General features: G+C 56.9%; 54 protein-coding genes, 1 tRNA gene and 3 pseudogenes (2 of these 58 cut by a window edge). 35 read left to right on the top strand and 23 right to left on the bottom strand.

Annotation, left to right across the window (positions count from 1 at the left end; translation table 11 throughout):
* The 9 genes in view from B5F98_RS01590 to B5F98_RS01550 are tightly spaced (at most 47 nt apart) and all read left to right on the top strand, a layout consistent with a single transcriptional unit that may run on beyond the window.
* On the top strand, window positions 1-385 hold the end of the coding sequence (locus B5F98_RS01590; protein ID WP_242954871.1) for a M20/M25/M40 family metallo-hydrolase. The gene continues 653 nt to the left of window position 1, outside the view; the window shows 385 of its 1,038 coding nt (coding positions 654-1,038); its start codon lies beyond the left edge, outside the window; its stop codon occupies window positions 383-385.
* Entirely contained in the window at window positions 382-1,407 is a 1,026-nt protein-coding gene (locus tag B5F98_RS01585; protein WP_087369330.1) for a M42 family metallopeptidase, read from the top strand. The genes B5F98_RS01590 and B5F98_RS01585 overlap by 4 nt, the downstream gene beginning before the upstream one ends.
* Before the next feature lie 15 nt (window positions 1,408-1,422).
* A complete protein-coding gene (locus tag B5F98_RS01580; RefSeq protein WP_087369329.1) occupies window positions 1,423-2,427 on the top strand; it encodes a M42 family metallopeptidase in 1,005 nt (334 codons plus the stop codon).
* Between the two features lie 5 nt (window positions 2,428-2,432).
* Window positions 2,433-3,683, top strand: coding sequence for a methionine gamma-lyase family protein (locus B5F98_RS01575; RefSeq protein WP_087369328.1), 1,251 nt, complete (start codon window positions 2,433-2,435; stop codon window positions 3,681-3,683).
* Window positions 3,684-3,730: 47 nt separating this feature from the next.
* Window positions 3,731-4,387, top strand: a complete 657-nt coding sequence (gene yunB, locus B5F98_RS01570; RefSeq protein ID WP_158099743.1) for a sporulation protein YunB — start codon at window positions 3,731-3,733, stop codon at window positions 4,385-4,387.
* 25 nt (window positions 4,388-4,412) lie between these two features.
* A complete protein-coding gene (gene ligA / locus B5F98_RS01565) occupies window positions 4,413-6,434 on the top strand; it encodes an NAD-dependent DNA ligase LigA (RefSeq protein ID WP_087369326.1) in 2,022 nt (673 codons plus the stop codon).
* Window positions 6,435-6,452: 18 nt separating this feature from the next.
* Window positions 6,453-7,631, top strand: a complete 1,179-nt coding sequence (locus tag B5F98_RS01560) for an aminotransferase class I/II-fold pyridoxal phosphate-dependent enzyme (RefSeq protein WP_087369325.1) — start codon at window positions 6,453-6,455, stop codon at window positions 7,629-7,631.
* Window positions 7,621-8,490: a DNA/RNA non-specific endonuclease gene (locus tag B5F98_RS01555; protein ID WP_087369324.1), complete on the top strand. Its 870-nt coding sequence runs from the start codon at window positions 7,621-7,623 to the stop codon at window positions 8,488-8,490. Before B5F98_RS01560 ends, B5F98_RS01555 begins: the two co-directional genes overlap by 11 nt.
* Before the next feature lie 23 nt (window positions 8,491-8,513).
* Window positions 8,514-10,568: an ATP-dependent helicase gene (locus B5F98_RS01550; RefSeq protein ID WP_087369323.1), complete on the top strand. Its 2,055-nt coding sequence runs from the start codon at window positions 8,514-8,516 to the stop codon at window positions 10,566-10,568.
* A gap of 145 nt (window positions 10,569-10,713) precedes the next feature.
* On the opposite strand, the gene B5F98_RS01545 is transcribed toward B5F98_RS01550, so the two are convergent.
* From B5F98_RS01545 to B5F98_RS01515, 7 genes are all read right to left on the bottom strand, one after another.
* On the bottom strand, window positions 10,714-12,231 hold the full coding sequence (locus B5F98_RS01545) for a PTS transporter subunit EIIC (RefSeq protein WP_087369322.1): 1,518 nt from the start codon (window positions 12,229-12,231) through the stop codon (window positions 10,714-10,716).
* A 143-nt stretch (window positions 12,232-12,374) separates the two neighbouring features.
* Window positions 12,375-12,635 carry an HPr family phosphocarrier protein gene (locus B5F98_RS01540; RefSeq protein WP_087230097.1) on the bottom strand — a complete coding sequence of 87 codons (261 nt, stop codon included), beginning with the start codon at window positions 12,633-12,635 and terminating at the stop codon, window positions 12,375-12,377.
* Window positions 12,632-14,254, bottom strand: a complete 1,623-nt coding sequence (ptsP, locus tag B5F98_RS01535) for a phosphoenolpyruvate--protein phosphotransferase (RefSeq protein WP_087230095.1) — start codon at window positions 14,252-14,254, stop codon at window positions 12,632-12,634. Before ptsP ends, B5F98_RS01540 begins: the two co-directional genes overlap by 4 nt.
* Window positions 14,255-14,287: 33 nt before the next feature.
* On the bottom strand, window positions 14,288-14,782 hold the full coding sequence (locus B5F98_RS01530) for a PTS glucose transporter subunit IIA (RefSeq protein WP_087230092.1): 495 nt from the start codon (window positions 14,780-14,782) through the stop codon (window positions 14,288-14,290).
* Entirely contained in the window at window positions 14,769-15,623 is an 855-nt protein-coding gene (locus B5F98_RS01525) for a PRD domain-containing protein (protein WP_158096731.1), read from the bottom strand. Before B5F98_RS01525 ends, B5F98_RS01530 begins: the two co-directional genes overlap by 14 nt.
* 294 nt (window positions 15,624-15,917) lie before the next feature.
* Window positions 15,918-16,655, bottom strand: coding sequence for a copper homeostasis protein CutC (locus B5F98_RS01520; protein ID WP_087369321.1), 738 nt, complete (start codon window positions 16,653-16,655; stop codon window positions 15,918-15,920).
* Window positions 16,656-16,793: 138 nt separating this feature from the next.
* Complete coding sequence (locus tag B5F98_RS01515) at window positions 16,794-18,674, bottom strand: DUF4914 family protein (RefSeq protein WP_087230083.1); 1,881 nt, start codon at window positions 18,672-18,674, stop codon at window positions 16,794-16,796.
* Between the two features lie 396 nt (window positions 18,675-19,070).
* Between B5F98_RS01515 and metF the strand changes: the two genes are divergently transcribed.
* The 5 genes from metF (at window position 19,071) to B5F98_RS01490 (ending at window position 23,851) form a co-directional block, all read left to right on the top strand.
* Window positions 19,071-19,940: a methylenetetrahydrofolate reductase [NAD(P)H] gene (metF, locus tag B5F98_RS01510; RefSeq protein WP_087230080.1), complete on the top strand. Its 870-nt coding sequence runs from the start codon at window positions 19,071-19,073 to the stop codon at window positions 19,938-19,940.
* A complete protein-coding gene (locus B5F98_RS01505; protein ID WP_143482708.1) occupies window positions 19,937-20,617 on the top strand; it encodes a methionine synthase in 681 nt (226 codons plus the stop codon). The genes metF and B5F98_RS01505 overlap by 4 nt, the downstream gene beginning before the upstream one ends.
* Window positions 20,604-23,006: a homocysteine S-methyltransferase family protein gene (locus B5F98_RS01500; RefSeq protein ID WP_275532874.1), complete on the top strand. Its 2,403-nt coding sequence runs from the start codon at window positions 20,604-20,606 to the stop codon at window positions 23,004-23,006. The genes B5F98_RS01505 and B5F98_RS01500 overlap by 14 nt, the downstream gene beginning before the upstream one ends.
* 66 nt (window positions 23,007-23,072) lie before the next feature.
* On the top strand, window positions 23,073-23,276 hold the full coding sequence (locus B5F98_RS01495) for a 4Fe-4S binding protein (protein ID WP_087369318.1): 204 nt from the start codon (window positions 23,073-23,075) through the stop codon (window positions 23,274-23,276).
* Complete coding sequence (locus B5F98_RS01490) at window positions 23,273-23,851, top strand: hypothetical protein (protein WP_087369317.1); 579 nt, start codon at window positions 23,273-23,275, stop codon at window positions 23,849-23,851. Before B5F98_RS01495 ends, B5F98_RS01490 begins: the two co-directional genes overlap by 4 nt.
* A 36-nt stretch (window positions 23,852-23,887) precedes the next feature.
* Here the strand turns inward: B5F98_RS01490 and B5F98_RS01485 are convergent, their stop codons facing one another.
* The 3 genes from B5F98_RS01485 to B5F98_RS01475 form a co-directional block, all read right to left on the bottom strand.
* Window positions 23,888-24,547, bottom strand: coding sequence for a Crp/Fnr family transcriptional regulator (locus B5F98_RS01485; RefSeq protein WP_087230069.1), 660 nt, complete (start codon window positions 24,545-24,547; stop codon window positions 23,888-23,890).
* Window positions 24,548-24,559: 12 nt separating this feature from the next.
* Window positions 24,560-26,539 (bottom strand): YgiQ family radical SAM protein, encoded by a 1,980-nt coding sequence (locus B5F98_RS01480; protein WP_087369316.1) that lies wholly within the window; start codon window positions 26,537-26,539, stop codon window positions 24,560-24,562.
* A gap of 90 nt (window positions 26,540-26,629) precedes the next feature.
* Window positions 26,630-27,304 carry a Crp/Fnr family transcriptional regulator gene (locus B5F98_RS01475; RefSeq protein ID WP_087369315.1) on the bottom strand — a complete coding sequence of 225 codons (675 nt, stop codon included), beginning with the start codon at window positions 27,302-27,304 and terminating at the stop codon, window positions 26,630-26,632.
* Between the two features lie 134 nt (window positions 27,305-27,438).
* Between B5F98_RS01475 and B5F98_RS01470 the strand changes: the two genes are divergently transcribed.
* Window positions 27,439-27,804: a VOC family protein gene (locus tag B5F98_RS01470; protein WP_087369314.1), complete on the top strand. Its 366-nt coding sequence runs from the start codon at window positions 27,439-27,441 to the stop codon at window positions 27,802-27,804.
* A 56-nt stretch (window positions 27,805-27,860) separates the two neighbouring features.
* Here the strand turns inward: B5F98_RS01470 and B5F98_RS01465 are convergent.
* The 6 genes and pseudogenes from B5F98_RS01465 to B5F98_RS01440 form a co-directional block, all read right to left on the bottom strand.
* Window positions 27,861-28,286 (bottom strand): annotated as a pseudogene (locus tag B5F98_RS01465) (manganese catalase family protein); the annotation flags it as partial.
* 19 nt (window positions 28,287-28,305) lie between these two features.
* Window positions 28,306-29,019, bottom strand: coding sequence for a hypothetical protein (locus B5F98_RS01460; protein WP_143482707.1), 714 nt, complete (start codon window positions 29,017-29,019; stop codon window positions 28,306-28,308).
* A gap of 18 nt (window positions 29,020-29,037) precedes the next feature.
* On the bottom strand, window positions 29,038-29,700 hold the full coding sequence (locus B5F98_RS01455) for a hypothetical protein (protein ID WP_087369311.1): 663 nt from the start codon (window positions 29,698-29,700) through the stop codon (window positions 29,038-29,040).
* Between the two features lie 15 nt (window positions 29,701-29,715).
* Window positions 29,716-30,417, bottom strand: a complete 702-nt coding sequence (locus B5F98_RS01450) for a DUF1287 domain-containing protein (RefSeq protein ID WP_242961571.1) — start codon at window positions 30,415-30,417, stop codon at window positions 29,716-29,718.
* A 15-nt stretch (window positions 30,418-30,432) separates the two neighbouring features.
* A complete protein-coding gene (locus tag B5F98_RS01445; RefSeq protein ID WP_087369310.1) occupies window positions 30,433-31,269 on the bottom strand; it encodes a M56 family metallopeptidase in 837 nt (278 codons plus the stop codon).
* Entirely contained in the window at window positions 31,262-31,636 is a 375-nt protein-coding gene (locus B5F98_RS01440) for a BlaI/MecI/CopY family transcriptional regulator (protein ID WP_087229905.1), read from the bottom strand. The genes B5F98_RS01445 and B5F98_RS01440 overlap by 8 nt, the downstream gene beginning before the upstream one ends.
* Before the next feature lie 121 nt (window positions 31,637-31,757).
* On the opposite strand from B5F98_RS01440, the gene B5F98_RS01435 reads away from it, so the two are divergent.
* The 6 genes from B5F98_RS01435 to B5F98_RS01410 all read left to right on the top strand — a co-directional run bounded on the left by B5F98_RS01435 (window position 31,758) and on the right by B5F98_RS01410 (window position 36,088).
* Complete coding sequence (locus tag B5F98_RS01435; protein ID WP_087229902.1) at window positions 31,758-31,943, top strand: hypothetical protein; 186 nt, start codon at window positions 31,758-31,760, stop codon at window positions 31,941-31,943.
* Entirely contained in the window at window positions 31,940-34,144 is a 2,205-nt protein-coding gene (locus tag B5F98_RS13510; protein WP_087369309.1) for a recombinase family protein, read from the top strand. Before B5F98_RS01435 ends, B5F98_RS13510 begins: the two co-directional genes overlap by 4 nt.
* A gap of 34 nt (window positions 34,145-34,178) precedes the next feature.
* Window positions 34,179-34,595, top strand: coding sequence for a NifB/NifX family molybdenum-iron cluster-binding protein (locus B5F98_RS01425; protein ID WP_087369308.1), 417 nt, complete (start codon window positions 34,179-34,181; stop codon window positions 34,593-34,595).
* The gene (locus B5F98_RS01420; protein ID WP_087369307.1) at window positions 34,588-35,070 is read left to right on the top strand and encodes a methylated-DNA--[protein]-cysteine S-methyltransferase; all 483 of its coding nucleotides are present in this window, start codon (window positions 34,588-34,590) and stop codon (window positions 35,068-35,070) included. Before B5F98_RS01425 ends, B5F98_RS01420 begins: the two co-directional genes overlap by 8 nt.
* Before the next feature lie 119 nt (window positions 35,071-35,189).
* The gene (locus B5F98_RS01415; protein ID WP_087369306.1) at window positions 35,190-35,873 is read left to right on the top strand and encodes an ElyC/SanA/YdcF family protein; all 684 of its coding nucleotides are present in this window, start codon (window positions 35,190-35,192) and stop codon (window positions 35,871-35,873) included.
* 138 nt (window positions 35,874-36,011) lie between these two features.
* Window positions 36,012-36,088 (top strand) — tRNA-Pro (locus tag B5F98_RS01410).
* A 95-nt stretch (window positions 36,089-36,183) separates the two neighbouring features.
* Here the strand turns inward: B5F98_RS01410 and B5F98_RS01405 are convergent.
* Window positions 36,184-36,375, bottom strand: a pseudogene (locus B5F98_RS01405) (manganese catalase family protein); the annotation flags it as partial.
* On the bottom strand, window positions 36,375-36,827 hold the full coding sequence (locus B5F98_RS01400) for a spore coat protein CotJB (RefSeq protein ID WP_087369305.1): 453 nt from the start codon (window positions 36,825-36,827) through the stop codon (window positions 36,375-36,377). The pseudogene B5F98_RS01405 and the gene B5F98_RS01400, both read right to left, overlap by 1 nt.
* 158 nt (window positions 36,828-36,985) lie before the next feature.
* Here B5F98_RS01400 and scfA point away from each other — a divergent pair, with 158 nt between their 5' ends.
* From scfA to B5F98_RS13035, 14 genes and pseudogenes are all read left to right on the top strand, one after another.
* A complete protein-coding gene (gene scfA / locus B5F98_RS01395; protein ID WP_087229878.1) occupies window positions 36,986-37,129 on the top strand; it encodes a six-cysteine ranthipeptide SCIFF in 144 nt (47 codons plus the stop codon).
* Between the two features lie 74 nt (window positions 37,130-37,203).
* On the top strand, window positions 37,204-38,565 hold the full coding sequence (gene scfB, locus B5F98_RS01390) for a thioether cross-link-forming SCIFF peptide maturase (protein ID WP_087369304.1): 1,362 nt from the start codon (window positions 37,204-37,206) through the stop codon (window positions 38,563-38,565).
* Window positions 38,566-38,769: 204 nt separating this feature from the next.
* A complete protein-coding gene (locus tag B5F98_RS01385) occupies window positions 38,770-39,309 on the top strand; it encodes a hypothetical protein (RefSeq protein WP_143482706.1) in 540 nt (179 codons plus the stop codon).
* Between the two features lie 99 nt (window positions 39,310-39,408).
* Entirely contained in the window at window positions 39,409-39,909 is a 501-nt protein-coding gene (ruvC, locus tag B5F98_RS01380; RefSeq protein ID WP_087229868.1) for a crossover junction endodeoxyribonuclease RuvC, read from the top strand.
* 10 nt (window positions 39,910-39,919) lie between these two features.
* Complete coding sequence (gene ruvA, locus B5F98_RS01375; protein ID WP_087369302.1) at window positions 39,920-40,522, top strand: Holliday junction branch migration protein RuvA; 603 nt, start codon at window positions 39,920-39,922, stop codon at window positions 40,520-40,522.
* 16 nt (window positions 40,523-40,538) lie between these two features.
* Entirely contained in the window at window positions 40,539-41,600 is a 1,062-nt protein-coding gene (gene ruvB, locus B5F98_RS01370; RefSeq protein ID WP_087369301.1) for a Holliday junction branch migration DNA helicase RuvB, read from the top strand.
* A gap of 100 nt (window positions 41,601-41,700) precedes the next feature.
* Window positions 41,701-42,291, top strand: a complete 591-nt coding sequence (locus B5F98_RS01365; protein ID WP_087369300.1) for a sigma-70 family RNA polymerase sigma factor — start codon at window positions 41,701-41,703, stop codon at window positions 42,289-42,291.
* 65 nt (window positions 42,292-42,356) lie between these two features.
* Window positions 42,357-42,635, top strand: coding sequence for a zinc-ribbon domain containing protein (locus tag B5F98_RS01360; RefSeq protein WP_087229856.1), 279 nt, complete (start codon window positions 42,357-42,359; stop codon window positions 42,633-42,635).
* A gap of 226 nt (window positions 42,636-42,861) precedes the next feature.
* Window positions 42,862-44,298: an adenylosuccinate lyase gene (gene purB / locus B5F98_RS01355; protein WP_087229853.1), complete on the top strand. Its 1,437-nt coding sequence runs from the start codon at window positions 42,862-42,864 to the stop codon at window positions 44,296-44,298.
* 37 nt (window positions 44,299-44,335) lie between these two features.
* Complete coding sequence (pfkA, locus tag B5F98_RS01350) at window positions 44,336-45,322, top strand: 6-phosphofructokinase (protein ID WP_087229850.1); 987 nt, start codon at window positions 44,336-44,338, stop codon at window positions 45,320-45,322.
* 145 nt (window positions 45,323-45,467) lie between these two features.
* Window positions 45,468-48,122 carry a magnesium-translocating P-type ATPase gene (mgtA, locus tag B5F98_RS01345; RefSeq protein ID WP_343219381.1) on the top strand — a complete coding sequence of 885 codons (2,655 nt, stop codon included), beginning with the start codon at window positions 45,468-45,470 and terminating at the stop codon, window positions 48,120-48,122.
* 17 nt (window positions 48,123-48,139) lie between these two features.
* The gene (locus B5F98_RS01340) at window positions 48,140-48,637 is read left to right on the top strand and encodes a helix-turn-helix domain-containing protein (RefSeq protein ID WP_087369298.1); all 498 of its coding nucleotides are present in this window, start codon (window positions 48,140-48,142) and stop codon (window positions 48,635-48,637) included.
* Window positions 48,638-48,845: 208 nt separating this feature from the next.
* Window positions 48,846-51,459: pseudogene (gene mgtA, locus B5F98_RS01335) on the top strand (magnesium-translocating P-type ATPase).
* A 15-nt stretch (window positions 51,460-51,474) separates the two neighbouring features.
* Window positions 51,475-51,624, top strand: coding sequence for a hypothetical protein (locus B5F98_RS13035; protein WP_087369297.1), 150 nt, complete (start codon window positions 51,475-51,477; stop codon window positions 51,622-51,624).
* A gap of 58 nt (window positions 51,625-51,682) precedes the next feature.
* On the opposite strand, the gene B5F98_RS01325 is transcribed toward B5F98_RS13035, so the two are convergent.
* The 5 genes from B5F98_RS01325 to radA form a co-directional block, all read right to left on the bottom strand.
* Complete coding sequence (locus tag B5F98_RS01325) at window positions 51,683-52,657, bottom strand: Gfo/Idh/MocA family oxidoreductase (protein ID WP_343219380.1); 975 nt, start codon at window positions 52,655-52,657, stop codon at window positions 51,683-51,685.
* 106 nt (window positions 52,658-52,763) lie between these two features.
* Window positions 52,764-54,002 carry a 6-phosphofructokinase gene (locus B5F98_RS01320; protein WP_087229832.1) on the bottom strand — a complete coding sequence of 413 codons (1,239 nt, stop codon included), beginning with the start codon at window positions 54,000-54,002 and terminating at the stop codon, window positions 52,764-52,766.
* A 43-nt stretch (window positions 54,003-54,045) separates the two neighbouring features.
* Window positions 54,046-55,011: a class II fructose-1,6-bisphosphate aldolase gene (gene fba, locus B5F98_RS01315; protein ID WP_087369295.1), complete on the bottom strand. Its 966-nt coding sequence runs from the start codon at window positions 55,009-55,011 to the stop codon at window positions 54,046-54,048.
* A 158-nt stretch (window positions 55,012-55,169) separates the two neighbouring features.
* Window positions 55,170-56,174 carry a tyrosine recombinase XerC gene (locus tag B5F98_RS01310; protein ID WP_087369294.1) on the bottom strand — a complete coding sequence of 335 codons (1,005 nt, stop codon included), beginning with the start codon at window positions 56,172-56,174 and terminating at the stop codon, window positions 55,170-55,172.
* A 308-nt stretch (window positions 56,175-56,482) separates the two neighbouring features.
* Window positions 56,483-57,671: the 3' portion of a DNA repair protein RadA gene (gene radA / locus B5F98_RS01305; protein ID WP_087234302.1), read on the bottom strand. It continues 179 nt past the right edge of the window; the window shows 1,189 of its 1,368 coding nt (coding positions 180-1,368); its start codon lies beyond the right edge, outside the window; its stop codon occupies window positions 56,483-56,485.

Below are 57,671 nucleotides of genomic sequence, written 5' to 3'. Positions count from 1 at the left end.
TACCATCGACCCGGACTTCTGCGTGGCGGTGGATGTCACCCATGGCGCCACTCCGGACAGCGCCAAAGGTCGGGCCTATGACCTGGGCGGCGGCCCCGCCGTGGGCATTGGCCCCAATATGACCCGCTGGATGACCCGTCGCATGCTGGACAAAGCCCAAGAGCTGGGCATTCCAGTCCAAAAGGAAGTCATGGGCGGAGACACCGGAACCAACGCCTGGGGCATGCAGATTTGCAATGAGGGCATTGCCACAGCGGTGCTCTCTCTGCCCCTGCGCTATATGCATACCCCCGTGGAGGTGGTGGACCTGGCTGACCTGGAGCAGACCGCTCAGCTGTTGGCCGCCTTCACCCGAAAGCTGGGAGAGGAGGGAGCACAGGTATGATGGATTTGTTGAAACAGCTGTGTGCCCTCCCCGGTGTGTCCTCCTTTGAGGACGCCGTACGAGATTACATCAAAGAACAGGTCGCCCCCTATGTGGACACCATGAATGTGGACGCTATGGGCAATCTGATTTGCTTCAAAAAGGGCGAAAAGGCCACTGAAACTAAGCTGATGCTCTGTGCTCACATGGACGAGGTGGGGCTTATGGTCCGCTCCATCACCGAGGACGGGTATCTGAAATTCGTCTGTGTGGGGGGGATGGACCGCCGGGTGCTGCTGGGCAAGCAGGTGCTGGTGGGGGACCGCCAGGTCCCCGGCGTCATTGGCCTGAAAGCCATCCATATGACCACTGCCGAGGAGCGCAAGAAGGTCCCCAAACTGGAGGACTACTACATCGACATCGGAGCTTCCAGCCGGGAAGAGGCGGAGACACTGGTGGAGGTGGGAGACCCCTGCATCTTCCGCAGCGACTGTGTGGAGTTTGGAGACGGATGCCTCAAGGCCAAGGCTTTAGACGACCGTATTGGCTGCGCAGTTCTCCTGGAGCTGCTGCGTCGGGACCTTCCCATGGATTGCACCTTCGTCTTCACCGTCCAGGAGGAGGTGGGGACCCGGGGTGCCTTTGGAGCGGCCTTCTCTGTGACTCCAGACATCGCCCTGGTGCTGGAAGGCACCACCGCAGTGGACGCCCCCAGCCAGGACCCGGAGGCTCAAATCTGCCACTTGGGGCAAGGCCCGGTGCTGTCCTGGATGGACAAGGGCACCATCTATGACCGGGACCTGTTTGAGCGCCTGCGTGCCGTGGCCCAGGAGCATCACATTCCCTGGCAGCTGAAACACTACGTGGCGGGCAGCACCGATGCCAAAGCCATTCAACGCACCAAGTCCGGTGTGCGAGTAGCCGGTATCTCTGCCCCCGTGCGATATCTTCACGCCCCTGCCAGTGTAGTGAACATGAACGATGTGGAGCAGGTGCTGGAACTGGCCTGGCTGTTTTTACAGTCTGTTGCCGGGGATTGCTGACAGGAGGAACCCAACATGGAATGGATCAATACACTCAATACCCTGTGCCACGCCTTTGGCCCATCTGGGGCCGAGGGGGGAGTGGCACAGATCATAGAAGAGATGGCCCGCCCCTATGTGGATGAGATCACCCGGGACACCATGGGCAATCTCATTTGCCGCAAAAAGGGAAGTGGCCCCCGGCTCATGTTTTCCGCCCACATGGACAGCATTGGCCTGGTGGTGACCCACATCGACGACAAGGGCTTTTTGCGAGTGGGAGCCATCGGCGGCGTTCACGCCGACGCTGTGGTCAACACCCCGGTGCGCTTTCAAAACGGCACCTGCGGCGTCATCGCCGCCCAGGTGGGTTCCACGCCGGGAAAGCGCACCATGGCTGACCTGTACCTGGACATTGGAGCCACCTCCCGAGAGGAGGCGGAACAACAGGTGCAGCTTGGCGATGTGGCGGTGTACAACACCCCGGTTTTTCCAGCGGGTGCTCTGGTAGCCGGACCCTATATGGACAACCGCAGCTCCTGCCTGGTGCTGTTACAGGCCATGGAGCGGCTGCATGACTGCCCCAACGACGTGTACTTTGTCTTCTCCACCCAGGAGGAGGTAGGCTTACGAGGGGCCAAAACCGCCGCATGGTCCATTGACCCGGACTACGGCATCGCCGTGGACGTCACCAGTGAGGACGGCATTCCCGGTGCCAAGCACACCGCCAGCAGTTTGGCGGGGCAAGGGGCGGCGGTGAAGGTGATGGACCGCTCGGTAATCTGCCACCCCAAGATGGTAAACCTTCTGATGGAGCTGGCCCAGAAGCAGGGCATTCCCACCCAGCGAGATGTTATCCAGGCGGGTGGAACCGACGCCGGAGCCATCCATCAGACCCGCAGCGGCGTGTGCACCGGGGGCATTTCCATCCCCTGTCGCTACACCCACACCCCCTGTGAGATGGTGTATGCCACCGATGTGGAGGCCTGCGTGGAGCTGGTGGCCGCACTGGCCCAAACTAAGTTAGAGAAAGAGTGTTAAGGAATATGTCTTTACAGTTTTCTGAGGAGTTGCTCACTCTGGCCCGCCGGGCAGAGGAGACGCTGAAAGAGCAGTTTGCCCGCATTGACGCAGTGGCTGAGGCCAACACCCTGCGGGTGCTGGACGCCTTCCGCCAGTATCGGGTAGCGGAGAGCTATTTTGCCGGGACCACTGGCTACGGCTATGACGACTTGGGCCGGGATAAGCTGGACGAGATCTACGCCCATCTGTTTGGCACTGAGGACGCCCTGGTGCGCATCGGGTTTGTCAACGGCACCCACGCCATTTCTGCGGCCCTGTTTGGCTGCCTGCGTCCCGGAGACGTGCTGGTCTCCGCCGTAGGCGCTCCCTACGACACCCTGCTGGGTGTCATCGGTGTCACCGACAAGGGCACTGGGTCCCTGAAGGACTTTGGCGTGGAATACCGCCAGGTGGACCTCACCCCGGAGAATACGCCCGACCTGGAGGGACTGGCCCAGGCCGTGTCTGACCCCAAGGTGAAAGCGGTGCTCATTCAGCGCTCCAAGGGCTACTCCACTCGGGCCTCTCTGTCTGTGGACGAGATTGGCCACATGTGCGAGATCATTCGCCAGCACAACCCCAATGTTGCCATTTTGGTGGACAACTGCTACGGGGAATTTGTGGAGGAGAAGGAGCCCACCCACGTGGGCGCTGACCTGGTGGTAGGCTCCCTCATCAAGAACCCCGGCGGCGGTCTGGCCCCCACCGGAGCTTATCTGGCCGGACGTCACGACCTCATCGAAGGGGCTGCTATGCGTCTGACCTGCCCCGGCATCGGTAAGGAGTGCGGCTCCACCTTGGGCAACAACCGTCTGCTGTATCAGGGCCTGTTCATGGCCCCCCACACTGTGGCGCAGGCGTTGAAAACCGCTGTGTTCGGAGCCGCCCTCATGGAGCAGATGGGGTATGAGACCGAGCCCCACTCTCTGGCACCCCGCCACGACATCATTCAGATGATTCACCTGGGCAACGGGGAAGGTGTCAAAGCCTTCTGCCGGGGAATTCAGTCCGGCGCCCCTGTGGACTCCTATGTCACCCCAGAGCCCTGGGATATGCCTGGATACGACTGTCAGGTCATCATGGCAGCTGGTGCCTTCATTCAGGGTGCCTCCATTGAGCTGTCGGCAGACGCCCCCATGCGGGAGCCCTATACGGTATATCTCCAGGGCGGCCTGACCTACGAGTCGGGTAAGGCCGGTCTGATGCTGGCCGCTCAAGAGCTGCTGGGTCACTGAATGGGTCAGGCCCCCGGGGGCATACAATGTCCCCGGGGGTGATTGTCGTGTCGGTACCGCTGCGCCGCCGTTGGAGGCGGTGGAAACAGCAGCCTCTGTGTTTCATTCTGCTGCCCATCCTCATTGCCATGCTTCTCATCGCTGTGGTCTTCTTCCAATTTTCCCGGAGTATGCGCCCAGTAGTGGAGACGGTGGCGGTAAGCCAGGCCACCAATCTCATCTCGGTGCTGGTGGCGGATGTGGTGGACCAGTGCATGGAGGAGCAGAACTTAGGCTACAATGACCTGATGGACCTGCAACCTTCCGACGGCGACGGTCTGACCACCGTCACTGGGCGCACAGCCACCATTAACCAGCTGCGTAATCAGATTACCCAAGCTCTGGTGGAGCAGCTGGAGGACCTGGACTCCGGGCAGCTTGGAGTCCCCCTGGGCAACCTTACCGGATGGATGATTTTCTCCGGACTGGGCCCCAAGCTTCGGGTCTCCATCGACTCGGTGGGGGACGTCATGACCCAAGTCCACAACCAATTTGACAGTGCCGGGATCAATCAGACCCATCACCAGGTGCTCATGGATATCTCCGTCACAGTCCACCTATTTATCCCTGGGGAGATCACCTCTGTCACCGTGGATACCACGGTGTGTCTGGCTGAGACGGTTCTCATTGGCACCGTACCAAACACCTATATACAAAATGGATAACTCATCACAAAGGAGATCAACGGATATGGATTCCTTGCAGCAAATTGAGCAGCTCCGCCGGGAGCTCAACCACCACAACTATCTGTACTATGTCTTGGACCAGCCCACCATCTCCGATTTTGAATACGACCGCATGCTGCGTCAGCTGGAGGAGTTGGAGCAGGCCCACCCGGAGTGGATTACCCCCGATTCCCCCACCCAGCGGGTGGGGGGGAAGCCCCTGGACAGCTTCTCCCAGGTGGTGCACCGGGTCCCCCTCCAGTCCCTACAGGATGTCTTTTCCCCTGAGGAGCTGATGGAGTTTCATCAAAGGGTCTCTCAAGGCGGAGAAATCGAGTATCTGCTGGAGCCCAAGGTGGACGGCCTGTCCGTAGCTCTGGAGTATGAGAACGGCGTCTTTGTCCGGGGCGCCACCCGGGGAGACGGCATGGTGGGGGAGGATGTCACCGAAAATCTGCGCACCATTCGCTCCATCCCCATGGTGCTGGAGGGTGCACCGGAAACCCTCATCGTCCGGGGCGAGGTCTATATGCCCCGGAAAACCTTTGAGCGCCTCAACCAGGAACGGGAACTGCGGGGCGAGCCTCTCTTTGCCAACCCCCGCAACGCCGCCGCCGGATCCATGCGTCAGCTGGACCCGAAAGTGGCCGCATCCCGGGGATTGGATATTCTAATTTTCAACATTCAATATGTAAACGGAATCTCCTTTACATCTGATAGCGACAGTTTGGACTATCTGCGCGGCCTGCGCTTCAAAGTCATTGACTATGTGAAGTCCACGGACATGGCAGAGATTCAGAAGGAGATTCAGAAGCTGGGCGATCAGCGGGAGAAATACCCCTTTGACATTGACGGGGCTGTTGTAAAGGTAAATAGCTTGTCTGAACGTGAGGCTCTTGGGGAGACGGCAAAATTCCCCCGCTGGGCTGCCGCCTTCAAGTACCCGCCGGAACAGAAGGAGAGCGTGGTGCGGGACATTGTGGTGCAGGTAGGCCGCACTGGAGTGCTCACCCCCAAGGCTGTGGTGGACCCGGTGCGTCTGGCTGGCACCACGGTGACCAACGCCACCCTTCACAACCAGGATTTCATTACCGAAAAGGATATCCGCATTGGGGACACCGTGGTGGTACAGAAGGCAGGGGAAATCATCCCGGAGATCGTGTCTGTGGTCACCGCCAAACGCCCGGAGGGCACCGTACCTTATGAGCTGCCCCACCAGTGCCCCGTGTGCGGTGCTCCGGTGGTGCGGGACGAGGACGGGGCCCACGTACGGTGCACCGGGGCCGAGTGTCCTGCCCAGTTGCTGCGCAACCTGACCCACTTCGCCAGTCGAGATGCCATGGACATTGAGGGCTTAGGGCCTGCAGTGGTGGAAGGACTGGTCCAGGCCGGACTGGTGCACACCCCCGCAGACCTGTACCAGCTTCAGCAGGACCAGGTGGCCGCTCTGGACCGGATGGGCCAGAAGTCAGCAGAGAACCTGCTGGCCGCCATTGAGCGCTCCAAGTCCAACGATCTCTCCAAGCTACTCTTCGCCTTTGGCATTCGCCAGGTGGGACAGAAGGCCGCCAAGGTGTTGGCCGCCAAGTTCGGCTCTCTGGAGGCGCTGGCCCAGGCAGGGGTGGAGGAGCTCACCGCCATTGATGACATTGGTCCCATCACCGCTGAATATCTCACGGCGTGGTTTTCCTCCCCCCAGAGCCAGCACCTGATGCACAGTCTGGCCCAGGCAGGGGTGAACACTTTGAGCACTGCCGCCCCCGTGGGAGACCGTCTGGCAGGCCTCACCTTTGTGCTCACTGGCGAGCTGTCCCACTGCTCCCGCAAGGAGGCTGGGGGAATGCTGGAGACCCTGGGAGCCAAGGTATCCGGTTCTGTGTCCAAAAAGACCAGCTGTGTCATTGCTGGAGAGGCGGCAGGCTCCAAGCTGCGCAAGGCCAATGAACTGGGCATTCCCGTCCTGGATGAGGCCCAATTTCTCCAGCTCGTCAGCGATGACCCCCAGCAGTACCAGCCCATTCTCACCGACCTCACCACCCAGAAATAGAATCGAGGTAATCCTTTCATGAAACTCAACGTTGCCCAGCGCATGGAAGAATTCCAGCCTGGTATTTTCAATGTCTTGGATGAACGCCGCCAGCAGCGGCTGGCCCAAGGGCTTCCGGTGTACAATCTGTCCATTGGTACCCCGGACTTTCTCCCAGACCCCCACGTGGTACAAGCCCTGGCCCAGGCGGCCAGCCAGCCCACCAACTACCGCTATTCTCTCACCGAACTGCCGGAGCTGGTGGAGGCAGTCCAGCGCTGGTATCTGCGCCGCTACGGCGTGGAATTGGAGACGGATGAGCTGATGAGCATCTACGGCTCTCAGGAAGGGCTGACCCACATCGGCTGGGCTCTGTGTGACCCAGGAGATGTGGTGCTGGTACCTGACCCCGGCTATCCCATCTTTGAAATGGGCCCCGCCCTATGTGGGGCAGAAATCGTCCATTACCCGCTGAAGGAAGAAAACGGCTACCTTCCTGATTTGGACGGGATAGAACCGGAGCTGGCAGACCGAGCCAAGATGATGGTGGTGTCCTATCCCGCCAACCCTGTGTGCGTCACCGCTCCCGACGAGTTCTACCACAAGCTCATCGCCTTCGCCAAGGCCCACAATATCATCATTCTTCACGACAACGCCTATTCCGACATCATCTTTGACGGACGGGTGGGGAAGTCCTTCCTGGCCTACCAGGGAGCCAAGGAGGTGGGGGTGGAGTATAACTCCCTGTCCAAGACCTACAACCTCACCGGTGCTCGCATCTCCTTTGTGCTGGGCAACCGTCAAATCATCCAGACCTTCCGTCGGCTGCGCTCCCAGATCGACTACGGCATCTTCCTGCCGGTACAGTACGCCGCTATCGCTGCCCTCAACGGCCCCCAAGACAGCGTAGCACGCAACCAGGCGGAATATCAGGCCCGGCGGGACGCCCTTTGTGGTGGCCTGCGCTCCATTGGCTGGGATGTGCCAGACAGCCAGGGCAGCATGTTTGTATGGGCACCCCTGCCCAAGGGATATCACAACTCCGTGGACTTCTGCTTCGAGCTGCTGGAGCGCTCCGGGCTGCTGTGCACCCCTGGCGCCGCCTTTGGCCAGCTGGGTGAGGGGCATGTGCGCTTTGCCCTGGTGCAGCCCGTGCCCGTGATGCAGGAGATCGTATCTGCTGTGGCGAAAAGTGGGATGCTGAACCATGAAGCGTAACGTATCCCTTCTCCTCGCCGGGGTGTTGGCAGCCCTTTCCTTGTCAAGCTGCTCTCTTCTCACAGAGATTGCTCCAACTCCCACCCCCACCGCCCAGGTGGTCAGCTATGATTTGGAGACCGTCCCTCCTTACACAGACCAGCCCTATGTGCTCTTACAAGAAAACGTCCCTGACTTTGATTCCTCCGACTTCACCACCCAGGCCTTTGAGACCTACGCCCCCTTAGATGAGCTGGACCGCTGCGGGGTGGCTTACGCCAACATCTGCACGGAGTTGATGCCCACCGAGGAACGTGGTTCCATTGGCCAAGTAAAGCCCTCCGGCTGGCACACCGTCACCTATGACAATGTGGATGGGAAATACCTCTACAACCGCTGTCACCTCATTGGTTTTCAATTGGCAGGGGAGAACGCCAACGAGCAAAACCTCATCACAGGCACTCGATACATGAATGTGGAGGGGATGCTGCCCTTTGAAAACCAGGTGGCGGACTATGTAGAGGAGACTGACCACCACGTACTCTACCGAGTCACTCCCATCTTCCAAGGGGACAACCTGGTGGCCTCCGGGGTACAGATGGAAGCCTGGTCCGTAGAGGACCAGGGAGAGGGCGTATGCTTTAACGTGTATGTCTACAACGTCCAGCCTGGCATTACCATTGACTACGCCACGGGGGAGAGCTGGACCTCAGAAGTAACCGCCACCCACTATGTCCTCAATACCAGCTCAAAAAAGTTCCACCTGCCAGAATGCTCTGGGGTGCGGGATATGAATGGCTCCAACCGCCAGGACTATCAGGGCAGCCGAGCGGCACTGGTGGAACAGGGATACTCCCCCTGTGGCCTATGTCACCCATAATCTGATCCACCATGGAGATACATATGACATTGACGCAATTTCTGCATACTTATCGGCTGTCCCTGAATGCACAGCAGCAGCGAGCCGTCCAAACTCTGGATGGCCCGGTGCTGCTGTTGGCCGTTCCAGGCAGCGGCAAGACCACCGTCTTGGTCAGCCGCATTGGATACATGGTCCTGGGGCGTGGCATACCTCCGGAGTCCATCCTCACCATGACGTACACCGTGTCGGCAGCTCAGGACATGCGGCAACGCTTTGCCACCCTCTTTGGGCCAGAGGTAGCCCAGCGGCTGGAGTTTCGCACCATCAACGGGGTATGCAGCCGCATCATTTCCTGCTATGAGCGCATCACCGGACGGAAAGCTTACACCCTGATGGAACAGGCTTCCCAACAGAGTTCCCTCATTGGGACCCTCTACCATCGTCTGACTGGAGAATATGCTACAGAGAGTACCATCAAGGCGGTACAAACCGCCATCACCTATGTAAAAAACCAGATGATCACCTCTGAGCAGGAGCTGGCACAGGTGGAAGTGGAAGGTGTGACCGATTTTCCCGCCCTGTACCACGCCTATGGTCAGGCCCTGCAACAACAGCAAAAGATGGATTATGATGATCAACTGGTCTATGCCCGTCAAATCCTCCTGCGCTGCCCCCCTGTGCTCCAGCGCTTCCAGACTCACTACCGCTATTTTTGTGTGGATGAGGCCCAGGACACCTCTAAAATCCAACACGCCATCATCTCCCTCCTGGCCCAAAGCAGTGGAAATCTGTTCATGGTGGGAGATGAGGACCAGAGCATCTATGGCTTTCGAGCAGCTTATCCCCAGGCCCTGCTCCACTTTCAGGAGCTCTATCCCAAGGCGCAGGTGCTGTACATGGAGACCAATTATCGCTCTACCAAAGAGATTGTCAGTGCCGCTCAGACGTTTATTGAGAAGAACAAAAACCGCCACCCTAAGACCATGGTCTCCACAGGGCGCACCGGGCCCAGCATTCGTCAAGTGATGGTGCAGAACCGAACCAGCCAGTATGCCTATCTGGCCACTGTGGCGAAGAGAGCCACCCATCCCATCGCCATTCTCTATCGGGACAACGACAGTGTCATCCCCCTCATCGATCTCTTCCAGCGCCAGCAGATTCCCTATCGGTGCCGTCAAGTGGACTGTGGCTTCTTCACCCATCGGGTGGTGCGGGATATCTGTAACATCATTCGCTTTGCCGCCCAGCCATGCAATGGGGAGCTCTTTCTGGATCTATACTACAAGCTTGGGGCCGGAATCACCCGGTTGGCCGCAGTAGAGGCGGTCAATCGATGTGAAGGGGAGGGGGTAACCATCCTGGAGTATCTGTCCAAGTGCACCATGCTCTCCCCATGGTCTAGAAAGCAGTGTGCAGCTCTACAATCCCATGTTTCCTACCTGCTGCAACAACCAGCCCACCGGGCCATTCATCGCATTGTCCACTACATGGGGTACGGGAGGTATGTGGAAGATCGCGGTGGTGATCTACGCAAAGCAGAGATTCTGGAGGCGTTAGGCTTTCAAGAAGCCACACCTATGAATTTGCTAGACCGGTTAAGCGACCTGTATCAGCTGATGCAGGAGGGCCCTAATACCGAGCAGGAGAGTGTCGTCACCCTGTCCACCATCCACTCCAGTAAGGGCTTGGAGTACCCTCACGTCATCCTTATGGATGTGGTAGACGGGATTCTCCCCAAAGTATTTAATGTCTCCGCAGAGGACCCCGACTTTGATACCTACCAGGAGGAGCGCAGGCTCTTCTATGTGGCTATGACCCGAGCACAGGACTCTCTATGGGTGCTCTCTTACAAGGCGCAGGAGTTACCCTCTGCGTTTGCTCAGGAGCTGTTCCCTCCCATTACGCCAAAGGAGCAAGCGGCTAAAGTCCATGCGGCCATGTTCCATCCGGGCGTAAAGGTTCGGCATAAAAAATACGGGGAAGGGAAGATCATTGATCTATCCCAGGACATTGTGACCATCTTCTTTTCGCAAGCAGGGGAGAAGAAGTTCTCCCTATCCACCACAGTGAAAAATGGCCTATTGACCAAAGTATAAGAGCACAGTTCGAGATGATCTCGAACTGTGCTCTTATAACTTACACGAATAAAAAAACCCTGTCCTACAGTGGGCTGTAGGACAGGGAATCTTTCTATGAGATTTCTCTCATGAAAAGCATTCTTTTTGGGGGTTTTGGTAAAAATTACTTTACCAGCTTCTTGAACTCGTCGGCCACGAACTGGACCTTGGGCCCGATGATGACCTGAACAGAGGTCTTGCTGGGGCGGATCACGCCGGAAGAGACAGCCTTGATGGCCTTCTCGTTGACCAGGTTGGAGTCCTTCACCTCCAGACGGAGTCTGGTGATGCAGTTGTCCACGGTGGTCACGTTGGAAGCGCCACCCAGGCCCTCCAGAACGGCCTTGGCAATGGCAGTGTAGTCATTGTTAGCCAGAGCGCCGTCGGAAACCTCATCGGGATCGTCATCCTCGCGGCCGGGAGTCTTCAGGTTGAACTTCGTGATGGCGAAGCGGAACACAACGTAGAAGATGATGGCAGCGGCAACGCCCAGAGGAATGATCATCCAGGTGTTCTTAGCAGCGGGCAGAGTGGAGGAGAAGACCAGGTCAGTCAGACCAGCGGAGAAGGAGAAGCCGGCACGGAAGCCCACGATGGTGGTGACAGCCACGAAGATGCCGTACAGAGCGGCATACACAACGTACAGGCCGGGAGCCAGGAACATGAAAGCGAACTCGAAGGGCTCAGTCACGCCGCACACGAAGGAGGCGATAGCGGCGGACAGCAGAATGCCCATGGCAACCTTGCGCTTCTCGGGCTTAGCGCTACGATACATAGCGAAAGCAGCAGCGGGAACACCGAACATCATGCAGGGGAAGAAGCCGGACATGTACATACCGACGGACCAGGTGATCTTAGTGCCATTGGCCATGGTGTCACCCTGAACCAGGGAGCCCCAGTAAGCAGACAGGTCGCCCAGGCCGATGGTGTCAAACCAGAACACGTTGTTCAGAGCGTGGTGCAGACCGGTGGGGATCAGCAGACGGTTGAAGAAGGCGTACAGACCGGCGCCAACAGCATCCATGCTAGCGATGCCCTTACCCAGAGCAACCAGAGCGCCGAACACCACGGGCCACACGAACAGCAGGATGGCAGAAACCACAACGGAGATCACGCCAGCCACGATGGCCACGCAGCGCTTGCCGCTGAAGAAGGACAGGAAGTCAGGCAGCTTGGTGTTCTTGAACTTGTTGTAGCTCAGACCACCGATCAGACCGGACAGGATGCCGATGAAGGGGTTGGCGACCTTGGAGAAAGCCACATAGTTGGTGCTGGTGGTATCGATGACACCCTCAGCATTCAGAGGCAGCATGTGGGGAGCAATGGTGGCCACCACATTGGTGTTCAGCAGGCTGGTGATCATCAGCCAAGAGGCCAGAGCAGCCAGACCAGCGGTGCCATCCTTGTCATCAGCCATACCGACGCCGACACCGATGGCAAACAGAATAGCCATGTTGTCGATCAGAGCGCCACCGGCCTTGATCAGGAAGAAACCAATAATCTCGAGAGCGCCCTCAATAGCGCCGCCCTGCATAGCATTGGGGCTGAGAGCGTAACCGATACCCATCAGGATACCGCAGATCGGCAAAGTTGCCACGGGCAGCATCAATGCTTTGCCGAGACGTTGTAAAAATCGCATCATAATAAATGATACCCTCCCTCAATAGATGTATGGGTCAGCATCCGCTGACCCTTATTTTAGGTGGCCGTTGCCCACATCGGCCACCTATTTTACACCCAAAAAGAATGCAGGAGTATGCGAATTAAGATGCAGGAGAAATCCTCTTACAGGTTCTCCTTCAGGAAGGCCTCCATGCCGGCAGCAGCGGCGGCCTCGTCACCACCCTCGCAGGTGATGGTCAGGGTGTGGCCCTGCTTGGCGCCCAGCTTCATCAGGCCCATGATGCGCTTGGCATCGGCGGTCTGACCGTTGGCGGAAACCTTGATGTCACAGTCGGCGAAGGTAGCGGCAGTCTTAGCCAGCTGGCCGGCGGGACGGGCGTGGATGCCCAGGGGATCTTGAATCACATAGGTAAAGGTAGTCATTGGGGTTTTCCCTCACTTTCACAAACTTTCTTTCTCAGTTCCAACACCCGGGTGGGGGAGACGGACAGTTCGTCGTAGCCCATATCCAGGAATGTCTCGGTCAAAGACGGATCGGCACCCAGCTCGCCGCAGATGCCGCACCAGATGCCAGCCTTGTGGGCGTTCTCGGCAATCATCCGCAGCAGACGCATGATGGCGGGGTGGTGGGTATCGCCAAACTCCTCCAGAGAGGGGTTCTGACGGTCCACAGCCAGGGTGTACTGGGTCAGGTCATTGGTGCCGATGCTGAAGAAGTCAACCACCTTGGCCAGCTCGTCGCTGATGACGGCGGCGGCGGGGGTCTCGATCATAATGCCGTGCTCCACTTCGCCCACAGGGATGCCCTGTTCCTCCAGCTCCTTGCGGAAGGCGTCGCACATCTCACGCACACGCTTGACTTCCCAGACAGAGGCGATCATGGGGAACATGACGCTGACGGGGCCGTGAGCGCTGGCGCGGTAGATGGCGCGCATCTGAGTGCGGAACACCTCGGGACGGCGGATGCAGATACGGATGCCGCGCAAACCCAGAGCGGGGTTCTCCTCGGCGTCCAGGTTGAAGTAGTCAGCCTGCTTATCCGCACCGATATCCAGAGTACGGATGACGCAGGGACGGCCCTGCAGGCCCTCAACCACCTTGCGGTAGGCCTGGTACAGATCATCCTCGGTGGGATAGTCCTCGCGGCCCAGGTAGAGGAACTCACTGCGCAGCAGGCCCACGCCCTCGGCGTCGCCCTTGATGACGTGCTCCACGTCGGAGGGGTTACCGATGTTGGCGTACAGCTTGATCTTCTGACCATTACGGGTCACGGAGGGCTTACCACGGTAGGCCTCCAGCTCCTGCTGGTGGCGAATCACGGCCTCGCGCTTCTCGGTCATGGTCTTGAGCGTCTCATCGTCGGGCTGGATGTAATAGTTGCCCTCGATGCAGTCCACCACCATCATCTGACCGCTCAGGGAGTCATCCATGGCGATGTCAGCCTTCACCAGGGAGGGGATACCCATGATGCGGGCCAAAATGGCGGTGTGGCTGTTGGCGGAACCGTGCTGAGTGACAAAAGCCAGGATCTTGTCCTTAGGCAGCTGAACGGTCTCAGAGGGAGTCAGGTCCTCGGCAATCAGAATGCCGGGCCGATCCATCTCAAAACCGGAGCTGCCGCCACACAGGATGTTGACCACACGGGTGGACACGTCGCGCACGTCCGTAGCACGGGCCTGCATGTAGGAGTCGTCCATGGAAGCAAAGTCCATGGCAAACTCTTCACCAGTCTGCTTGACAGCCTGTGCGGCGCCCAGGCCGTTCTGGATCTTGGCCTGGATGCTCTCCAGATAGTCCAGATCGTCCAGCATCATCATCTGGACATCCAGAATCATGGCCTGCTCCTCGCCCAGCTCCTTAGTGGCCTGATCCACCAGGTGCTGCAGCTGAGAAAGAGCAACCTCCTTGGCTTTGTCAAACTTCTGCTGCTCCACGGCGGGGTCGCCGCAGGAGACGGGCAGGGTGGCCTGCCCCTTGCGATAGAGATAAACTGGGCCAATGGCCACGCCGGAGCAAACCGGCAATCCCGAACCTCGTATCATAATGTGCCTCCTAAATTTATCTGATTTCTTTTTTTACTTTTTCAGAGTGAGCAGCACATCGCCAGCCTTCACGGGGCCAGTGTGTCCTTCCACAGTGGAAAAGTTATCGGAATTGCAGATCACCATGGGGGTGATGGTGTCGTAACCGTCCGCCTTGATGGCCTCACGGTCAAAGGTGATAAGCAGCTGACCCTTCTTCACCTTGTCGCCGTTGGCGGCGTGAACGGTGTAGTGGGCACCCTTCAGGTTCACGGTGTCCAGTCCCACGTGGATGAGCACCTCAGCACCGTTGTCAGCCTGGAGGCTCACAGCGTGGCCGGTGTCAAACATCATCTCCACGGTGGCGTCACAGGGAGCAACCACCTGAGTGCCAGTGGGGCGGATGGCGATGCCCTTGCCCAGGATCTCCTCGCTGAACGTAGGATCGTTGACCTGGCTGACCGGAACGGCCTCTCCGTCCATCGGGGCGTAGATCACCAGATCGTCTGCATGCGAAGACTTGCCCAGCAATTTGTCAAATAGTCCCATGTTCCTTCACTCCTTCTTTTCCTTTATTGATGCGGTGTAAGTGAACAGCCAGATAGGCTTTCTGTTCCTTGGATAATTCTTTTCCGCAGGCTGTTTCCAGCTCCTTGGTGAGGATTTCCGCCAGATGATAGTCCTGCGGGAATGCCTGCATAATCAGGTCAGAGAACTGCTCGTCTGCCGGGAGAGTATCCCGGGGGGAATAGAGGTCCAATGCCAAGAACTTCAGATGAATGACCAACTCATCATAATAGATGGTGGTTCGATCCAAATGGAACTTGTCATTGGACTCCAGCGTATGCAGCATCTGGCCCAGCGCCTGGGTGACCTTTAAGGTAATACCCAGAGACATCTCATGCTCAGCGTTGACCAGGTGTAGGGCAATGGAGGCCGCCTCGTCCTGGGGAAGCGTCACGTTGAAACGACGCTGAATCTCCGTCAAAGCGTGACAGCCGATGTTGTACTCCTGGGGATAAAACAGACGGACTTCCGTATGCAGGGCATTGGTAAACCCCATACCGGATTCCGCCCGGCGGATGGCAAAGCAGATGTGGTCGCACAGCGTCAGATAAATTCCCTCGTTGAGGGGATGATCCAGCACCTGAGTGGCGTATTGAATCAGCTCTGTACAAAACTCTACCTGAGGCTGTGGACAGCGGGCCAGCAGGTCCTTCAACTGTTCCAGATTGGCGGGATTGGAGATGCTGAACACCTTTTCCACGCGCTCCTGATCAATCACCGCGCCCTGCTTGACACCAAACCCAAGTCCGCGTCCCATGACGATGTGTTCCTGTTTGTTCTCGTCTAAGCAGCTAACAATGTTATTATTGATCGTTTTAAGCACATGGAATACCACCGTAATTCCTCCTCTGAACGGAAATCGAAAGGACGAAAAAAGAGAAAAACCAGGCCTCACCCGTAACAGAGAATTGGGCACCGCCCAGACACATCAGCTCTGTAATTTCGTCAAGGTGAGTCCCGGTTTTGCCCGCCTATGCGGTAACAATCCAAGCTACTGGATAAATATTATAAAATAAGCTTGGATTTGTCAATAGTATTTTAGACAAAAGAGATAAGACCGGACTCATTCACAAAATTTCACTGAAATTTTTGTTGATATTTACCTTTGCATTTTGAGTCATTTTTGGGTTAGTGCTGCATAAGCGCTGCGTACTAAGCCCTCATCTGTGTAAAATCGCTCATATTCACTGGCAAAGGGCAATCCCATGGGAACTCCCTCCCGACGGAACTGCATACCGCCCTCCACCGTGCGTTTTCCCGACATGTGGAACGCAGAAATTCCTGTGCGCTCCCGGATGACAGGAATGTTCTCCGGGCTCACGCCGCTGCCTGCCAACAGGGTAATCCGCCCATCCGCCTGCTGTTGCAGCTGGGCCAAAGTCTCCACTCCCTCCAGAGCTGTGGCCGCCTGACCGGAGGTAAGGATGGTGTCAAAGCCCAGGGTGACCGCCGTCTCCAGGCCCTGCTGGGCATCGGCGCACACATCGAACGCCCGGTGCAGCGTTTTTCCCAAAGGCCCGGCGGCCTCAACCAGGGAAGAGAGGAAGGGGACATCCAAGGTCCCATCCGGGCACAGCGCACCAATCACCACGCCGTCTACATCGAGAGAGCGGCACAACTCCACCTCTTTGTACAGGATCTCCTGTTCGGAGGGGGTATACAGGAAATCGCCGAAGCGAGGGCGAAGCAACACACGCACTGGCACACCCAGCTTCTGTACCGCCTCAATGAGATAGGGGCTGGGACTGGTCCCGCCAATGATCAAATTGCCGCATAGCTCCAGTCGGGTGGCTCCACCCGCCGCTGCGGCACGGGCCGATTCCACGCTGTCGACACAAATTTCCAAAGTCATCATGACCGTCTCCTGTCATCGGTAGAATGCTTTTATATATCATAAACAAAAATTGCGCAGAGTACAAGTGGTATTCTTTTCAAGTGGGCGCAAAATAACACCCTCAGCTTTCTGTTGCCGGAAAGCTGAGGGTGCTGGTTCTCATTTCAGGCCGAGGGGAGTAATTGCGCAGTAGTCTTCGATGGTGCCGTGCTTTTTGAAGCACTCCAGGATTTCCTTGCCCACGGGGTGGAGCTCTTCCACGTCAAAGGCCTCCAGCTCTTTGGCGAAGAAGTCGTAGAGAATCTGGGCGCCCTTCTGGTAGCCCTCCATTCCCATCTGCTCCTGGGTCTCAGGGTGCAGGAAGGTGGTGCGGATCTCCTGACCGTCTACCTTCATCTCCTTCATGCAGTAGCCCAGCAGGGAGCAGGGGGCGGGGGTGAGACGGTCCATTTTCATATTCACGCCGCCGCGGCGGGCCAGATACTCTCTGGCAATCCACTCCGCAGCAAAGCCGATGCGATACACACCGATGTGCTGGTTGGGAATCAGGACATACTTGGTATTGGGGGAGTTCAGAATCTGCTCCAGCAGCAGGTTAGCCTGCACCACCTTACGGCCAGTGGCAAAGGGCCAATAGGAGCCCACGCCCTCACTGGCCAGGGGAGAGTTTCCGCTGATGCTGGGGTTCTTAAAGCCACGGGGGGCCACCAGACGCCACAGCCAAGCCAGAGCAGGGGGGATGATGTGCATCAAACCCATAATGCCGTAGTCCGGGTGAGCGGCGCTGGAGGGAGGCATACGCACGCCGAAGCTGCGCACATCCACCTCCACAGGGGACATCTCAATGTTGTCCACCATGGTGCGGGGAATAATCACACGGGGGTTGGGGCAGGGCTTGCCGTTGGAGTCCATGGTGTGGTCCCAAACCAAGCAGGTAGCACCGGGAACACCGTCGATGTTGAAGAACATCAGAGGCTTCTCGCTTTCAATGGTGATGCGCTCGTACATGGGATCGCTGCCATACTCGGTGATGCCGTCCACACGGAGGAACCAGCCGTCCTCACCGTCGTACAGAGCCAGCTTGCCGCTCTCCGTCTGGAAAGAGGGGTGGCAGATGGCCATATCATCGGTGACCGGGTGAATGGTACAGGTATCGCTCATGTGCAGGTAATCCCGCTCGCCGTTCTCCAGGTTGGTGCCCAGCAGCACACGGCCATCGGACACACGGTGCACATCCTGAAGCAGCTCGCTCTTGCCGCCGCCAGAAGCGCCCTCGTGCATCATCACCATCTCATTCTCATAGGGAGTGACAATACGGGCAGCGGAGGCATGGGCAGTCACCCAGCCCTCCTGTTCGCCGATATCCAGCAGCACGCTGTAAATGCCCTTCTTGGCGGAGGGGCCGGGATAGAGGTTATAAGAGAACACCTCATGGCGGTCCTCCAGACGATTGTGCACGCACACCTGTCTGCCGTTGAAGTGGGTGTGGCGGAAGGGGGGAGCGACATAGACAATGGCGCGGGGCTTAAAGTTGTGAATGTCCTTGCCGCTGACAAAGGACTGGAGCTGAGACAGAGCAAAGGCAAAGAAGGCCGCATTGCGGGGACACACCAGCAAAGCCTCATAGCCATACTCCTTGCCGCCCGCCATAAAGGGCACCAGAATCAACTCCTGACGGGCCAGCCACTTATAGGTCTCGATCTTCAACTTCTCGAAGTCGTAGCCGTACACATCCTTAAAGCGGGGCTTATCCGTGGGGAGATCATCGCCAATGCGCATACAGTCCGGATCACGACGGCGCATATAGTCCTCGGTGAAGTTGACGGCAGCACCGTTCTTGCAGCGGGAGACCACTGCCTCCTTCACCAGCTCACCATTGACCCGGTAGCAGACATCCACCTGATTGGTATTGGTTCCGTTATTGCCAAAAATCAGGCCGTACAGCATCTCCTCCGTCTTGGGAATGATGATACTAGGGCTGTTGTCCAGTATCTTTTCCAGGTCGGGAGGGAGCACAAACTCTTCCAACAACACGTTCATGTACCGCAACCTCTTTTCCGTGACATAGTTTGAAATTTAACATACTACACGTAGAGTATCAAACTTGACGGCGACTTGTCAACCACTCTTTTCTTGCAAGATCATTTTTCCCGTCTTGCGTTTTCCGGTTTTTTCTAATGCATTTCAACCGTTCTTATTTGATTCGTACCGCATTTATCTAGAAACTCCTTCCATACCACGACAATTTTTCCCGTTTTATCGTTTCAGATATCCTTTTTCGCAAATGGTCGAATTTTTGTGAGGAAATTAACATTTCATACTTTGTTAACATTTTCCCTTCGCTTCCCAAGACATCTTGCATTTTGCCTTATTTTCCTGTATACTCACAAAAGATACAGCTATTTAGCGAAAAAAAGCAAACGAGTGAGGTACCCCATGAAAATTGCAGAATTGTTTGGCCAAGGCCGCCCTGTATTCTCCTGTGAGATCTTCCCGCCCAAGCGGGATTCCCCCATTGACAGCATCTATCGCACGTTAGATGGATTGAAGGATATTCGCCCTGATTTCATCAGTGTGACCTACGGCGCAGGGGGTGGCGGTAACGTCAACCACTCCACCCAAGAGATTGCCTGCATGATTGAAAATGAGTACCACATTACCGCAATGGCCCATTTGACCTGTGTGGGCTGCACCAAGGAGAGTGCTCTAGAGGTGATGAACACCCTTAAGGCCGGAGGCGTGGAGAACATTCTGGCGCTGCGGGGAGATCACAACCCCAACGCAGTCTCTCACACGGATTTTCTCCACGCCGATGACCTGGTGTCTTGGATTCGGCAGCACGGGGACTTCGGCATTTCCGGGGCCTGCTACCCCGAGGGACACCCGGAGAGCCCCGACGTGGTCTCTGACATCCGCTACCTCAAGCAGAAGGTGGATGCCGGTGTGACTCACCTGGTTAGCCAATTGTTTTTTGACAACGACGATTTTCTCCGTTTCTGGGAGCGGTGCCGTCTGGCTGGGATTGAAGTGCCCATTGAGGCGGGGATCATGCCGGTGCTGAGCAAAGCCTCCATCCAGCGCATGGTGTCCATGTGCGGTGCCTCTCTGCCTCGGAAGCTGACCCGTATTCTGGCCCGCTACGGTGATCACCCCCAGGCCATGCGGGAGGCGGGCATCGCCTATGCCATTGATCAGATTTCCGACCTGATTGCCGCCGGTGTGGATGGAATTCACCTGTACACCATGAACAACCCTCAGGTGGCCCGTCAGATCAGCGACAGCATCACCGCCATCCGCAGCGTATGATGGAAGTACAGCTTTCGTCCCTGGACATCTCTGAGGTTCTGCGGTATATGGGCTGTCCCGCCCACCAGGCGGACCAAGCGCTGGTGGAGACGGTAACGACCTGCGCCCAGGCACTTGTAAAAACGGCTCGTCCCCGGTGGACCTATCGCACCTTCTCCATCTCTCTGGAGGAGGAGGGGGTGCGCCTGTCCACCGGGCTTCTTCTACCTGGCCAGGACCTTCGCGCCCATCTCAGCGGCTGCCATCAGGTGGCAGTGTTCTGTGCCACCCTGTCCCCGCAGACAGACAGCCTCATCCGGCAGGCGGAGAGCCGGGACATGCTCCAGGCCCTGGCTCTGGATTGCTGCGCCACTGCTGCGGTGGAACAGGTCTGCGATGAAATCGAGACGTTCCTTCACGGAGAGTATCCGGGGTGCTATTTCCCCTTCCGGTATAGCCCCGGATATGGGGATTTGCCTCTGTCTCTCCAGGGCCCGCTGCTGGCCCTGCTGGACGCCCCCCGAAAAATCGGGCTGTGCGCCAGCGCCACCCACATTTTAACCCCCCGAAAATCGGTCACCGCTCTCATCGGTGTGTCTCACACACCCGTGACAGACGCCAAGCGAAGCTGTCTGAGCTGTCCTGCCGGGGAACATTGTCAATATCGAAAGGCAGGCGGTCACTGTGGATCTAAATAAGTTACTTACCTCCGGTCAACCCATCTTGCTGGACGGCGCCATGGGCACCATGCTCCAGGCCAAAGGGCTGCCCACAGGCGCAACCCCTGAGTTGGTTGCCCTGGAACACCCCCAGTGGTTGCTGGACATACACACAGCCTATCTGGCCGCAGGCAGTCAGATTGTCTACGCCAACACCTTTGGGGCAAACCGAGAAAAACTGGCCCATTGCGGGGTCACTGTGGAAGAAGTCGTACAAGCTGCCGTCTCTCTGGCCAAGCAAGCTGCCCAGGGCAGGGGACTGGTAGCATTGGATATCGGCCCCATCGGCCAGTTGCTTCAGCCCACTGGTATTCTGGAATTTGAAGAGGCGGTGGATATATTTGCCCAGGTGGTACGGGCTGGTGTGGCCGCTGGGGCCGACCTGGCCGTCATCGAGACCATGACCGACCTACAGGAGGCCCGAGCCGCTCTGCTGGCCGTGAAAGAAAACAGTTCCTTGCCCGTCATGGTGACCATGACCTACGAGGCCACCGGGCGCACCTTCCTGGGTTGTAGCCCCGCCTGCGCCGCTCTGACCCTGGAGGGAATGGGGGCCGATGCCATCGGTATCAACTGTTCCCTGGGCCCCCGGGAGATGCCTCCCCTGGTGGAGGAACTGATTGCCTGGACCAATCTTCCCATCGTGCTCAAGCCCAATGCAGGCCTGCCCCATCCGGACGGCTCTGGCTACGACATCACCCCGGAGGAGTTTGCTCAGAGTCTGGCCTCTCTGGCCCAGATGGGGGTACAGGTATTTGGCGGCTGCTGCGGCACCACACCGGAATATATCCGGCTGCTGCGGGAGGCGCTTAGCCAGGCCCAGGTGCGCCAGGTGCCCCGACAGGTGCCTCCGGCGGTGTGCAGCGCCACCAAAGTGGTGCCCATTGACCGGGTGCGCGTCATTGGTGAGCGCATCAATCCCACGGGCAAAAAGCTGATGAAAGAAGCGCTCCGCCGGGGCGATGTGGACTATATGCTGGGGCAGGCCCTGGCTCAGGTGGACGCAGGGGCGGACATTCTGGATGTCAACGTGGGTTTGCCTGACATTGATGAGGCTGAGATGATGGTGGCAGCGGTGAAGGCCATTCAAGGGGTGACAGACGCCCCCTTGCAGCTGGACTCCACTGACCCAGCCGTGCTGGAGCGGGCCCTGCGGGTGTACTGCGGCAAGGCCATCGTCAACTCCGTGAACGGGGAAGACGCTACCAGCGACAAAATTCTCCCCCTGGTGAAACAATACGGCGCTGCTGTGGTGGGCCTCACTCTGGACGAAGAGGGAATTCCCCAGACCGCCCAGAAGCGGGTGGAGATCGCCCGCCACATTCTGGACCGAGCCATGTCCTACGGCATTCCCAAACAGGACGTGTATATTGACTGTCTCACCCTCACGGTGTCTGCCGAGCCCACTGGGGCGGTGCAGACCCTCCAGGCCCTCCGACAGGTGAAGGAGGAGTTGGGCCTGAAAACGGTGCTGGGAGTGTCCAACATCTCTTTCGGCCTCCCCGCCCGGGGACTGGTCAACCAGAATTTCCTGACTATGGCCATGGCGGCGGGATTGGACCTGCCCATTCTCAACCCCAACGTGGACGCCATGATGGCAGCCGTGCGCTGCTACCATCTGCTGACCACGGTGGACGAAAACGCCGCCGACTTCATCGCTGCCTACGGCAACGCCACCGTATCCACCTCCATCACCACCACAGCCGGGACTTCCGCTTCTCCCACCAGTACCTCCGGCACTCGAACGCTGGAAGAAGCCGTAGTGGCTGGGCTAAAAGCAGAGGCCGCCGCTGCCACCCACAGTCTGTTGGAGCAGCGGGAGCCCATGGACATTGTCAATGAGATGCTCATTCCCGCTCTGGACAAGGTAGGAGCCGACTTCGAACAAAACCGGGTGTTTCTGCCCCAGCTCATCCAGTCTGCTGGAGCCGCTCAAGCCGCCTTTGACGTCATCCGCCAGTACATGGCCACGGGCGACCAGGAGCAAGTGGACCGGGGTACCATCGTGATCGCCACGGTGAAGGGGGATATCCACGACATCGGAAAAAATATCGTCAAGGTACTGCTGGAGAACTACGGTTACACCGTGGTGGACCTGGGCCGGGATGTGGACCCCCAGAAGGTAGTGGAGGCCGCTCAGCGCCATCACGCCCCCCTGGTGGGACTGTCCGCCCTGATGACCACCACCGTCAAGAACATGGAAGAGACCATCGCCCAACTCCGTCAGGCCGGATTGACCTGCAAGGTGATGGTGGGTGGAGCCGTGCTTACCCCGGAATATGCCGCTCAAATCGGCGCTGATTTCTATGCAAAAGACGCCAAAGACTCCGTAGACATTGCAAAGCGGGTTTTTTCTACCGCTATGTGACCTGGTCACAGAACGAAAACTCCCGGCATAGTATGATACACGTATCAAATCGTGGGAGGAAGACAGATGCGTGTTGTCAAACGAAACGCCGTGGTGGACCAAGCCCTGTGTGTGGCCTGCGGCTGTTGTGTCAAGGTTTGTCCCTTGTCAGCCATTGAAGTATTCCATGGGCTGTATGCCAAGGTAAACCCGGCCCGCTGCGTGGGGTGTGGGAAATGCGCTAAGGAGTGCCCGGCCTCTATCATCACCATTCAGGAGGTGGGGGCATGAAGGGAAAGCGCTGGTATGACTATCTGTGGATTGCCACAGCCCTCTACCTAGTCCTAGGCTTTTTCAACATTCTCTTTGCCTGGCTGGGCCTGCTGTGCTTTTTCATTCCTCTGATTTTGTCCGTTGCCACCGGGCAGAAGAGCTACTGCAACCGCTACTGTGGGCGAGGTCAGCTTCTGGGCCTGCTGGGAGGCCGGTTTGGTCTATCCCGGCGGAAAGACATGCCCAAGTGGATGAAGAGCCGGGGATTCCGCTACGGCTTTCTGGTGTTCTTCTTTGCCATGTTCTTTCTCATGCTGTGGAATACTTATCTGGTGTTTGCAGGTGCCCAGAACCTCTCTCAGGTGGTGACCCTGCTGTGGACCTTCCGGCTGCCCTGGCACTGGGCCTACCACGGCACGTTGTTCTCTCCCGGTGTGGCTCAGTTTGCCTTTGGCTTCTATAGTGTCATGCTCACATCTACGCTGCTGGGCCTTGTGACTATGGTGCTCTTCAAGCCCCGCTCCTGGTGCGTCTACTGCCCCATGGGCACCATGACACAGCTGATTTGCCAAGCAAAATACCGAGACAAATGAGCAAAAAGCTGCTGCGAGGAAATCGCAGCAGCTTTTTTATCGCTCACTTAATTGTCGCAAGGCAGCTTCATTCTCGATCTTCACCACGCCCCGGGAGAGGGAGACCAGGCCTTCGGACTGGAAGTACCGAAGCATTCGTGTGACCACTTCCCGAGCTGTCCCCATGTGGTTTGCAATTTTCTCGTGGGTGAGGACCAGCTGGTCCGTGCCATCCAGCACGCTCTCCTGGAGGAGAAAGTCGGCCAAACGCTTGTCAAAGCTCTTCCACATCACCTGTTCCATCAGCCACATGACCTCAGAGAACCGAGCACTCATCACCTCATTGGTGTAGTTGGCCACGGCAGAGGACTGCTCCATGAGGGATTTGTACACGTCCGGTGGGATAATCCAGAATTCCGCATCCTTCTCCACCTCAATCTGAATGTCAAACTGGATGCTTTGCAGCATACATGAGGCGGAGAACAGGCACATATCCCGCTCAAAGAGGCGGTACAAGGTGATCTCCCGCCCCTCGTCCGAGAGAATGTACGCCCGCAGCTGTCCGCTGCACACCAACAGCAGCCCCAGGCAGTCCGCCGAACCATTGTGGAGCACGGTCCCCTTGGTGGCCTGGGCTTTGGAGGCAGAGGCGGCGAGCAGTTCCTGCTGGGCTGGGGTCAGTTGGTCCCAAATGGGGAAATATTGAGAAATACTCATGGTTTCACCTGATTATTTTCTTCCGGTCCGCTTTTTGCGGGAATTGCTGGGCTTGGCTACCGCCCACCCAGCCTTTTTCTTCTTGTGCTCTTTCGGAGAAGTCGTGCGGGAAGTGTCCCCCTTGACCTTGGGCTTTCCGCCCTTGGATGTGTTGGGGCGCTGGCTGGAGGCTCCAGGCTTCTTTCCGGACCACTGGCCACCCTTGGGCCGGATGAGGCAGTACTTGTCGTAACCGATCAGATCTTCCCGACCTGCCTTCACCAGGGCCTCGTGGACCAGCATGTAGTTTTTGGGGTTGCGGTACTGGATGAGCGCCCGCTGCATGGCCTTTTCGTGGGGGTTGGTGGGCACATACACCGGCTTCATGGTGCGGGGGTCCAGTCCCGTGTAGTACATAGCGGTGGACAGGGTAGAGGGGGTGGGGTAGAAGTCCTGAACCTGCTCGGGCATATAACCCAGATCCCGCAGATACTCCGCCAGAGCTACCGCCTCTTTCAGCGTAGAGCCTGGGTGGGAGGACATGAGATAGGGCACCACGTACTGCTTCAGACCACACTGCTCGTTGAGCCGCTTGTACTTGGCTAGGAACTTGTCGTAGACAGCCCGGGGCGGCTTGCCCATCTTCTCCAACACCGGGTCAGCGATGTGCTCGGGAGCCACCTTCAGCTGGCCGGACACATGATACTTCACCAGTTCCTTGAAGAATGTGTCGTCCTGATCGGCCAACAGATAGTCAAAGCGAATACCGGAACGGATGAACACCTTTTTCACCCCGGGAATGGCCCGGAGTTTGCGCAGCAGGGCCAGATAGTCGCTGTGGTCCGCAATCAGGTTTTTACAGGGCTTGGGGAAGAGGCACTGCTGGGTGGGACACACGCCCTTGGTCAGCTGCTTTTTACAGGCGGGCTGACGGAAGTTGGCGGTTGGGCCGCCCACGTCGTGGATGTATCCCTTGAAGTCCGGCTCCCACACCATCTGCTGGGCCTCTGCCAGGATGGACTCGTGGCTCCGGGTCTGGATGATACGCCCCTGGTGGAAGGTGAGGGCACAGAAGCTACACCCACCAAAGCAGCCACGGCAGGATACCAGGCTGAACCGCACCTCCTCAATGGCGGGCACACCGCCAGCGGCCTCATAGGAGGGGTGATAGGTACGCATATAAGGCAGACCGTACACCCGGTCCATCTCCGCCTGACTCAGCGGCTTCTGGGCGGGGTTCTGGATGACATATTCCCGGGAGCCATATGGCTCCACCAGCGTTTTCCCAGAGAAGGGGTCCGTATTGCAATACTGAGTGTAGAAGCTCTGGGCATACTTGCGCTTATCCTCACACAGCTCCTGGTAGGAGGGGAGAGTCACATAGGGCACCATCAGGTCCACCTGGGTGGCACGGTACACGGTACCATTGACAAAAGTGATGTCCTGGGGTTTCAGGCCGCTGTCCAGAGCGTCCGCCACCTCCACCACAGACCGCTCGCCCATGCCGTACATGAGCAGGTCCGCCTGGCTGTCCAGCAAAATGGAGCGCTTGAGCTTGTCTGACCAGTAGTCGTAGTGGGCCATGCGGCGCAAGCTGGCCTCAATTCCGCCGATGAGAATGGGGATATCCTTGTACACCCGACGGATGAGATTACAGTACACCACCGTGGCATAGTCGGGCCGCTTCCCAATCACTCCACCGGGTGTAAAGGCATCCATCTTGCGGTGCTTTTTGGACACGCTGTAGTGGTTGACCATGGAGTCCATGTTGCCGCCAGTGACCAAAAAGCCCAGACGGGGCCGACCCAGGACGGTAATGGACTGGGGGTTCTTCCAATCAGGCTGGGAGATGAATCCCACTTTATATCCTGCCGCTTCCAGCACACGGCTGATGATGGCATGGCCAAAGGAGGGATGGTCCACATAGGCATCCCCAATGACGTAGACAAAGTCACACTGTTCCCAGCCTCGCCGCTCCATATCCGCTTTGGAAATTGGCAAAAAGTCACGCATGGTGCGTCCTCCTTCATTTGTGCATCAATTGACAGCCCTCTATTGTATACGAAAAGATTCCACCTGGCAATGGGTTTTTCATTTCCAGTCTTATAGGAGGTTTTCCTCCTGTACCTTCAGCACAAACTGTCTGCCCTCCACGGTCAACAGGCCATCCCGCTGCATTTTGCTCAACTCGTTGGACAGGGCACTACGCTCCACATTGAGATAGTCTGCCAGCTGCTGACGATTAAAGGAAATTGTGAAAGAAGGGCTCTTGTGCTCTGCTGCCTGGGCAGAGAGATAGGTCAGAAGTCGACCCCGAATGGTCTTGGCGGTAGTAAAGGCAATTTTCCGAGAGAGGGCCAAATTCTTCTGGGCCGAGATAGACAGTAGGTTCTGCACCAGTCTCTGGTGGAATCCGCATCCATTGCTGCACACCTGGAGCATGTGGGGCGTCTCCAGGAAGAGAACGGTACACGACTTTTCCGCCACCACACTGACCATCAGCGGCTCATCCGGGATGCAGGAGTAGGTCTCTGCAAACATCTGCCCCGGCTGCACCGAGTCTAACACACTGGTATTGCCCCAGAAGTCGTCCCGCTGAATGCAGACGCTGCCCTCTAACACCATCCCCATGGCGGTGACACATTCTCCAGCTCCATAGATCAGCTGTCCCTTGGAAAAGGACTGCTCCCTGCCGTGGAGACACCCCAGCATGGCGGTGATATCCTGAGGGGCTATCCCTCGAAAGAGAGGAGTCTGGGCCAAAAACGTCAAATTCATTGCAATTCCTCCCAGAGCTTCGGATCATCCATTTCATTGTAAGGGGTATCACCTCTCCCGTCAACCATATTGCAAGGCGACACAGGAGACGGTATAATATGGCTTGTCTATTTTACCTGGAGGAGTGACCCCTTATGATTCATTTTCAGCACTTCAATTTTAACGTTCTGGACCTGGAGAAGAGCCTGACCTTCTACCAAAATGCCCTGGACCTGGAGGTCGTGCGGGAATACGTCCCGGAGGACGATTCTTTTAAACTGGTATATCTGGGTGACGGCAAGACCCCGTTCCAGCTGGAGTTGACTTGGCTGCGGGACCGCGCGGAAGCCTACAACCTGGGCGAGTGCGAGTTTCACCTGGCCTTTGTCACCGACGACTACGAGGGCCTCCACGCCCGGCACCAGGAGATGGGATGCATCTGTTACGAGAACCCCGACATGGGAATTTACTTTATCACCGACCCCGATGGGTACTGGATTGAGATCGTCCCCGAAAAGTAAACAAAAAAACATCATTGGGCCCGTTGCCGCATCTGGCAACGGGCCCAAGTTTACGCTTATGATCTCTTTTGATCGAAGGCGGGGTTGGTGAGATAGACATTTTTCTGGTCCATCCGCTCCTTGGCCCGGTAAATGGCCTCGCCAAAGCGCTGGAAGTGGACGATCTCCCGCTCCCGCAGAAAACGGATGACATCGTTGACGTCGGGGTCATCCGACATACGCAGGATGTTGTCATAGGTCACACGGGCCTTCTGCTCCGCGGCCAGGTCCTCGGTGAGGTCTGCGATGATATCGCCCTTCACCCCAATCCCGGCGGCATTCCAGGGGGAACCGGAGGCGGCCGTAGGATAGACGCTGGCAGTGTGGTCGATGAAGTAGGGGGCAAAGCCGCCTTCCCGCAGCTGCTCCTGGGTGAGGTTTCGGGTGAGCTGATGGACAATGGTGCCGATCATCTCCAGATGTCCCAGTTCCTCTGTCCCTACAGAAGGGTCAAAATGACACCTATCTTTTCACATTGGAACAGAACACATAGCTGTCCCCCCGGGACTCCAAGGTAACCTCCCATGCCGTACCGTCATCCTTGGTGTATTGCAACTGCACCTGCTGGTCCGAGATATGGGTGCCGGAGGTAATGGTACACCATTGGAAGTTGGTATCTCCGTGCACCAGATAATAGGCGTTCGGTTGCTCCAGGTAGTGGAACCGTTCCAGTCCCTGCTGCTGGGTCTCCGTCAGGCCCATGCCTAGACCTGCCTCCAGCACCTGGTCCATCTCCTGCCTGGTCACCTTGATAACACCGCTGTACTCTGTCATGGGTTCCAGTTCACTCAGTTGCTCCCGCTCCCCCTGGGAGATCTGGGCAGCCGTTCCGTCTATCCCGTTGTAAAACAGCTCAAATAGATTGATTTCACCGGGGGAGGTATACTCACTGGTTAGAAATTGATTGTGCATATTCCCGGTGCTTCCGTTGAAGAACTCCTGATTGAAATAGTCCAGTTCCTCCTGGGTCAGAGAATGCGTAGCCTCTTTCGGTCGGCAGGACACCAGAGACCCGCACAGCAACACAGCTCCACATATCAGCAACAGAAGGAACGTGGGCGGACGTCTCCGCTTCCACTCAAACAGGTTGAGAATGCGAATTCCCGTCTCACGAGCCGTCCGGGAAAACGCCGTGGTAAAAGGCGAACGAGGCAGAGTCGGTCGAAACGATTTCATAGCAATTCTCCTTTCCCATCAGACCTTCAAATGAATGCTTCCCTTGGTATTACTCCCGGTGATGGTGACTTGATAGGAATCGGTTTGAGAAATCTCCAGATGGAATTGAGAGGTATCTAGATTGTCATTCTGGTAGAGCGGGGTGCCGTTGCCCCCTTCAATGGCGATCCCCAAGATCCCTTCATCCACCTGCAGCGCCACATCTAACACATCGCCGGACTGCAAGCGCATGGTGTGAGTAAAGCTTCCGTTGAGGATGGAATAGTCCAGAGCGATCTCATCGGGATTCAATAGACTGCTTCCATTAAACCGCGCCCCACTGTTCAGCAGCTCCTCCCAGGAAAGACCGCCCCAACCGCCGCCAAAGAAGAAATTGAGGTCGGGTACCTCCGAAGTCTGTTCCGTCTCCTCTGGCATCACCGAAGCTTGCGGCTTCTCGGTCCTCTCTGGCACAGAGTCCGTTGCCAGAGGAGGCGAGTCATCCACAGCGGCAGTTTGGCAGGAGACCAGAGAGCCGCTGAGCACCACTCCAGCACACACCAGGCCCAGCACCGCCAGGGGAGGCCGTTTCTTCTTCCACTGGAACAGACTGCGCAGACGCAATCCCATCTCCTGTGCCGTTGGAGAAAAGGGCGTGGTAAAGGGAGAATGAGGTGGAACCGGATGCTTGTTTCTCTTCATAGCTTCAAACTCCTTTCACACACCGCCCCAGGCCACCAGAACCTCTTGGGGCACACAAGAAGCGTCAAAACGAAAGTGAGCCTCCACTGGAGACCGCCCCAGATAATCCTCTTCCCGTCGAAATTGACCTGCATTGTGCAGAATATAGGGTTGTCCGCTGCGGTTGCGCAGATCGGACACCACCCCGATGTGTTTGCCCTCGTTGAAGATCACAATGTCGCCGGGCTGCCACTGGTCAATATCCGTGATATCACAGGTCAACTCCAGGGCGTAGGCCTGGAAGAAAGCCCATAGATTTTTCACTCTGCGAAAATCAATGTTGGCATCCCGGTATTGGATGTCTGGATAGCGGTCCGGGTATTGTCGCACGTCCTGGTCCACCATATCCCGCAAGGAATAGCCCGCCTGCCGGAACGCCCTCCAAACCACATCGGTACACACCCCTATGTCCTCCGGTGGATAACCGCCAGCATAGTATGTGCCGTCATAGGTGGGGTGGTTCTCTGCGTCTTGCTTGGCGCCCAGCAGAAAATCCGTGTAGTCATCCACGCCGTTGAGGTTATAGTCCTGGGAGCTATACACCACGTCAATGCCGAAGTGCTGGGAGGAGTAGGTCCGCTTGGGCAAAATACCGTAATATTGCAACACCCAGACCACAGCCAACACCAAAACTCCTACACTTGCCAGGATCATCACCCGGTTTTTTCTCTTGTGCATCTCCCATCCCTCCCATCATGTTTGCCGATGGACTCTGGCTGCCGCCTGGAGGATGGTCTCCCCATAAGCCAGACGCTCCTCTTCCGGCAGAACGGTCAGTGCCATCTCGTCACAGGCCAGTTCAATGTCTCGGTCCACCTGACGCACCATCAGCCACATCACCGGATTGAACCAGTGCACCGAAACTGTCAGCATCACCAGCGCTTTCAGCCAGATATCTCTGCGGCGGTAGTGAATCAGCTCGTGAAGCAGGGCATAGTCCAATCCGTCCTCTGGTGATGCGTCCTGTGGTAACATCAGGGCAGGGGACACCAGTCCCGTCAACATAGGTACCTCCAGCCCGGGGCACGCCAATAACTTAGGTACACGCTTAAGATTCAGCCGCTGGGCCTGTGCCGCATATCGGCAACACACCTCTTCCCGTGTCTCCACTACCGCCCAGCGTCTCAGATAGCGGCGTAGCCTCATGTGGGCCACCCCGCTCCATACGAGAACCCCGCACATGCCTAACAGCCACACCCCACCTACGATGTGAGACAAGGTAATTGCTGGCGCTTCTTCCTTTTCATCGGGACGCAGTGGGGAAGAGGTTCCCTCATCCGGAGTAACTGATGGGGCAGCGGATACCGCCACTGGGCGGTCTATCTGGGGCACGGTCATCTGAACCGGGGCTTGGACCTGGGGTACCGAGGGCACCAAAATGATCAGGCGCAGACACAGCAGCGCCCAAATCACACACCGCCATTTGGCTCCATATCTGGCCCGGGTGAGCCGTGCCACCCCCATGAGGACCAGCGCCACCACGCCGCCCCCCAGGGACAGGGCAAATAGATCCATCAAACACTCATCCATGGTCCCCTCCACCCAATTGGTCCAGGAGCGACCGGAGGTCCTCCACCTCCTGTTTCGTCATCCCCCCCTTGGCCAGTGCGGCCACAAATTTGCGGGGAGAGCCATCATACAGCTTGGAGAGAATGGAATGGCTGTCAAAGGTGAGGTACTCCTCCCGACTCACCAGAGGCGTGTAGCGGTTGAGCTTTCCGTCCCGTCTGGCACTGACAAACCCCTTTTCCGTCAAACGGGTCAGGTACGTGTTCACCGTGTTGGAGGCCAACCCCAGGGGCGCCAAGGTCTCCTCCAGCTGCGCCCGGGAGGCATCACCTCCGCAGGCCCACAGGGCCTTCATCACTTCCAGCTCGCTGTCTGGCAAATGCTTCATGGTATCACCAACTTCATATGTAGTAGTTAATTATATACTACACTTGAAGTAGATAGTTGTCAAGGGATTTTTGCCCACCCGTCTCCGTATACATGAAGCCAAGAGGGAGGAGGGGAGACACATGAAGCCCAGATTTGCAACCCTGTATGAAATCCAAGATGCCCGCCCTGTCTCACCGGAGACAGACCCGGAATTTTTTCAGCTACTCCGTACCAGTCTACTTCTGGCCCTAGGCGAACAAGGGATATTGGAGCGGGAGCAGATAGACCTGGCCTTAGAGCAGCTAGAGAAGGGCAAACGGCTATGATTTCCGTGGCCAGCTATTGCCGGGTCTCCACGGACAAGGAGGACCAGGCAAACTCCTTTGCCGCTCAGCAGCGCTACTTCTCCCAGTACATCCGCCAGCACCCCAAGTGGGAGCTGTATCGCATCTATGCCGACGAGGGTATCACAGGCACCAGCACCAAACGGCGGGCAGCCTTTCAGCGGATGATTCAGGACGCCCAGGACGGGAAATTTCGCATCATTCTCACCAAGGAAGTCAGCCGTTTTTCCCGAAATCTGTTGGACACCATCGCCTATACCAGGAAACTCAAGGCCCTGGGGGTCTCGGTTCTCTTTCTCACCGACGGCATCAACACCATGGACCCGGACGCAGAGCTACGGCTGTCCATTATGGCCTCCATTGCCCAGGAGGAGAGCCGAAGGACCTCAGCCCGGGTGAAATGGGGACAGACCCGGCAGATGGAGCGGGGGGTGGTATTCGGGCGGTCCATGCTGGGGTACGATGTGAAAGATGGGGTACTCTCCATCAACCCAGAGGGAGCCCGTCTGGTGCAGCGTATTTTCCACCTGTATGGGGCGGAAAAATTGGGCACCACACAAATCGCCCGGATGCTGGAGCAGGAGGGCGTGCGCACCTGTTCTGGGAACTCCCATTGGAGCAGCAGCTACCTGGTGAAGCTGTTAAAAAATGAAAAGTATGTAGGAGACCTGGTACAAAAAAAGACCTATACTCCCGATTATCTCAGCCATGCAAAACGGCAAAACCACGGAGAAGAGCCGATGATCACCCTGACGGACCATCACGTTCCCATCATCTCCCGAGAGCTGTGGAATACCGTACAGCAGGAATTAAAGCAGCGCAGCAAGCACACCCCTCGCAGCCGTTCCGTGCATTATGCCCTGTCTGGTAAGATCAAATGCGGGATATGTGGCGCCACCTTCGTAGCTCGGCGGCGCAAGCTCCCGGACGGAAGGGTCATTCTCCGGTGGAGCTGCGCCTCATCTGTCCGTGGAGGGTGTAAGGTTGCCCGCATTCTCCGGGACGATGACGCCAGGCAGATGTTCCGTCAAGCCCTATTTGCTCTGGAGTTGAGTCCTTCCAGCCTACGTACCTCCATCGCTCATCTGCTCCATGGAGAGAGCCCCAACAGGGAACAGATAGAGCGGGAACAATTGCGCATCTTGGACCGGAAAGCCGTTCTTCTGGACGCCTACGCCTCCGGGCATATCACCAAGGAGGAACTGGCCCTCATGAAAGAGACGTATGACCGAAAACTCACCAGCCTGGAACAGCGGTTGCAGGCACCTTCGCCAGATATCATCCCAGAGGAGGCAATGGAGCATATCCTCCAACACCCAGAGGCCAGCGACGCCCTATGTAAGCTGCTGGTGGAGAGCATCACAGTCTGCCCCCAACGGATTGTGGAACTAAAGCTATCTCATCTCCCAATGAAGTTCCGATTTCGAGATGGAGCTCCGCTTGCCAGTGGGCAGGAAAAAGACTATACTAATGGTATCCTCAGAAAAGGAGGGGGTACCGTGGACACTCCCATTGTGCAGCGCCTGTTCGCCCTGCAAGATTTGACCTATCAGAAGTTTCAGTGTAAACTCATGCCCACGGTCAGCCCAGACGTGGTCATCGGCGTACGCATGCCCGATCTCCGCCGACTGGCAAAGCAATTGCGGGGCACTCCTGAGGCGGAACACTTTCTCAACCAGCTCCCCCACACCTACTACGAGGAAAACAACCTCCACGGCTTGTTGCTGTGTGAGTACAAGGGATATGAGGAGACCGTAGAGGCCCTGAACCGTTTTCTCCCCTATGTGGACAACTGGGCCACCTGTGATTTGCTCAGCCCCAAGGCCTTTGGAAAACACCCGGAGGCCTTGCCTCGCCAGGCGTGGACCTGGATGCAATCCCACCACACCTATACCGTGCGCTTTGGCCTGGGCGTTCTGTTGCGTTTCTACCTGGATAGCTATTTTTCACCAGAGTACCTGGATTGGGCCGCAGAGGTGAGAGCAGAGGACTACTATGTCCAAATGATGGTGGCGTGGTACTTTGCAGAGGCCCTAGTGAAGCAATGGGATGCCGCCTTGCCCTATCTCACCCAACATCGGCTCTCCCCCTGGATTCACAACAAGACCATCCAGAAGGCCACGGAGAGTTTTCGCATTGACCCGGAACAAAAGACATTTTTGCGCTCTCTACGAGTTAAATAAATCTATATACCAAACACTGAGAGGAGTTTTTATCATGAGAATTGCAGTTACCTATGACAACGGGCAGATTTATCAGCATTTCGGACACACCAAGCAATTCAAAGTATACGACATCGTAGATGGAGCCGTGGCGAGCACCCAGATCGTGGACACCAACGGCAGCGGGCATGGAGCCCTGGCCGGATTCCTCGGCGACCTGCATGTGGATGCCGTCATCTGCGGCGGCATCGGCGGAGGCGCTCAAAATGCCTTGTCCAACGCCAACATTCAGCTCTACGGCGGCGTCTCTGGTGAAGCCGATCAGGCAGTAGAGGCACTGTTGGCCCAGACCTTGAACTACAACCCCGATGTCAAGTGCAGCCATCATGGGGAGCACCATCACCATGACCACACCTGTGGCGACCATGGCTGTGGTGGTCATGGCCACGGAGGCCACTGCTCCCATGAGTAAGAGGGAAGCAACGGAGATTTTCTCTGTATACACCTTCCCTTGTGGCTCGTTTCGAGTGGAGCAGGTGGGGGACTGTATCGTCTCTATCTCCGCTGTGCAAGGTCCTGTTCTGGACTATGGCACCCCCACACCGCTGACCCGGCAACTGGCCAGCCAAATGGAGGAATACTTTCAGGGTAAACGCAAGGTCTTTGACATTCCGCACATTCTTCACGGCACCCCGTTTCAGGAGCGGGTCTGGCAGGCTCTATGCCGCATTCCATACGGCCAGACACGCAGTTACCGGGATATCGCCGCAGAAATTGGCCAGCCCAAAGCCTGCCGGGCTGTAGGCATGGCCAACCACCGAAATCCCATGATGCTGGTGGTGCCTTGCCACCGAGTCATTGGAGCAGACGGCTCTTTGGGCGGTTACGCCGGAGGGATAGAACTAAAGCGATTTCTTCTATCCCTGGAACAACACCATACTTTATGATTGAACAGCGGCGGTAAGCTATGTCTTATCGCTGCTTTTATTCACAATTTGTTTCTGGACAACGGTAACCAAATGAGATACACTGTGGCTACCTATACAGAAAGGGGGAAGATTCCCCAATGAAACTCTTGCTGCGTATCACCAAGATTTTTACCTGCATTGTGCTGGCGTGCACGGTGCTGGGCATTGTGTCCGTATTTGCCATTAACGCACGGGTCACCCATGTGGGAGGGGAGCGAATCCTCACCGCAGAGCAGGCCGCAGAACTGACCGGTGTGGACTGCATTCTGGTACTGGGCTGCGGCGTCAAGGCCGATGGCACCCCCAGTCTCATGCTGGCGGATCGTCTGGAGCGGAGCGTGGAGCTCTATGAACTGAATGTTGCTCCGAAACTGCTGATGAGCGGCGATCACGGACGGGAAGGCTATGACGAAGTGAACGCCATGAAGCAGTATGCCATGGCCGCCGGCGTTCCGTCCTCCGACGTCTTTATGGACCACGCCGGATTTTCCACCTATGAGAGCATGTACCGGGCAAAGGAGATTTTCCAAGCCCAGAAGGTGGTCATTGTCTCCCAGGAATACCACCTGTATCGGGCCATCTACATTGCCCAGGCGCTGGGGCTGGATGCCTACGGAGTCGCCGCCGACGGGGAGGACTACGCAAGGCAGTGGCAGAGAGATGCCCGGGAAGTCCTGGCTCGGGTCAAAGATTTCTTCACCTCCATCTGGAAGCCTGAGCCTACTTATCTAGGCGAAGCCATCCCCGTCAGTGGAGACGGAGATGTGACCAACGACGGTTAACCTCTGGGGCGGCGGGGCAGTTTTGAGCCCCGCCGCCTGGACGAAAAAATTTTTCAAAAAAACGCAAATTCCCTCTTGCATTTTTCTTTCTCGTATGCTAGTATATCTAAGGTCAATCGACCGAGCAAAATTGAACATCCGGGTGTGGCGAAGTTTGGTATCGCGCTTGACTGGGGGTCAAGAGGCCGCAGGTTCAAGTCCTGTCACTCGGACCAATAAAAAAGACACCATCGACAAAGGTCGGTGGTGTCTTTTTTATTGCCTCGGCTGGCTGTGTGAACCTGCACCTTGCATGGTATCATTTTGACCCTTCTGTACCGATATCGGTGAGTAGCCCTTTCAGCTCTGGCCATGGCATGGAATACCGCTGGCTGAGATAGCGCAGGGAAGCACCCAGTTCGCCGTCTGGGCCACCGTATTGACTGATAATCAGGGCAGCCAGCTTGGGATTGGTGTTCTTGATGCGCACGGGGTACTGTAGCTTTTTCTCATAGACAAACATCAGCGCATTCCTCCTTCCTGACGATACTCCCAGGGCCAGGGATCATTGAGCCAGGTGTACTGGTCCTGATTGGCCGCCGCCTGCTGGGTGAGTGGCCCATACATGGCCTCGTAACGGCGTCGGCCCTCCTTGGCCAGCTTGGCATACTCCCGGAAGAGGTCGAACGCCTCTTTGTCCTGGGGATGGGTGTCCAGATACAGGCCCAGCTCGGTGAGGACAAAACTCAAGGCCTGGAGCTCCAAGGCCCCAGTCTGGGGCGGAGTGGCCGCCACTGCGTTGATCTGGAAGGGCAGATTCAGGCCGGGAAACAGGGTGCCGTTGGCCAGAGCGTCCTGCTGGGCATAGGTCTGGCTCCCGTTCTGCTGAAACGGAACATAGGGGACCGCCAAGGGCGCGCAGGATGGGAGTGTCCCCATCCCGTCACCGCAGGGGCGGTTGGTGGGTTCGTTCATATTCAAAAGAGTGGCCTCCTCAAACATTTTAGCATCACATGCCACACCATCCTATGCCATCCCCACCCAGGTTGACAGCCACCCGCAAAAACTGCATATTGAAATGCTGTGAAAACTGTGGTACAATGCCATTAAATAAGCTGAATGGAGGGATATCCATGACTCACGTCAAGACTCTCAACGGTGCTACTCTGAAGCAGAGCGCTGCTCACGGTGGCTGTGGCGAGTGCCAGACCTCTTGCCAGTCCGCTTGCAAGACTTCCTGCACTGTCGCCAATCAGAAGTGTGAGAACAATCACTAATCATTGATTAGACACCGGAAAGGGTGGGCCTTGTCCCACCCTTTTTCTGTGTGTTTGAAGGAGAACTAGTTATTATGGTACATACTTTTCACTGTTTGGATGCGAATATCGCGGTGGATGTGAACAGCGGTGCCGTGCATGTGCTGGACCAGACCGCTTACGACCTGCTGTCCCTGCTGGACGGCCCCATGGCAGAGCACTGCCCGGACGAGGTGGCTGCCAAGTTGCCTCAGTACGACCGGGAATCTCTCAACTGCGCCTGGGACGATCTCTACCAGCTGCAGCAGCAGGGGCTCCTCTTCACGGACGATACCTACATCGACCCTGAGGCCGCTGTGCTCATGCAGAAGGATGCCCCCGTCAAGGCCCTGTGCCTCCACGTCTCCCACGACTGCAACCTGCGTTGCAAGTACTGCTTTGCCTCCACCGGCGACTTCGGTACCGGCCACCGCATGACCATGAATGTGGAGACCGCCAAGAAGGCCATTGACTTTGTCATCGCCCGCTCCGGCAAGCGCCACAACATCGAGGTGGACTTCTTCGGCGGCGAGCCCCTCATGGCCATGGACACCGTCAAGGCCACCGTGGACTACGCCCGTTCCCTGGAGAAGGAGCACAACAAGAACTTCCGGTTCACCATCACCACCAATGGCATTCTGCTGGACGATGAAACCATCGATTACATCAACGAGAACATGTCCAACGCCGTGCTCTCTCTGGATGGCCGCCCCGAGGTCAACGACAACATGCGCCCCACCGTCAACGGCAAGGGCAGCTACGATGTGATTCTCCCCAAGTTCCAGAAGCTGGTGGCTGGACGTGGTGACAAGGACTACTACTTGCGTGGTACCTTCACCCGTCACAATCGGGACTTTGCCCAGGACGTCATCCACATCGCTGACCAGGGCTTCCGCAATGTGTCTGTGGAGCCTGTGGTGGGAGATGCCAAGTATGACTACACCTTCAAGGAGGAGGACCTGCCCGGCATTCTGGAGGAGTACGAGAACCTGGCCCGGGAGCTGCTGGACCGGGACGACATCAACTTCTTCCACTTCAACGTAGACCTCACCCAGGGCCCCTGTGTCATCAAGCGCATGCGTGGCTGTGGCGCTGGCTGCGAGTATGTGGCCATCACCCCCGACGGTGATATCTATCCCTGCCACCAGTTTGTGGGCAAGGAAGAGTACAAGCTGGGCAACGTGTACGACAACACCTTTGACATGGACATCTCCCGGAAGTTTGCCGGGCTGAACATCTACACCCGCCCTGACTGTAAGGACTGCTGGGCCCGCTTCTATTGCAGCGGCGGCTGCTCCGCCTCCAATCTGGAGGTCAACGGGGACATGATGATTCCCAATCGGTTTGGCTGCGACATGCAGCGCAAGCGTCTGGAGTGCGCCATCGCCATGAAGGCCCACCGTGCCGGTATGGTCTAAATTCCTTTCCAGGCTATCTCAATCGCCGCCTCTTTCACAGGGGCGGCGATTCTCTTTTGCATAGTTTCCCCGGGGATGCATAGGTTAGCAAGAGGTGATGAAACGATGACGCATCCCAAGCGGCTATATTCGCCACGAACATCCCGGGGACAGGGGAAACGGCGGGAGAGAGGCCCGCTCTTCTTTCTATGCATATTCTGCCTGGTGGGCGTACTGCTGGGCAGCATTTTTGCTGCGCTTGGGGGCCGTCATCCCCAGTTTTCCGACCAATTGACCAGCTATTTTCAGTCGGTGGCCCAGGGAACAGTTCCTTCCGTCTCCTTCTGGTCCACCGTTTGGGACATTCTCTGCTGGCCCTTGCTGTTGGTGCTGCTGAGTTTTGGGCCCCCCGGCGTGGTAGGGGTACCATGCGTACTCCTCATCCGGTGCTTTCTCCTCAGCTATGCCTGTTCCAGCTTTGTAGCCATGTTCGGCCTCTCTGGTCTGGGATGGGGGGCTCTATTCTTTGGAATCTCCGCCATTTTGGTGCTGCCTCTCACCCTGTATGTGGCAAAGTGGTCGTTTACCAATGCGCTGCGCAAATGTATCCCCCAGGAGTCCTCGGCCAAACTCCTGCCTCCATGGTCTGCGCTGGTCTGCTGTGGGGCCCTGTTTGGTCTCTCCTACTTCCTTCAAGGGCATTTGCTCCCATTCCTTCTCCCGGGGTTGTGCCAAAAGTTGCTCTCTATGCTCCCCTTAGGCTGAAAAGTCCGGGGTACCCGGTACTCCCTTTCCCTTGCGGCTGGTAGCAAATTATGATACAATAGTTCGAGTAAATTTTCAGAGCAGGGGAGGGAGAACCGAGTGCGGATATTGGGGATTGACCCAGGCTATGCCATTGTTGGATTTGGCCTCATCGACTCCCAGCCTGGTAGACAGCAGCTGGTGGCCTGCGGGGCCATCAACACCCCGGCAGGAGTGCGACTCCCCGCCCGACTGTGGCAAATCGCCACAGACCTGGAGGAACTGATCGGGCAGTTTCACCCGGAGGTTCTGGCCATCGAGGAGCTATTCTTCAACCAAAACGTCACCACCGGCATCGGCGTGGCCCAGGCCAGAGGGGTGATTTTAATGACCGCAGAGAAATGCGGTCTGCCTGTGGTGGAATACAATCCCTCCCAGGTCAAGCAGGCCGTGGTGGGATACGGCAAGGCGGAAAAACGACAGGTGATGGAGATGACCCGAAAGTTACTCCACCTGGCCAGTGTACCCAAGCCGGATGACGCTGCCGATGCGGTGGCCATCGCCCTGTGCCATGCCCGCAGCTGCACCTCGCTGCTATCTCGATCTATGAACCATACCTAAGGAGTAAGCTATGTTTTACTATCTCAACGGAACGGTGGCCCATATTGGCCCCTATCTGGCTGTCATTGACTGCGGCGGCGTGGGCTATGCCTGCCGCACCACCAACCACACCTTAGCTGGTCTGACCCGCGGGGCACAGGCCAAGCTCTACACCTACCTCCACGTCCGGGAGGATATTTTTGAGCTCTACGGATTTTCCACGGAGAGCGAATTATCCAGCTTCCAGATGCTCATTGGAGTGTCCGGTGTAGGCCCCAAGGCTGCCCTGGCCATTCTCTCCTCCAATACGCCGGAGGGACTGGCTCTGGCCATCGTCTCGGAAAACGAGAAGGCCCTGACCTGCGCCCCTGGCATCGGAAAAAAGATCGCCCAGCGCATCATCCTGGAGCTCAAGGACAAGCTGTCCAAAGGACAGCTCACCACCAGCAGCGGGGAAGCCTTTGCCGGCGGCGTGACCATCATTCCCGAAAACAAAACCAGCGAGGCCTCGGCGGCTCTGGCCGTCCTGGGGTACAGCCAACCGGAGATTGCCGCTGCGTTGAAGGGCCTGGATGTGGACCAGCTGACCTTGGAAGAGATCATCAAGCAGGCGCTCAAGCGCATGGTCCGCTAAATGAGGTGTGACAGATATGAGCATTGATTTTTCCAACCACGAATATGAAGGGTCGGACTTTGAGCCCCTGGTCAGCACCTCTCTGACCCCAGCGGACGACGGGGAGGCCTCTCTGCGGCCTCAGACCCTGGATCAGTACATCGGCCAATCCAAGGCCAAGGCCAACCTGGAGGTGTTCATCCAGGCGGCCAAAATGCGGGGAGAACCCCTGGACCACGTGCTGCTCCATGGCCCCCCGGGCCTGGGCAAAACCACCCTCAGCGGCATCATCGCCAACGAGATGGGGGTACAGATCCGTATCACCTCCGGCCCCGCCATTGAAAAGCCGGGGGATTTGGCGGCTCTGCTCACCAACCTCCAGGAAAATGACATTCTGTTTGTGGACGAAATCCATCGGCTGAACCGCTCGGTGGAGGAGATTCTCTACCCGGCCATGGAAGACTACGCCATTGACATTATGATTGGCAAAGGCCCTTCCGCCAACTCCATCCGCCTGGACCTGCCCAAGTTCACTCTTATCGGCGCCACCACCCGGGCAGGGCAGTTGTCCGCCCCTCTGCGGGACCGCTTTGGCGTCACCCTCCGGCTGGAACTGTACACCCCCGAAGAGCTCAGCGAGATCGTCACCCGTTCGGCCGGCATTCTCAACGTACCCATCGAGCCAGACGGAGCCATGGAGATTGCCCGACGCAGCAGGGGCACGCCCCGTATTGCCAACCGGATGCTGCGGCGGGTGCGAGACTTCGCCCAGGTCACTGCTGGGGGCGTCATTACCCAGGGGGTAGCTGATCGGGCCCTGCAAGCGCTGGAGATCGACGCCTTGGGCCTGGACCAGATCGACCGCCGCATGCTGTTGAGCATCATCGAGAATTACAACGGCGGGCCTGTAGGCCTGGACACCTTGGCCGCCACCATCAACGAGGAGTCCGTCACCCTGGAGGATGTGTACGAGCCCTATCTGATGCAGCTGGGCTTTCTCACCCGCACGCCCCGGGGCCGCTGCGTCACCTACAAGGCCTTTGAACACCTGGGACTGACACCACCCAACCGAGGAGAAATGGAACAACTTTCCTTTTGATTGCCAGGTTTTCCAGAACCTTTCCAGATGCTTTTTAGATTTTGCATAAAAATCATTGACAATCGCGCCAGTTTGTGATAAAAATAAACAAGGTTACAGTATGAAGGACATTGAGGAGTTGACAACAGAATATTCTGATGAGGCACTTTGTGCAAAGGCCAGAGAGGGCGATTTGACGGCTGAAGAAGAATTGGCTCTGCGCTATCAGCGGCAGGTCCGCATCTGTGCCCGCCCCTTCTTTTTGGCAGGTGGCGACAGCGAGGATTTGATTCAGGAGGCCATGTTCGGACTGATCAAAGCCATCCGTGAATTTGACCCCAGTCGTGACGCTACCTTTCGCACCTTTGCCGACGTCTGCATTCGCAATCGCATTCGTTCCGCCGTTACCTCTGCATCCCGGGGGAAACACACACCTTTGAACGACAGCGTCCCCTTTGACTCCATTGAGGCAGAGAGCGGTTCCAGTCCGGAAGAGCTCTATATCTCCAGAGAGGAAGAGACGGAGCGGATGGAACAGCTCACCAAGTGTTTGTCTTGTCTTGAACGGCAGGTTTTGACCCTGTTCCTGCAAGGACTCTCTTATCAGGAAATCAGTTGCCACGTCGGTCGCTCTGTGAAGTCTGTGGACAACGCAGTACAACGGATTCGACGAAAGGTTGCCCCATATTATGGCGATTTCAGCGAGAGCTGACGCAAATATTACAGTCCCAGCAGAGGCATTTCCCGGTTCTGGGCATCAAAAGAGAGGGTATTTCCATGTACGAAGACAAGACTTTAGTATGCAAAGAGTGTGGCCAGGAGTTCGTGTTCACCGCCGGTGAGCAGGAGTTCTACGCTGAGCGCGGCTTCCAGAATGAGCCCCAGCGCTGCAAGGCCTGCCGCGACGCTCGCAAGGCTGCCGCCCGTGGTCCCCGTGAGTACTTCACCGCCACCTGCGCCGCTTGTGGCCGTGAGGCGAAGGTTCCCTTTGAGCCCAAGTCCGACCGCCCTGTTTACTGCAGCGAGTGCTTTGCCAAGATGCGTGAAGAGGGCTAAGCCTCAATCTTTGTTGCATCCAAACGGAGTTGCCTTCTCGGCAACTCCGTTTTTATTCGCCAGTTCATGGTAACGTTTTTCTAAGGACATCTTGTTCCGGTTGTCGAACTGTGATATAATGCTATCATTACGGGACATTGAAATGATAGCCGTTTTTTGTTCCTGAACGAAGTGGGGAATCCAAGGTTTTTCCCTGCTCATATCCAATAAGGGGGTTCTTTTCACCGTGAACAAATCTATTTACGAAAGTCCTCTCTCGTCTCGCTATGCCAGTGATGAGATGCAGTACATCTTCTCTCCGGACAAGAAGTTCTCCACATGGCGCAAGCTGTGGGTGGCGCTGGCTCGGGCCGAGATGGAGCTGGGCCTGCCCGTGACTCAGGAGCAAATTCAGGAGATGGAGGCCCACCTGACCGACATCGACTATGACCTGGCCGCTCAGAAGGAGAAGGAGCTGCGCCACGACGTCATGGCTCACATTCATACCTTCGGCACCCTGTGCCCCAAGGCCATGCCCATCATCCACTTGGGCGCCACCAGCTGCTATGTGGGCGACAACACCGATGTGATCATCATGCGGGAAGGCCTGGAGCTGATTCGCGACAAGCTGGTGCGGGTGCTGTCCAACCTGTCCCAGTTCGCCCTGAAATACAAGGCTCTGCCCACTCTTGGCTTTACCCACTTCCAGGCCGCTCAGCTGGTCACGGTGGGCAAGCGCGCCACCCTGTGGATGAACGAGCTGCTCATGGACCTGGAGGAGATCGAGTACCGCATCGCCAACCTGAAGCTGCTGGGCTGCAAGGGCACCACCGGAACTCAGGCCTCCTTCCTGGAGCTGTTTGAAGGGGACCACGAGAAGTGCAAGGAGCTGGATCGCCGCATCGCCAAGGAGATGGGCTTCGAGGCCTCCGTCCCCGTATCCGGCCAGACCTACTCCCGGAAGGTGGACTCCGCCATCGTCTCCACCCTCTCCGGTATCGCCCAGTCCGCCAGCAAGTTTGCCACCGACGTGCGCCTCCTGTGCCACCTCAAAGAGGTGGAGGAACCCTTCGAGAGCAAGCAGATCGGCTCTTCTGCCATGCCCTATAAGCGCAACCCCATGCGCTGCGAGCGCATCTGCGCCCTGGCCCGCTATGTGATGGCCGACGTAATGAACCCCACCTTCACCGCCGCCACCCAGTGGTTTGAGCGCACTCTGGACGACTCCGCCAACAAGCGCATCTCTGTGCCCGAGGCCTTCCTGGCTGTGGACGCCATTCTCAACATCTACGAGAACGTGTCCGCCGGTCTGGTGGTCCACGAGAAGGTGATTGAGAAGCACATCCTGGAGGAGCTGCCCTTTATGGCCAGCGAGAACATCATGATGGACGCCGTGAAGAAGGGCGGCGACCGTCAGGAGCTCCACGAGCGCATCCGCGTCCACGCCCTGGAAGCTGGCCGCAATGTGAAGGACCTGGGTCTGAACAACAACCTCATCGACCTCATTGCAGAAGATCCCCTCTTCGGCATGAGCCGGGAGGAACTGGTGGCCCACATGGAGCCTTCCCGCTACATTGGCCGCTGCCCCCAGCAGGTGGAGGATTTCATTGCTGAGTGCATCACCCCCGTACTGGGGGCCCATTCTCAGGCTCTGACTGGAGTTCACACCGAACTCAAGGTTTAATTTCACGCATCAATTTTATATTTTGGGAGGAATGAACATGGATACAGCAGTGCATCGTATCGGCGTATTTACCAGCGGCGGAGACGCTCCCGGCATGAATGCCGCCATCCGCGCCGTTGTCAGAACGTCCCTGCACATGGGAATTGAGTGTATCGGCATTCGTCGTGGCTATCACGGCCTTATCAACGGCGATTTTGCCCGTCTGGATTTTGAAAGCGTCAGCGATATCTCCCGTCGGGGTGGTACCATTCTGTACTCCGCCCGCAGCCTGGAGTTCAAGGAGCCTGCCGGCCGTGAGAAGGCCCTGGCCACCTGTAAGCTTCTGGGCCTGGATGCCCTGGTGGGTATCGGCGGCGACGGTACCTTCCGTGGTCTGCTGACCCTGGCTGAGAGCGGCATCTCTGTCATCGGTATCCCCGGTACCATCGACAATGATATCGCCTGTTCCTCCTACACCATCGGCTACGACACCGCCTGCAACACCGCTCTGGAGAGCATCGACCGTCTCCGTGACACCATGAAGTCTCACGAGCGCTGCTCTGTGGTGGAGGTCATGGGCCACCGGGCCGGACACCTGGCCGTGGCCGTCGGCATTTCCTGCGGTGCCACCGTGGTGCTGGTCCCTGAGCAGCCCGTGGACTTCCAGCGGGACGTCATCACCCCCATCCGTCAGGCCCGTCTGGGTGGCCGCACCCACTTCATGGTCATCGTGGCCGAGGGCGTGCCCGGCGGCGGCTACGGCGTGGCACAGCAGATCAAGGAGTACACCGCTCTGGACACCCGTGTCACCGTGTTGGGTCACGTCCAGCGCGGCGGCTCTCCCACCGCCCGTGACCGTATGGTAGCCACTAACATGGGTTATCATGCTGTCCGCCTCCTGGCCGAGGGCAAGACCTGCCGTGTGGTGGCCATGAACGGGGACGACATTGTGGACTACGACATCAACGAAGCCCTGGGCATGAAGAAGGAAATTGACGAGGGCAGCCTGTGCATGCTCCGTGACCTCACCGGCGTCCACGGCTAATTCATTCAACGATTGATAAAATAGCCTCAAGCCACAGGTTTGGCTTGAGGCTATTTTTTCGCTACGGTGCAAAACAAGGAAAAAGCAAGATTTCCAACTGGCCATTCTATGGTATGATAGACCAGACCACATGGAGGTGAGGCAAGTGAAAGGGGATCGAACCATTCACCCACGTGTACTGGATTATGCATATACCGGAACCGATGTACTGTACAAAGAGTTTCACATTTCCCAACAGGGGTACAGCGACGAGCAGGTAGAGGACAGTCACGGGCAATATGGCAAAAACATTTTGTCCGGCCGGGCATCGGACACTGTGCTCTACCGTTTGCGCCGTGCCTTTATCAACCCGTTTTCCATCATTCTGTTTGTCTTGGCGGCCATCTCCCTGGTGACCGATGTATTTCTGGCCTCCAACTTCAGCCGCAACTTCACCACCGTGACCCTCATTGTGAGTATGCTGCTCATCAGCGGGGTGGTACGGTTTATCCAGGAGCTACGGGCAAAACGTGTGGCAGACCACCTCACCAAGATGATCGCCTCCAACGTTTTAGTGCTTCGGAATGGACAATGGCTCAGGCTGCCTTCTACACAACTGGTAGTAGGTGACACCGTTCGCCTGGTTGCAGGAGATCGGGTCCCGGCAGACCTTCGTCTCACAGATGTAAAGGACCTCTTTGTCTCCCAATCCGTCCTGACGGGCGAGAGCACCATTCTGGAGAAACACGCAAAAACACTCTCCCAGGGAACAGCCCGCTCCTATGCGGAGTACAGCAATCTGGCCTTTATGGGTTCCTCCGTCATCGGAGGAACCGGGGAGGGCGTGGTCCTAGCCGTGGGTCCGGATACCGTCTACGGCGGTTTCTCCAGCTCAGAGACAAGCCGCAACAACCGATTTGACCGGGGGGCCAATTCCATCGCGCGGGTCCTGATTCATTTCATGGTCGCTCTGGTCCCCGTGGTGTTCATCGCCTGTGGCGCCACCAAGGGCAACTGGCTCTCTGCATTCCTGTTTGCCCTATCTGTGGCCGTGGGTCTGACTCCGGAACTGCTCCCCATGGTCATCAACGCCTGTCTGGCCAAAGGCAGCTCTGCCATGGGCAAAAAGCAGACGGTGGTGAAAAACATTAATGCCATGCAGGGCTTTGGCAGTATGGATGTGCTCTGTGTGGATAAAACCGGAACCCTGACGGGGGATCGCATTGCCCTGGAGTATTATATGGACGTGCTGGGCAACGAAAGCCAGCAGGTGCTGGACTTTGCCTATTTGAACAGCCTGTACCATACCGGGGTGCGAAATCATCTGGATGATGCCATTCTCACATGTCGGAACATGCCGGGGCATGGTGACCATTTTCAAGCATTGGAAGCAGAGTACAGAAAGCTGGACGAGTTTCCATTTGACTATGACCGGAAGCTGTCCAGCATTTTGGTAAAACAGGGGGAGAAAAAGCTACTCTTGGTCAAAGGCAGCATTGACGCCGTGTGTTCTCGGTGTAGCCACGTGGAGTATCGAGGCCAGCGCAGCGTCATGGCTACCGATGGCCTTGCCAGCGTCCATGCCATTGTGGACGAAATGCTGGAGGACGGCATGAAAGTCCTGGCCATTGCCTATAAGCCCTTGGGCCATGAGAGCCTGGAAACGGTAGACGAGCAAGGCCTCATCCTTCTGGGCTACCTGGCCTTCTTTGATGCCCCCAAGCACACCGCTGCCGCCGCCATCCAAGCATTACAGGACCACCACGTGGGTATTCGTGTGCTGACTGGCGATCAAAAAAGTGTGGCGGTCTCCATCTGCCGCAGGCTTGGCGTTGACGCCACCGAGACCTTGACGGGAGCAGAGCTGGAGGAATTGGGTGACAACGAGCTCCCCATCAAAATTGAACGCACCACCGTCTTTGCAGAGCTGTCCCCCAAACAGAAAGTACAGATTGTACAGACCCTACAGACCAATGGACATACTGTGGGATTCCTGGGGGACGGCATGAATGACTTGCCCGCCATTGTGGAATCGGATGTAGGTATTTCGGTGGATACAGCTGCTGACGCGGTCAAGGAAGGCGCCGATGTCATCCTTCTAAAAAAAGACCTCAACGTGCTGGAGGCAGGCATTCAGGAGGGGCGGAAAGCCTTTTCCAACGTATCCAAATACATCAAGATTACGGCCTCCTCCAATTTTGGAAACATCTTTTCCATCGTGATCGCCAGCGTATTCCTGCCCTTTTTCCCCATGACCTCGGTGCAGCTGTTGCTGCTAAACCTGCTCTATGATATGCTGTGTCTGGTCCTCCCGTGGGACAATGTGGATCAGGAAGCCTGTGCCCAGCCGCTGGAATGGTCTGGGCGCACACTGGGCCGTTTCATGCGTTTTTTTGGCCCTATCAGTTCTATTTTCGACCTGTTGACCTTTGCATTCCTGTTCTTTGTGCTCTGTCCCACCGTCTGCCATGGCAGTTTCGCCTCCCTGGCAGGGAGCGAGGAGCAGCTTCGATTTATCGCCCTGTTTCAAACGGGATGGTTTTTGGAGTCCATGTGGACACAGGTCTTGATTTTGCACCTACTCCGTACCAAAAAAGTGCCGTTGCTCCAGAGCAGGCCTTCCCGGCCCGTGATGTTAGTCACAACTCTGGGCATTCTGTTTTTCACCATTTTGACCTTCACCCCCATGGGGCACCTTATCGGATTGACTGCGCTGCCCATCCCTTATTTCATCTTCCTGGTGGTGGTGGTCCTGCTGTACCTGTTGCTGGTCACATGGGCAAAAAGCTTCTATATCAAGAAGTACCGTGAACTACTTTGAGAGAGGAGGAGTCTGGAATGAAAAAGAACATCGGTTTTATCGCTCTGGATTTCTCCCTCACCAAGTGGCTGACGGAAAAGCTTCGCACCTCCGCACCAGATACTCCTGCCGCCAAGGAACTGCTGGAAGGTCTGAGCGATTTGATGGATGGCCGGACAAGCTCTCTGATGGTGGAGATAGGAGAGTCCGACTCTGTTATTCCTTCCATCGAAACCATCCAATGCGGCGCGCTCTCCATCGACCTGAGACTGCGGCGGGTAAGGCGGGACGACACCGAGATCTCCCTGACCCCCAAGGAGTTTGACATTCTCTATTTCCTGGCTCGCAACCAGGGCGAGGTGTTCACCAAGGAACAGATTTATCAGGCCGTATGGGAAAACGATTATCTTATGGATGACAGCAATATCATGGCATTTATCCGAAAACTCAGAAAGAAGATTGAGCCAAACCCGGATGCACCGGAGTATATCCTGACCATTTGGGGCATTGGGTACAAGTTTAACGACAAGCTCTAACCGCCTATTCTGACCAAATCGCAAGGAAATCGCAAGGTTTTGACCATGGGATTCTCCTTGCGATTTTTTTATACTTATGGAGAAAGAGAGGTGAACGACATGGACTCTGACGATCATACACGAAGGCTTGGCACGGCATGGGGGACCCGGAGTCCCATGTCTACACATGTCTGTCTTAGCCTTGATTCTATGCAAGGAGGTAAGACCAATGCACCTGAAAGAAAAATCCATGGCGCTCCGTCCCACCGCCGAGAGAGACAACGCCCGTAAACAGCAAAATCGCCGCATCCAAGATGCGGCAACCACTTCCAACAAACATGTCCTGATGAACCTACAAGCCGCCCTGTGCGGACTGGACGAGGAGACGGTACTTCACCACCGCAGCCAATACGGCAACAACAAAGTGACCCATGAAAAGAAGAAATCCCTAGCCAAACGGCTGGCTGGCGCTTTCATCAATCCCTTCACCGCCATTTTGTTCTGCTTGGCCCTGGTATCCACCCTGACCGATATGATCTTCCCCTATTTCTCCCTGTTGGGCAGCACACCGGAGGATTTCAATTGTCTGACGGTGGTGATTATTCTCACCATGGTGCTGATTTCCGGTACCCTTCGGTTTGTACAGGAATCCAGGAGCGGCAACGCAGCGGAGAAGCTTCTGGCCATGATCACCACCACCTGCACCGTCACCCGCAGGGGACAGGAAAAGGTGGAGATTCCCATGGATGATCTTGTGGTGGGGGACATCGTGCATCTGTCCGCCGGAGATATGATTCCCGCAGACGTGCGCATTTTGGAGGCCAAAGACCTGTTTGTCAGTCAGGCCAGCCTCACCGGTGAGAGCGAGCCGGTGGAAAAGACCCCTCATGTGTGTGACGCCGCAGAGAGCATCACGGATTATACCAACATCGCTTTCATGGGCAGCAATGTGGTCTCCGGCAGCGCCACTGCTGTGGCCGTCTGCGTAGGTGACCACACTCTGTTTGGCTCCATGGCCTCCGCCGTAGCAGGCGAGACGGTAGAGACCAGCTTCACCAAGGGCGTAAACGCCGTCTCCTGGGTACTCATCCGCTTTATGCTCATTATGGTCCCCCTGGTATTCTTCATCAACGGCATCACCAAGGGAGACTGGCTGGACGCCTTTTTGTTCGGCATCTCCATCGCCGTTGGTCTGACCCCGGAGATGCTGCCCATGATCGTCACCACCTGCCTGGCCAAGGGGGCGGTGTCCATGAGCAAGAAGCAGACCATTGTGAAAAATCTCAACTCCATTCAAAACTTCGGAGCCATGGATATTCTGTGCACCGATAAGACCGGAACCTTGACCCAAGACCAAGTGGTGCTGGAATATCACCTGAACATCAATGGTGAGGATGACACTCGGGTCTTGCGCCACGCCTATCTCAACAGCTATTTCCAGACCGGCTATAAGAACTTGATGGACCTGGCTATCATCCATAAGACGGAGGAAGCTGAGGCAGAGGACCTACGGCTGGTGGATTTGTCGGAACACTATGTGAAGGTGGATGAAATTCCCTTTGACTTCACACGCCGTCGGTTGACCACCGTGGTGCAGGACCAGACAGGGAAGACCCAGATGGTGACGAAGGGCGCGGTGGAAGAAATGCTCTCCATCTGCACCTTTGCAGAGTATGACGGCGGCGTGCAGCCGCTGACCGATGAGGTGCGTCGCCACATTCTCCAAACCGTAGACAGCCTCAACGACAAGGGCTTCCGTGTACTGGCCATTGCTCAAAAGAGCAATCCCTCTCCTGTGGGTGCGTTCGGCGTCAAAGACGAGTGCGACATGGTTCTGATGGGATATCTGGCCTTTTTAGACCCACCCAAGGAGTCCACCGCAGACGCCATCCAAGCACTAAAGGACCGATGTGTTCGCCAAGCTGACCCCCGAGCAGAAGGCCCGTGTGGTCTCCATCCTCCGGGAAAATGGACACACTGTAGGCTTTATGGGGGACGGTATCAACGACGCTGCTGCCATGAAGTCTGCCGACATCGGAATCTCTGTGGACACCGCCGTGGATGTGGCAAAGGAATCTGCTGACATCATTCTGCTGGAAAAAGACCTGATGGTCTTGGAGCAGGGCATCATCGAGGGGCGCAAAACCTACGCCAACATGATCAAGTACATCAAAATGACCGCCTCTTCCAACTTCGGCAATATGTTTTCGGTGCTGGCAGCTTCTGCGCTGCTGCCATTCCTGCCCATGATGAGCGTGCACCTGATCTTTTTGAATCTGATCTATGACCTGTCCTGCACCGCCATTCCTTGGGACAATGTGGACGAGGAATTTATCGCCAAGCCCCGGAAATGGGACGCCTCCAGTGTGGGCAACTTTATGCTCTGGATTGGCCCCACCAGCTCCATTTTCGACTTTACCACCTATCTGTTTCTGTACTTCGTCTTCTGTCCCATGTTTATTTCCGGTGGTGTGCTGTTCAGCGATCTGCCTGCCCATTTCAGCGGAGCAGAGCTGGCCTTGATGCAGGCCAAGTATATCGGACTGTTCCAGGCTGGTTGGTTTGTGGAATCCATGTGGAGCCAGACCTTGGTCATTCACATGATTCGCACCCCCAAGCTGCCCTTTCTTCAGAGCCGTGCTTCCGCTCCCTTGACGTTGCTGACCCTGACGGGTATCACCGTGCTCACCGTCATCCCCTTTACGCCTCTGGGAGCCGCTCTGGGATTTGTGGCGCTGCCTGCGGCCTACTTCGCCTATCTGATTCCGTGCATTCTCCTCTACATGATTCTGGCCACCAGTCTCAAAAAGGCCTATGTGCGGCACTACGGTGAATTGTTATAAGAACGGAGGAATATCATGATGAACTGGGCAAACCTGTGGATGGACGTATTTGGAACCACTTCTCTTTGGGGCATTGACATGGGATTTTGGGTCGCCATTGGCGTGGTGTTTCTCATTGTCATCTTGATGAATGTGGCGTTCTGGTCCATGAAGCCTCAAAAATAAACGGATCTATGAAACCCCCTCCGATGTAGCTCTGACTACACCGGAGGGGCTTTCTGTCTTATTCAAAGGGGTAGTGCACACCCATCTGGTGGCGTATCTCATCCATTAACTCCATCATGTGCACCGTGTCCTGGTGGGGCATAGAGGGGCACTCCAGCGCTCCCGCCTCAATACAGCGGGCTGCCTCTGTCACCTCATACTCGTAGCCGGTGAGCTGAGCAGGGCAGGGGTGATGCTCTACTTGCCGATACTGGGCGTCATAGACGGTGATGGACTGGGGATTGTTGATATTCTCCACCACAGCAAAACCCCGGGCACCATAGATGACTCCCATCCGGTCAGAGACACAGTTGGCCCCGGAGTTCAACACTGCCATCTTTCCGTCCTTCCACGTCAGGGTTATGCTGTCCTGGAGGTCCACTCCCTTGTCCGAGAGGACGCCCACAGCATGGACCTGGTCCGGGGCACCAAACACCATCTCGGCAAAGTTCAAGGGATAAATCCCCACATCCAGCAGGGCACCTCCGGCCAAGGCAGGCTCCACAATGCGCTCTTTTCCCATGATCTCATAGCCCAGGTTGGCGGTGAGCATTCGGAGCTCTCCAATGATGCCAGAGTTCACCACCTGAGAGATGATCTCCCGCATAGGCTGGTATCTGGTCCAGATGGCCTCGGTGAGCAGCAAGCCCTTGTCTTTGGCCCGCTGGAGCATCTCTCGCGTCTGCTGAGCATTGGCGGCAAAGGCCTTCTCGCACAGGACATGCTTTCCGTGCTCCAGGCACATCATGACATGCTGATAATGATGAGAGTGAGGGGTGGCCACATACACCAGCTGGACTTGCTGGTCCTGGAGCATCTCCTCATAGCTGCCGTAGGCTCGCTCTACGCCGTGGGTCTTGGCAAACCGCTGGGCCCGTTCCAAATCCCGGGCTGCCACAGCATACAGGGAGACGGCATGGTTTCCCGCCTGATTCATGCGGTTGATGGTCTCCGCCATGGTTGCGGCAATGCGGCCAGCTCCCAAAATTGCCATATGAAGCATCTTTTTCATCTCCTTCGGAACATAAAAAATGATGAGGAATTACATCACTGTAATTCCTCATCATCATAGCACAAAGCAGGGAAGAGGTCTACTCTTCTTACTTGCTGGCCAGAACCTTCTTCAGACGGGCGAAGCGGGGCAGACCGTGCTCGGTGGCGCGGGTGTTCTCACCCTGGATCAGGGGCAGGGCGTAGTCGATGAAGCCCTGGTTGATGCCGTTGCCAGCCTCGTTGATCCACTCCAGGGGCACCTTCTTCTCGAAGTTGGCCACCTCAGAGAGGTTGAACAGCTTGGTCTTGCACTCATAGCCGTTCTCACGGGAGCACTCGAAGCCCACCATCTTATCGGTCTCGCCGGCCACAGCAGCCTCCACGGCGGTCTTACCAGCCAGGAAGGACTCCTGAATGTCGGTCTGAGAAGCCAGGTGAGCGCCGCAGCGCTGCAGCAGGGACAGCTCGATGCCACGGACCTTGGCGCCGGTGCGCTCCTTGACGATGTTGGCCAGCATAGCAGCCAGACCGCCCAGCTGAGCGTGACCGAAACCGTCGGTGGCAGAGGTCTTAGCCTCGGAGACGAAGGAGCCGTCAGCATAGTGGATGCCCTCGGAGACAGCCACGATGCAGTTGCCGTTCTTCTCGTAGATGGAGGTGACGTCGGCCAGGAACTTGTCCATGTCGAAGTCCACCTCGGGAACGTAGATCAGGTCGGGAGCGCAGCCCACGACGCCAGCCAGAGCGGCAGCGGCAGTCAGCCAGCCAGCGTGACGGCCCATGATCTCGATGATGGTGACCATGCCGGTGTCGTACACACGGGCATCCTTGTATACCTCAGCGCAGGAAGTAGCGATGTACTTGGCAGCGGAGGCGAAGCCGGGGCAGTGGTCGGTGCCGAACAGGTCGTTGTCGATGGTCTTGGGCACGCCCATAACGCGGCACTCATAGCCGGACTTGGCCATGAAGCGGCTGACCTTGGAGCAGGTGTCCATGGAGTCGTTACCGCCGTTGTAGAAGAAGTAACGCACGTCGTACTTCTTGAAGATCTCCAGAATCCGCTTGTAGTCGGTGTCGTCCACATCGGGATCGGCGATCTTGTAGCGGCAGGAACCCAGCTCGGAAGAGGGAGTGTTCAGCAGCAGCTCCAGCTCGTGAGCGTCCTCCTGGCTCATGTCATACAGACGATCGTTGAGAACGCCCTTGATGCCGTGAGCAGCGCCGTACACGGCGGTGATGTTGGGGTTATCCAGAGCGGTGCGAATGACACCGTATGCGCTGGCATTGATCACGGAGGTAGGACCGCCGGACTGACCAATGATACATGCGCCTTTCAGTTGAGACATGTTTGAATCCTCCTAATGTTGTGATGCGTTTGAAACGCGCTGATTAGGCCTTGCCGTCGCAGCCCAGGACGTTGATCAGCTTGTGCTTGACCAGCTCCTTGATGTTGGCGCGGGCGGGCTTCAGGTACTCGCGGGGGTCAAACTTGTCGGGGTGCTCAGCGAAGAACTTACGGATGGTGCCGGTCATGGCCAGACGCAGGTCAGAGTCAATGTTGATCTTACACACAGCGCCGCGGGCGGCCTGACGCAGCTGCTCCTCGGGGATACCAACGGCATCGGGCATCTTGCCGCCGTTCTCGTTGATCATCTTCACATACTCCTGAGGCACGGAAGAAGAGCCGTGGAGAACGATGGGGAAGCCGGGCAGACGACGGACGACCTCGTCCAGGATGTCGAAGCGCAGGGGAGGGGGAACCAGCTCGCCCTTCTCGTTGCGGGTGCACTGAGCAGCGGTGAACTTGTAAGCGCCGTGGCTGGTGCCGATGGCGATGGCCAGAGAGTCGCAGCCGGTCTTGGAGACGAACTCCTCAACTTCCTCGGGACGGGTGTAGTGAGAGTCCTCGGCGGAAACCTGGACCTCGTCCTCCACGCCAGCCAGAGCGCCCAGCTCGGCCTCGACCACAACACCGTGATCATGAGCATATTCCACAACACGCTTGGTCAGCTCAATGTTCTCAGCGAAGGGCTTGGAAGAGGCGTCGATCATGACGGAGGTGAAGCCGCCGTCGATGCAGCTCTTGCAGATCTCGAAGCTGTCGCCGTGATCCAGGTGCAGAGCGATGGGCAGGCCAGTCTCAATGATGGCAGCCTCAACCAGCTTCACCAAGTAGGTGTGGTTGGCGTAAGCACGAGCGCCCTTGGAAACCTGAAGAATCAGGGGAGCGTTAACCTCCTTGGCGGCCTCGGTGATGCCCTGAACGATCTCCATGTTGTTGACGTTGAAAGCACCAATTGCATACCCACCATCGTATGCCTTTTTGAACATCTCGGTAGTAGTGACCAGTGGCATTTGAATCAACTCCTTAGTAGAATTAATTGGTCTTGCACTTCATCATTTTAACAGCGTTCGCCCCAAATTGCAAGGTATCAAGCCATCTTTTTTAAGACAAATTATATACACCACCCCAATACCCTTTGTGCGAAGTGCCAAAGCAGCAGGAGAGAGGCTCACTTTTTCTTGCACCGATCTCCCAAAGGGTTGAGTTGGGCGGCCTGACGCATGGCCTCACTATCCACGTGGGTGTAGATCTGGGTGGTGTTCAAATGCTCATGGCCGAGGATCTCCTGCAGAGTGCGTACATCCACGCCATTTTTCAGCATCAAGGTGGCAGCTGTGTGCCTGAGCTTATGGGCGGAGTACTTGTCCCGGTCCAGTCCAGCCTCCGCCAGCCGCTTTTTGATCATGTAATGCACGCCGTCCTTGGTCACACGGGTGCGCCGCCGACTGATAAACAGCGCATAGGGGTCCACGGCCGCCGACTGGGCCCGAACCGCCAGCCAGTCATCCAGCGCGCTGCGGCAGGCGGTATTGAGGAAGACAAAGCGCTCTTTGTTACCTTTGCCTAACACCCGCATGCGGTCGTCCCGCACATCGCTGAGGTTCAAGCCCACCAGCTCAGAAATTCGAAGCCCACAGTTTAAAAATAAGGTAATAATACAAAAGTCTCGCTCAGAATTTGGCCCGTCGATGCTGTCCAGCAGTTGAATGCACTCATCCAGGGTTAAAAATCGCGGCAGTGTCTGGCGCTGTCTGGGCGCATCCAGCTCCTGAATGGGATTTTCCGTGAGAACTTTGGCTTTGTTCACCAGATATTTATAAAAGGAACGGATTGATGCAACTTTCCGAGCTCTGGTGGATGCCTCAAGGCCACAGCCAGCCTGGGGCGAATTGTGATTCTTGGCACGGCTGCGGCTGAGAAAACTGAGATATGCGTACACATCGGCCAGCGTCACAGAGCGCACCAGCGAGACATCCACGTCGTCAATGGAGATTTCGTCCAGCGGCGTGGATCTGGGCACCAAACCTTTTTCAAGTTTCATGTATCTGAGAAAGTTGCGCAGATCAAGAAAATATTCATCAACCGTTTTGGACGAATGTCCCTGAATGGTCTCGTGATACGCGAGAAAATCCCGCAGCACCGGCGGCGCTTGAGTTTGATAGTCAATTTTCATGTAAAATCACCATATTTGCATACATAAAGCCAGGCTGGCCGGATCATACTACGGATATCAAATTTCCGGGAGCCCCCTACCCTCAACTCAACAAAATTTTAATTTTGTTGAGTTGCTAGTGTGTTTAAACAGGAGTTCCCGGCACATCAGAATTGGAGGTCAAAGTTATGAGTCTCATTCCGTGTACCCTCTCCTGTCGACATCAGACCGATGGCCGGTGCACCCTGTACACAACGGGTGCACAACCTATGCGCAACGCCGCCCAGGACGGCACCGACCACCCCTGTCTGAATTATGAGCCCAAAGACTCACACAAGCACCGCAATCGCTTGCCGGATGTTGTGCACCTCAATGAGCTGTAAGCCGTCCGGCACCACCAACTTTCCGCTGTGCCGGGCTGGAATCAAGCATTTGGTAAAGCCCAGCCGCTGCACCTCGCTGAGGCGCTGATTCAACGCGTGCACCGCCCGCAGCTCGCCGGTCAGGCCCACTTCGCCGATGGCCGCCAAATCATATGGCACCGGCTTGTCCCGGAAGCTGGACGCCAAGGCCACGATGAGCGCCAGGTCCGCCGCCGGCTCTGTAATGCTCAAGCCGCCAATGACGTTGACGTACACGTCACAGTTGGACACCATGAGCCCTCCACGTTTTTCCAGCACTGCTGAGAGCATCATGGCCCGGTTGTAGTCAAAGCCATTGCAGGAGCGCCGGGACGTGCCGTAGGCCGACGGGGTGAGCAACGCCTGAACCTCTGCCAGCACCGGGCGCACGCCCTCCATGACACAGGTGACGCAGGAGCCTGGGGTGTTCTGAGGCCGCCCGGACAGCAGCGCCTCCGAGGGGTTTGGCACTTGGGACAGGCCCTGGTCTCCCATCTCAAACACACCGATCTCGTTGGTGGCGCCGAAGCGGTTTTTGGCTGCCCGGAGAATGCGGTAGGAGTTGTGCTCCTCCCCTTCAAAATGCAGCACACAGTCCACCATGTGCTCCAACACCTTGGGGCCTGCCAAAGAGCCTTCTTTGTTGATGTGGCCCACCACAAAGACGGTGATACCCAGCCCCTTGGCCAGGTGCATCAGGGTCATGGTGCACTCCTTGACCTGGGCCACGCTGCCTGGAGAGGAGTTGGACTCCCCGTTGTACACCGTCTGAATGGAGTCCACGATCAAAATATCCGGTTTTTGCTCCTCCACCGCCGCCACCACATCGTCCAGGTTGGTCTCTGAGTAGAGATACAGCCCCTGCCCGGAGATACCCAGCCGCTGGGCCCGCAGCTTGATCTGCCGCTCCGACTCCTCGCCGGACACGTACAGCACCGAGGCAAACTGGCACAGGCTGTTGCAGATTTGCAGCATCAAAGTGGACTTGCCGATACCCGGGGCGCCGCCCACCAGCACCAGAGAGCCCTTCACGGCTCCCCCGCCCAGCACGCGGTCCAGCTCGCTCATTCCCGTGGGAAAGCGCAGTTCGTCGGTGGCCTCCACGTCATCCATGGGC

This window comes from Pseudoflavonifractor sp. An44 (assembly GCF_002161675.1).
In the GTDB taxonomy this organism is placed as follows: Bacteria; Bacillota; Clostridia; order Oscillospirales; family Oscillospiraceae; genus Enterenecus; species Enterenecus faecium.
Note: the sequence above shows the minus strand (reverse complement) of the source record. Positions and strands in the feature narration are given on the sequence as shown.

Bases quoted from the DNA above. Each gene is read 5' to 3' on its own strand.
- B5F98_RS01550 (WP_087369323.1), top strand. From the start codon at position 8,514: ATGACATTGACGCAATTTCTGCATACTTATCGGCTGTCCCTGAATGCA.
- scfA (WP_087229878.1), top strand. From the start codon at position 36,986: ATGACTCACGTCAAGACTCTCAACGGTGCTACTCTGAAGCAGAGCGCT.
- ptsP (WP_087230095.1), bottom strand. From the start codon at position 14,254: ATGATACGAGGTTCGGGATTGCCGGTTTGCTCCGGCGTGGCCATTGGC.
- B5F98_RS01530 (WP_087230092.1), bottom strand. From the start codon at position 14,782: ATGGGACTATTTGACAAATTGCTGGGCAAGTCTTCGCATGCAGACGAT.
- B5F98_RS01585 (WP_087369330.1), top strand. From the start codon at position 382: ATGATGGATTTGTTGAAACAGCTGTGTGCCCTCCCCGGTGTGTCCTCC.
- B5F98_RS01555 (WP_087369324.1), top strand. From the start codon at position 7,621: ATGAAGCGTAACGTATCCCTTCTCCTCGCCGGGGTGTTGGCAGCCCTT.
- B5F98_RS01445 (WP_087369310.1), bottom strand. From the start codon at position 31,269: ATGGATGAGTGTTTGATGGATCTATTTGCCCTGTCCCTGGGGGGCGGC.
- B5F98_RS01545 (WP_087369322.1), bottom strand. From the start codon at position 12,231: ATGATGCGATTTTTACAACGTCTCGGCAAAGCATTGATGCTGCCCGTG.
- B5F98_RS01310 (WP_087369294.1), bottom strand. From the start codon at position 56,174: ATGAAAATTGACTATCAAACTCAAGCGCCGCCGGTGCTGCGGGATTTT.
- ruvB (WP_087369301.1), top strand. From the start codon at position 40,539: ATGAGCATTGATTTTTCCAACCACGAATATGAAGGGTCGGACTTTGAG.
- B5F98_RS01460 (WP_143482707.1), bottom strand. From the start codon at position 29,019: ATGAAATCGTTTCGACCGACTCTGCCTCGTTCGCCTTTTACCACGGCG.
- B5F98_RS01495 (WP_087369318.1), top strand. From the start codon at position 23,073: ATGCGTGTTGTCAAACGAAACGCCGTGGTGGACCAAGCCCTGTGTGTG.
- B5F98_RS13510 (WP_087369309.1), top strand. From the start codon at position 31,940: ATGATTTCCGTGGCCAGCTATTGCCGGGTCTCCACGGACAAGGAGGAC.
- B5F98_RS01515 (WP_087230083.1), bottom strand. From the start codon at position 18,674: ATGAACGTGTTGTTGGAAGAGTTTGTGCTCCCTCCCGACCTGGAAAAG.
- B5F98_RS01415 (WP_087369306.1), top strand. From the start codon at position 35,190: ATGAAACTCTTGCTGCGTATCACCAAGATTTTTACCTGCATTGTGCTG.
- B5F98_RS01455 (WP_087369311.1), bottom strand. From the start codon at position 29,700: ATGAAGAGAAACAAGCATCCGGTTCCACCTCATTCTCCCTTTACCACG.
- pfkA (WP_087229850.1), top strand. From the start codon at position 44,336: ATGGATACAGCAGTGCATCGTATCGGCGTATTTACCAGCGGCGGAGAC.
- B5F98_RS01420 (WP_087369307.1), top strand. From the start codon at position 34,588: ATGAGTAAGAGGGAAGCAACGGAGATTTTCTCTGTATACACCTTCCCT.
- fba (WP_087369295.1), bottom strand. From the start codon at position 55,011: ATGCCACTGGTCACTACTACCGAGATGTTCAAAAAGGCATACGATGGT.
- B5F98_RS01360 (WP_087229856.1), top strand. From the start codon at position 42,357: ATGTACGAAGACAAGACTTTAGTATGCAAAGAGTGTGGCCAGGAGTTC.
- scfB (WP_087369304.1), top strand. From the start codon at position 37,204: ATGGTACATACTTTTCACTGTTTGGATGCGAATATCGCGGTGGATGTG.
- B5F98_RS01340 (WP_087369298.1), top strand. From the start codon at position 48,140: ATGAAAAAGAACATCGGTTTTATCGCTCTGGATTTCTCCCTCACCAAG.
- B5F98_RS01440 (WP_087229905.1), bottom strand. From the start codon at position 31,636: ATGAAGCATTTGCCAGACAGCGAGCTGGAAGTGATGAAGGCCCTGTGG.
- B5F98_RS01580 (WP_087369329.1), top strand. From the start codon at position 1,423: ATGGAATGGATCAATACACTCAATACCCTGTGCCACGCCTTTGGCCCA.
- B5F98_RS01490 (WP_087369317.1), top strand. From the start codon at position 23,273: ATGAAGGGAAAGCGCTGGTATGACTATCTGTGGATTGCCACAGCCCTC.
- B5F98_RS01450 (WP_242961571.1), bottom strand. From the start codon at position 30,417: ATGCACAAGAGAAAAAACCGGGTGATGATCCTGGCAAGTGTAGGAGTT.
- ruvA (WP_087369302.1), top strand. From the start codon at position 39,920: ATGTTTTACTATCTCAACGGAACGGTGGCCCATATTGGCCCCTATCTG.
- B5F98_RS01505 (WP_143482708.1), top strand. From the start codon at position 19,937: ATGATGGAAGTACAGCTTTCGTCCCTGGACATCTCTGAGGTTCTGCGG.
- metF (WP_087230080.1), top strand. From the start codon at position 19,071: ATGAAAATTGCAGAATTGTTTGGCCAAGGCCGCCCTGTATTCTCCTGT.
- B5F98_RS01325 (WP_343219380.1), bottom strand. From the start codon at position 52,657: ATGGCAATTTTGGGAGCTGGCCGCATTGCCGCAACCATGGCGGAGACC.
- B5F98_RS01485 (WP_087230069.1), bottom strand. From the start codon at position 24,547: ATGAGTATTTCTCAATATTTCCCCATTTGGGACCAACTGACCCCAGCC.
- B5F98_RS01320 (WP_087229832.1), bottom strand. From the start codon at position 54,002: ATGTCTCAACTGAAAGGCGCATGTATCATTGGTCAGTCCGGCGGTCCT.
- B5F98_RS01365 (WP_087369300.1), top strand. From the start codon at position 41,701: ATGAAGGACATTGAGGAGTTGACAACAGAATATTCTGATGAGGCACTT.
- B5F98_RS01520 (WP_087369321.1), bottom strand. From the start codon at position 16,655: ATGATGACTTTGGAAATTTGTGTCGACAGCGTGGAATCGGCCCGTGCC.
- B5F98_RS01540 (WP_087230097.1), bottom strand. From the start codon at position 12,635: ATGACTACCTTTACCTATGTGATTCAAGATCCCCTGGGCATCCACGCC.
- B5F98_RS01435 (WP_087229902.1), top strand. From the start codon at position 31,758: ATGAAGCCCAGATTTGCAACCCTGTATGAAATCCAAGATGCCCGCCCT.
- B5F98_RS01400 (WP_087369305.1), bottom strand. From the start codon at position 36,827: ATGAACGAACCCACCAACCGCCCCTGCGGTGACGGGATGGGGACACTC.
- B5F98_RS01575 (WP_087369328.1), top strand. From the start codon at position 2,433: ATGTCTTTACAGTTTTCTGAGGAGTTGCTCACTCTGGCCCGCCGGGCA.
- B5F98_RS01470 (WP_087369314.1), top strand. From the start codon at position 27,439: ATGATTCATTTTCAGCACTTCAATTTTAACGTTCTGGACCTGGAGAAG.
- B5F98_RS01475 (WP_087369315.1), bottom strand. From the start codon at position 27,304: ATGAATTTGACGTTTTTGGCCCAGACTCCTCTCTTTCGAGGGATAGCC.
- B5F98_RS01480 (WP_087369316.1), bottom strand. From the start codon at position 26,539: ATGCGTGACTTTTTGCCAATTTCCAAAGCGGATATGGAGCGGCGAGGC.
- ligA (WP_087369326.1), top strand. From the start codon at position 4,413: ATGGATTCCTTGCAGCAAATTGAGCAGCTCCGCCGGGAGCTCAACCAC.
- B5F98_RS01425 (WP_087369308.1), top strand. From the start codon at position 34,179: ATGAGAATTGCAGTTACCTATGACAACGGGCAGATTTATCAGCATTTC.
- B5F98_RS01560 (WP_087369325.1), top strand. From the start codon at position 6,453: ATGAAACTCAACGTTGCCCAGCGCATGGAAGAATTCCAGCCTGGTATT.
- B5F98_RS13035 (WP_087369297.1), top strand. From the start codon at position 51,475: ATGATGAACTGGGCAAACCTGTGGATGGACGTATTTGGAACCACTTCT.